Raw genomic sequence first — 56287 nt, 5'->3', positions numbered from 1 at the left:
CACGATGAGCTCGGCCAGGTCGGTCTCCACCGCGTGGACGCCGACCGCCTGCAGCGCCTCGTTGAGCCCGATCTCCTGGGTGGCCATCGACTTGACCTTGACCACTTCGGCGGTTCCCGTGGCGACGACCAGGTCCGCGACCACCGCGCACGCCTCGGCGGCGTCACGCGCCCAGTGCACCGTCGCTCCGGCCGCCGTGGCCGCGGCCTCGAACTGCTCCAGCAACGACGGCAGCCGGGCCAGCACGTCGTCCTTGATCGCCGCGCCCGCCACCCGGAGCTGCTCCCAGTCCGGCACCTCGCCGACCATCCGCAGCCGCTTGTCGCGGATCGTGTGCGTCGCCTTGCGCAGGTTGTGCCGCAGCTGCTGGTCGCCCAACTCCCGCCGGGCCGCCGTCGGGAACGGCAGCGGCGTGACGATGTTCCCCGTGCCCGTCATCGCGAGGCCAGGATCTGCGCGTAGTGAATGGGTGTCACGGGTGCCGACGACCGGGACAATCCGCCTCCGATGTGGGTAAGACAGGAGTTGTCAGCGGCGGCCAGATACTCGGCGCCGGTGTCGCACACGGCCGCGCACTTGTCGGCCAACATCGCGCCCGAGACGCCGGGGTTCTTCAGGGCGAACGTCCCGCCGAACCCGCAGCACTCCTCGGCACCCGACAGCGGCGACAGCGTCAGCCCCTCGACCGCCGACAGCAGCTGCCTCGGCCGGTCGCCGAGCCGCAGCATGCGCAGGCCGTGGCAGGTCGGGTGGTACGTCACCCGGTGCGGGAACCGCGCGCCCACGTCGATCACCCCCAACTGGTCGACGAGGAGCTCGGACAGTTCGAAGGTGCGCGAGGCGACCGACGCCAGAGCCGGCGACGGCGCCAGTCGCGGATAGCTCTCCCGGACCATCGCCACACAGGACGCCGACGGGGCCACGATCGCGTCGTACGCGGAGAAGGTCCGCACGAAGTTGTCGACCAGCGGCAGGGTCTCGGCGCGGTAGCCGCTGTTGGCGTGCATCTGCCCGCAGCAGGTCTGGTCGAGGGGGAACTCGACCTGGTGCCCGAGCCGTTCGAGCACGGTCACCACCGCCTTGCCGGTGTCCGGGAACATCAGGTCGTTGACGCAGGTGACGAAGAGGGCGATCCGCATCGGGGTTACCGGCTCTCGAAGAAGGGCAGGTGGCGGTCGCGTGCCGCCGTGAGGTGGGCGCGCATCGCGGCGGCGGCAGCGTCGGCGTCGCCGGCACCGACCGCGTCGACGATCAGGTGGTGCTCGCTCGCGCTGACGCCGTAGTGCGCGCTGGGGAAGTGCAGCCGGAACAGGTGCAGGTGCGCCCGCAGCCGCACGACCGCGTCGTGCAGCATCCGGTTGCCGGACAGTTCGGCCAGCAGGTGATGGAAGCGGGCGTCCTGTGCGGTGAACGCCGCGATCGCGTCGGCATCGCCCGGCCCCGGCAGGTCGGCCGCGCCACGCAGACCGGTCAGCTCGGGCTGGTCGAGGGCGGCGCCGGCGGCCCGGGCGGCGGCGGCCGGCTCGAGGACCAGCCGCATCTCGACCAGCTCCTCGAACTGCGCGCGGGTCAGCAGGGGCGTGGCCGCGTAGCCGACCAGCGGCGTCTTGCTGACCAGCCCGTCGGACTCGAGGCGGGCCAGCGCCTCGCGCACCGGGGTCGGTGAGACGGCCAGCCGCCGAGCCAGCGCGTCGATGTTGATCCGGGCGCCGGGCTGCACCTCGTGGTCCATGATCAGCGCCTGGACCGCCGCGTAAACGTCGTCGGTGAGGGTGATCCGTCGGGCGGGCTGCACGATCAAAGATCCTATAGGATTCGCGGGCGGGCCGCAGCGCGCCGGTCGCGGTGATTGGATCAACGCGTGACCGACGAGATCGTCTACCTCGGCTGCTACACGAAGGAATCGGGCGGTACGGGCGAGGGGATCATCGCGGCCAGACGCGACCCGGGCTCGGGCCGGCTGACACCTGGTGACGTGGTCGCGCGTACCCCGTCGCCGTCCTTCCTGACCTGGCACCCGACCCTGCCCGTGCTCTATGCCGCCAACGAGCTCGCCGAGGGCGAGGTCACCGGCTGGGCGGTCGACGGCCCAGGACCGTTGCGGCCGCACGGGCGAGCCGAGACCGGCGGGGCCGAGCCGTGCCACGTCGCGGTCACCGCCGACGGCTGGCATCTGCTCGCCGCCAACTACGCGAGCGGCTCGATCTCCCTGCATCCCCTGGACCCGATGACGGGCGTCGTGGGGGAGCGGACCGACCTGGTCGTCCACGAAGGCCACGGACCCGACCGCGACCGGCAGGCCGGCCCGCACCTGCACATGATCTCGATCGACCCGGCGGGCGGGCCGCTGGTGGCGGTCGACCTGGGCACCGACGGCCTCTATCCCTACCGGATCGACGGCGAGCGGCTGGTGCCGGCCGGCGAACCGATGCGGCTCGCACCGGCCACCGGCCCGCGGCATATCGCCCGCCACCCGGACGGCCGCCGCGCGTACCTGACCGGTGAGCTGGACGCGATGGTCACGAGCTTCGAGCTCGACGGCACGCAGTGGCGCCAGCGCAACCGGCTCGAGGCGAGCACCCGGTCCGGCGAGAAGTTCCCGTCGGAGATCGCCTGCCGTGCCGACGGCCGCTATCTCTACGTCGCGACCCGCGGTGTCGACACGGTGTCGGTGTTCGCGCTGGACGGTGCCGCGCCGAGGCTGGTCACCGAGGTCGACTGTGGCGGCCGGTGGCCGAGGCATCTGGCGTTGACCGGCGACCATCTCTACATCGCCAACCAACTCGGCGACTCTGTCTCGGTGTTCGCGGTCGACCCGCGGACCGGCGTGCCGACGATGGTCGATGCCCCGGTGCCTGTCGCAAGTCCGACTTGCGTGTTACCTCCGCGCGAGACCGTCATTTCGGGATCCGCGAAAAACGTTGCTGACTAAGGGATTTCACGAACTCGTCGGAGTAACACAGTTACAGGAAGTGACGATAACCGATAAGTTCGTTGCTCCTGCGTAACTTTAAGCCGAACGTACCTATCGCCGATGCCGTCGGGTACGCAAGATGGTCGGGTGTCTGGCCGGCATCGCATGCGAATGAAGCTCCGCGGCGCTGGCGTCATCGCTGCCGCGATGGCGCTGGTGCTCGTTTCCGTTGGCGTTTACTTCGGGTACCGACAGGTATCCCAGCCCGGATGTTCGGGCGAGGCGAAGTTGAACGTCGCGGCGGCGAGCGAGATAGCGCCCGCCATCGAGAAAGCCGCGAAGGCGTGGGTCGACGGCGGCGCTCAAGCCGACGGCGTCTGCGTCGCGGTCAACGTGATCCAGCAGGAGCCCGTCGACGTCGCCGCGGTGGTCGCCGGTAAGCACGGCGTCGCGCTTCCCGGCGTCGGGCTCGCCAACGGCACCGCCACGATGCCGGACGTCTGGGTGCCGGACTCGTCGACCTGGCTGCTGCGGCTGACCAGCGCCGCGCAGGGCTTCTCGCCGACCAACGGCCAGTCGATCGCCCGCAGCCCCGTGGTCGTCGCCATGCCCGAGCCGGTCGCCCAGCAGATCGGGTGGCCGCAGAAGAAGATCAGCTGGCTCGACCTGCTCGGCCAGTTGACCACCGGCACCTCGATCAAGCCCGGCATCGTCGAGCCGACCCGTGACGCCGCCGGCCTGTCCGGCCTGCTGGCGCTCGGCGCCCAGGCGGGCACGCTGGGCGCACAGGCGCAGTCGGCGCAGACCGCGGTGCTCCGCGCACTGGCCTCCGGCAAGTCGGCGCTCCGCGAGGACCTGCTGGCCAAGTTCCCGCGTTCCACCGACCCGGCCAGCATCGCGCAGGCGCTGTCCGTCGCGCCGCTGTCCGAGGAAGACGTCGTCCAGTACAACTCGGCGAAGCCGCCGATCCCGCTGGCCGCGCTCTACCTCGAGCCCGCACCGACGTCGCTGGACTACCCGTACGCGGTGATGCCCGGCACCGACCCGATGAAGGCCAAGGCGGCCGAGGGCCTGTTCCGCGTGCTGACCGCCAAGGACTTCAAGGACGACCTCGGTGCGCAGCACCTGCGTGCCGCCGACGGCACCTGGGGCGACGGCTTCGAGGCGCCGGCCGGCGCACCGAGCCCGGCCGGCACCCCGCAGGTGACCAAGTCCGCCGACTCCGGCGGCACGGCGGCCGGCAGCGCCGACCCGGCCGTGGTCGACCGCACGCTGGCCACCTGGACGGCGGTCACGCTGCCGGCCCGGATGCTCGCGGTCATCGACATCTCCGGCACGATGGGCGGCAAGGTGCCCAGCGCCGGCAACGCCACCCGCATGAAGCTCACCCAGCAGGCGGCGACCCGTGGTCTCGGGCTCTTCAGTGACGACTGGGCGGTCGGCCTCTGGGTCTTCTCCAGCAACCTGGGCGGCGGCAAGGACTACAAGGAGCTGGTGCCGATCCAGCCGGTGTCCAGCGGCCGGTCCGAGTTGCTCGGCAAGCTCAGCACGATCCAGCCCAAGAAGGGCGGCGACACCGGTCTGTACGACACGATCCTCGCCGCCTACAAGAACGTGCAGAAGGGCTGGCAGAGCGGTCGGGTCAACTCGATCGTCATGCTCACCGACGGCATCGGCAACGACGACCCGGACGGCGGCATCAGCCAGGCCGGGCTGCTCAACGAGCTCAAGTCGATCAAGGATGACCAGAAGCCGGTGCAGCTGATCATCATCGGGCTCGGTGACGAGGTGAACCGCGGTCCGCTGGACCAGATCACCAAGGTCACCGGCGGCGGCGTGTTCGTCGCCAAGGACCCGGCGAAGATCGGCGACATCTTCCTGCAGGCCATCTCCAAGCGGCCCAACACCTCTCGCTGACGCGGCGGCAGTCGTTAGGCTGGCTAACGGCTGCCGTCAAGTAAGTGACGGTTTTCCGTCCCAGCTCCACCCCAGAGCGGGGGATGGGTGAAGATGTCCAGGCACCGCACTCCGGTGCGTCGACACCCACGAGCTGGGGAGGGCTTGGTGACGTCGGCGACGCTGGTAAACCCTGCTTCCACGCGCCCGGAAAACGGGCGCCACGCCGTCGACGCGGCGTTGGTGCGGGCCCGCTTACGCGCATACGTGCGCGCCGTCTTTCTGGTCGACATCGCGATGGTCACCCTCGCGCTCGTCGGCGGCTACATCGTCCGCTTCGGTGACCTGTCCGAGGGGTTCGGGGGCGGCGCACCGCGCGACTCCGTGCCGTACGCCCTCATCATGGTCGGCCTCGGCCTGGTCTGGCTGGTCTCGCTCAAGCTGATGCGCAGTTACGACGCCCGGCTGATGGGCTACGGCGTCGACGAATACCGGCGGGTCGCCGCCGCGACCATCCGGCTGGCCGGCGCGATCGCCATCGTCGGCTACGTGGTCGACCTCGGCGTCGCGCGCTGGTTCCTGGCGTTGACCTTCACGCTGGGCCTCGTCGGCCTGGTGCTGGGCCGCTACGCCGCGCGCAAGTGGCTGCACCACGCCCGCCGGCGCGACGGCGCCTGGTCCCGCCAGGTGCTCGTGGTCGGCGACGCGGTGCACATCAACGAGCTCGTCGCGACATTGCGCCGCGAGCCCTACGCCGGCTACCACGTGGTCGGGGCGTGCATTCCCGACGCGTTGATCGCGCCGGTGCCGCAGCGGCTCGGCGACGTGCCGGTCGTCGGCTCGTTCCGCACCGTGCTGGAGGCGGTCGAGTCGACCGGCGTCGACACGGTCGCGGTGACCACCTCGGCCGAGCTGACCGCGACCCGGCTGCGCCGGCTCGGCTGGCAGCTGGAGGGCACCGGTGTCGACATGGTGCTGGCGCCCGCGTTGACCGACGTGGCCGGCCCGCGGATCCACACCAGGCCGGTCGCCGGCCTGCCGTTGATCCACGTCGAGGCGCCCGAGTTCCGTGGCGGCCGCAAGCTGGTCAAGGGCTTCTTCGACCGGGCCGCCGCGCTGGTCGCGCTCACCCTGGCCGCGCCGCTGCTGGTGGCCATCGCGATCGCCATCAAGGTCGACGGCCGCGGTCCAGTGTTCTTCCGGCAGACCCGGGTGGGCATGTCCGGCAAGGAGTTCGGCGTCTTCAAGTTCCGCACCATGGTGGTCAACGCCGAAGAGGTGCTCGCGCAGCTGCGGGCGCGCAACGAGACCGACGGGCTGATGTTCAAGATGCGCGACGACCCGCGGGTGACCCGGGTCGGCCGGTTCCTCCGGCGTTACTCGCTCGACGAGCTGCCCCAGCTCGCCAACGTGCTGTTCGGCCAGATGAGCCTGGTCGGGCCGCGTCCGCCGCTGCCTCGAGAGGTAGCCCGCTACGACGGCGACGTGGCCCGCCGGCTGCTGGTCAAGCCGGGCATCACCGGGCTCTGGCAGGTCAGCGGGCGCTCCGACCTGACGTGGGAAGACGGCATCCGGCTCGACCTCTACTACGTGGAGAACTGGAGCCTGACCGCCGACCTGGCCATCATGTGGAAGACGGTCGGAGCGGTCATCGCCAGCCGGGGCGCTTACTGACCGGCCTTCGGGCCGTTCCAGTCGAGGCAGACGACCACGGCGTCGTCGACGAGGTCGGTCGACACGTGCGCGCGCAGCTCACCGAGCAGCGCGCGCACGGCGTCCAGCGGCGACCGGTGGCGGCTGCGCCGGACGAACCTGGTCAGCGCACTCTCGCCGTACCGGCTGCCGGCCTGGTCCAGCGCGTCGTACACGCCGTCGCTGATCACGAACATCCGGTCGCCGACCTCCAGCTCGAAGGTCTGCGGGCGATAGATGGTGCCGTCGAACATGCCCAGCGGGAGCTGGGCCTCCAGCTCGACGTCGCTGACCTCCTCGCCCCGCAGCAGGAGCAGCCGGGGTGAGCCGGCGTCCACCGCGGTGACGACGCCGCTGGCCAGGTCGACCTCCAGCAGCAGCGCCGCCAGGTGCTGCTCGCCCCGGTAGTGCGCGAAGACCGCCTGGTCGGCCAGCGCGGCCTGGTCGGCCAGGTCCAGGCCGCCGCGCCGGGCGTTGCGCAGGGCGAACGTCGCCAGGCTGGTCAACGTCGCTGCCGCGATGCCCTCGCCGGAGCCGTTCACCGCCGAGAGCCACAGCCGATGTGCGTCGTCGGCCCAGTCGAAGCTGTCACCGCGCACCGCGTACGCCGGTTCCAGCTGCCCGGCCAGCGCGAACGAGGGACGGGACCGGCTGCGTCCGGGCAACAGCTCCCACTGCATCTCGGCGGCCAGGGTCAGCCGGCGAGCCCGGGCCGCGACCAGGTAGCGGTCGGTGCTGCCACGTACCGCCGCGAGCTCGTGCGCGAGATAGGTGGTCACCTCGGCCAGCTCGCCCTTCGGCGTGCCGTCGTCGTCCGTCACGGGGGCCAGTCGCAACACCCCGATCCGGTCGCCGCGCATCGTGACCGGCAGATACAGGACGGAGTCGTCGAAAGCTTCGGACTGGTGGTCGAAGCTCCGCCAGGCCGGGTGGCCGGGCCTGGTCACCGCCTCGCCACCGCTCAGCGGAAGCAGCGCGGAGAGCCGGTAGTCCACCAGCAGAAGCTCCACCTCGGTGATGCCGTAATGCTTCTCCAGCTGCTCGCTCAGGCGGTCTACGAGCGCGTCAGCCTCGGCTCGCGACAGCGCGCGTTCGACATCGACTAACCGTTCGTTCATCGCTGGTCCCCTCGGCGAGGCGACGGCACCTGCCGTCGGGGTAGGGTTTTCCCACCATGGCCGATCACCATGCGTCCTCCGACGCAGCCGCTGCGGCCGCCGCCATCGACAGCGCGGCGGAAGCGCTGCTGTCCGTGTGGGACGCGGCACGCGAAGGTGCGGCTGACCGCGTTTCGGGGTCACAGTTGCGCGCGATGCTCGTGGTGGAGGAGTTCGACGGGATCAACCTACGTGGTCTCGCGGGAAGTCTAGGCATGATCCTCTCCTCGGCCAGCCGGCTGTGCGACCGTTTGGTCGCCGCCGGCATGATCGAGCGGTTCCCCGGGCGCACTGACCGCCGCGAGATCGCCCTGCACCTGACCAAGGTCGGCCACCGGCTGCTCGAGGAGCTGCGCGCCGAGCGCCGCCGCCGACTCAGCGAGACACTGGCCCAGATGACCCCCGCCGCCCGGCAGGCGCTCCTGCGCGGGCTGAGCGAGTTCAGCGAGGCGATGGCCAAGCCACCGTCCGAGTCGCTCACCGCCTAGGAACGCACCCACTCGGCCGGCTCGGCCACGATGTCGCGGACCACCGCGCCGGCGGCACCGACCGCGGCCGCGGCCGGACCCAGCGCCGACGCCCGCACGGTCATCGGCGACCAGGCCGAGGTCAGCACCCGCCGGGACAGCTCCGCCTCGACGGCCGGCGCCAGCCAGGGCGCCAGCGGCCCGAAGATCCCGCCGAGCACCACCGTGTCGACGTCGAGCATGTTGACCACGCCGGCCAACGCGACACCGAGCGACGTGCCGGCCGCCGGCAGCCGGTGCTGCGCCAGGTCCTCGTCGGCCCGCAGGCGGGCCAGCCCGGCCTCGCCTGCCGGCAGGTCACGGAGCAGCGCTTCCTGGCCGGCGTACTGCTCCAGGCAGCCGAGGGCGCCGCACCGGCACCGCGGGCCGTCGGGACGCACGCAGACATGGCCGAGCTCGCCGCTCCAGCCCCGGGCGCCGCGGAACAGCTCGCGCCGCAGCACGATGCCGGCGCCGATGCCGATCTCGCCGGACACGTAGACGAAGCTGTCGAGCCCCTGCCCGTCGGCGTGCAGCTCGGCCAGGGCGGCCAGGTTGGCCTCGTTGTCGATGGTCACCGGCAGGTCGCCCAGGGGTCCGCCGGCCAGCGTGCCCGCCGCGTCGACGTCGTGCCAGGCCAGGTTGGGGGCGCGGTGGATCAGGCCGGTGCCGGAGACCAGGCCCGGCACGGCCAGCGCGACTCCGGCGACGACGCGGCCGGCGGCCGCCGCCTCGGCCCGCAGCCGGGCGCCGAGGTCGGCCACCGCGGCCAGCACGGTTTCCGGGTCCAGCGGGCGCTGGTCGCCGGGCACCACGGCCCGGTGCCGGACCGTGCCCGTGAGGTCGACGACGCAGCCGGCCAGGTAGTCGACGTTGATCTCCAGGCCGAGCCCGGCCGGGCCGTACGCGTGCAGGACGAGCCCCGCCGCAGGGCGCCCGGCGCCGGCCCGGGGTGCTGGACCCACCTCGGCCAGCAGGCCGCCACCGACCAGGTCGTCGACCAGCGCGGAGACTGTCGCCCTGGTCAGCCCGGTGCTCGAGGCCAGGTCGGCCCGGGACGGAGGCCTCGGTGCGACTGCCACCTGACGCAGCACCAGGGCGAGGTTGTGCGCTCGTACGCTCGCCTGGCGTACCGGTGATCCGCCGTTCACACCCTTGACACTGCCACGACTCAGTCAAATAATTCAACCGCTAAACAAATTCCGCGCCGATGATGCGCACTTCTGGAGGAGGCCCTGATGGCAGCCGATCCCACCCGCGCCGACAAGTTCTCGTTCGGTCTCTGGACCGTCGGTTGGCCGGCCCGCGACCCGTTCGGTGACGCCACCCGGCCGCCGCTGGACCCGGTGGAGTCCGTGCACCGGCTCTCCGACCTCGGTGCTTACGGCGTGACCTTCCACGACGACGACGTGATCCCGTTCGGCGCCGACGACTCGAGCCGCGCCGAGCACATCGCCCGGTTCCGCAAGGCGCTCGACGAGACCGGCATCGTGGTGCCGATGGTGACCACCAACCTGTTCACCCACCCGGTGTTCAAGGACGGCGGCTTCACGAGCAACGACCGCGACGTCCGCCGGTTCGCCCTGCGCAAGGTCATGCGCAACATGGAGCTGGCCGCCGAGCTCGGCGCGCAGACCTACGTGATGTGGGGCGGCCGCGAAGGCTCCGAATACGACCTGGCCAAGGACGTGCAGGCGGCCCTCGACCGCTACCGCGAGGGCGTCGACTTCCTGGCGCAGTATTCGATCGACCGTGGCTTCGGCCTGCGCTTCGCCCTGGAGCCCAAGCCCAACGAGCCGCGCGGCGACATCCTGCTGCCGACGGTCGGCCACGCGATCGCGTTCATCTCGAGCCTCCAGCACCACGAGCTCGTCGGCCTCAACCCCGAGGTCGGGCACGAGCAGATGGCCGGGCTCAACTACGCGCACGGCATCGCCCAGGCGCTGTGGCACGGCAAGCTCTTCCACCTCGACCTCAACGGCCAGCGCGGCATCAAGTACGACCAGGACCTGGTCTTCGGCCACGGCGACCTGATGAACGCGTTCGCCCTGGTCGACCTGATCGAGCACGGTGCGCCCGGTGGCGGCCCGAGCTACGACGGCCCGCGGCACTTCGACTACAAGCCCTCGCGCACCGAGGACTTCGACGGTGTCTGGGACTCGGCGGCCGCCAACATGCGGATGTACCTGCTGCTCAAGGAGCGGGCGCAGGCCTTCCGGGCCGACCCCGAGGTGCAGGAGGCACTGGCCGCCAGCAAGGTCGGCGAGCTGAGCCAGCCGACGCTGGGCACCGGCGAGAGCTACACCGACCTGCTGGCCGACCGCGCGTCGTACGAGGACTTCGACGCGGACGCGGCCGGTGCGAAGGGCTACGGATTCGTCCGCCTCAACCAGCTGGCTGTCGAGCACCTGCTCGGCGCCCGGGGCTGATTCTCCGAAGGCGCCTGGTCCTCCGGACGTCGCAGATCCAAATCGAAACCCGCAGAGGGGAGATCTGACCATGCCGCTGGTCGCCGGCATCGACTCGTCCACGCAGTCGTGCAAGGTAGTGATCCGCGACGCCGAGACCGGCGCGCTGGTCCGTGAGGGGCGTGCCACGCACCCGGAGGGCACCGAGGTGCACCCGGACGCGTGGTGGCGCGCCCTGAACGAGGCCAGCCGCCAGGCCGGCGGGCTCGACGACGTCGCCGCGGTCGCGGTCGGCGGCCAGCAGCACGGCATGGTCTGTCTCGACGAGCAGGGCGAGGTGGTCCGCCCCGCCCTGCTGTGGAACGACACCCGCTCGGCGCAGGCCGCCTCCGACCTGACCGCCGAGCTCGGTGGCCCGAAGGCCTGGGCCGACGCGGTCGGCTCGGTCCCGGTGGCCAGCTTCACCGTCACCAAGCTGCGCTGGCTGGCCGAGCACGAGCCCGACAACGCCGACCGCACGGCCGCCGTCTGCCTGCCGCACGACTGGCTGACCTGGCGGCTGGGCGGCACGGGCGCCCTGGCCGACCTGCGCACCGACCGCGGTGACGCGAGCGGCACGGGCTACTGGTCGCCGGCCACCGGCGTCTACCGGCCCGACCTGCTGTCGCTCGCGTTCGGCCGGGAGCCCCAGGTGCCGACCGTGCTGGCCCCGACCGGCCACGCCGGCCGGCTGCCCAGCGGCGCGGTGCTCGGCGCCGGCACCGGCGACAACGCGGCGGCCGCCCTGGGCGTCGGCGCCCAGCCCGGCGACGTGGTCGTCTCGATCGGCACGTCCGGGACGGTGTTCAGCGTGGCCGACCTGCCCGCCGCCGACCCGAGCGGCATCGTGGCCGGCTTCGCCGACGCCACGGGTCGCTTCCTGCCGCTGGTCTGCACGCTCAACGCGGCCCGGGTGCTCGACGCCGCGGCCGCGATGCTCGGCGTGACCCACAGCCGGCTCGCCGAGCTGGCCGGCCAGGTCCCGTCCGGGTCCGACGGCTTGGTCATGGTGCCGTACCTGGAGGGCGAGCGGACCCCGAACCGGCCGCTGTCGACCGGCGCCGTGCACGGGCTGACCCTGAAGACCTCGACGCCGGCGCACTTCGCCCGGGCCGCGGTCGAAGGCATGCTCTGCGCGCTCGCCGACGGCCTCGACGCGCTGATCGCCGAGGGCGCCGCGGTCAACCGCGTGATCCTGATCGGTGGCGGTGCGCGCAGCGAGGCGGTCCGCCGGATCGCTCCGGAGGTCTTCGGCTGCGGTGTCGTCGTGCCAGAGCCCGGCGAGTACGTCGCCGACGGCGCCGCCCGCCAGGCCGCGTGGGCCGTCTCCGACCAGCCGGCCCCGCCCGCGTGGGCGACCGGCCGGAGTGAGAGCTACGACGGCCGTCCGGTGCCGGCGATCCGCGAGCAGTACGCCGCCGTCCGCGAACTCGTCCACGACCGCCCGGCCGCTTAACTCGTAACACTCGCTCCACAGCGCTACCGTCGGACAGCGATGGAGCAGCCGGAGAGCGCAGACGCGCCACACGAGATCCGCGAGCGTGCCGTGGCACTCGCGGAATACCTGCTCGCCGTGCGGGCGCTGCTCGACAAGCCGGTCCGCACGGTGCCGACCGGCGACGCCTTCTGGCAGGACGACCTGCCCAGGCACCCGGCGGTCGAGCTCGGCCCGCGGCAGCCCGGCGCCGGCTGGCTGCGCGTCGGCCGGCCCGTGCCGCCGACCGCGCCGTCGATCCCGAACGCGCTGCTGCGGCACCTGGCCTGGGACCTGACGCCCGACCACCCACCGACCCTGCAGGGCTCGCCTGACGACGAGGCCCGCACCGCCGTGTTCACGACGTGGCTGGAGGAGCAGTGGCGACCGTGGGCGACCGCCTTCCGCGGCGCCGTCGCCACCCGGGCGCTGCACGACCGCCTCTACGACCTGCGCTACCGCGTCGACGTCGACTCGGCGCGGGTCGAGCTGGTCTGGGGCCACGCGATCCTGGACGCGCCGATCGGCGGCGAGCCCGTTCGCTACCCACTGCTGGCCACCCCGGTCGCGATCGACTACGACCCGGAGACCACGACGGTCACGGTGCACCCGCAGGGTCCGGCCCGGCTCCAGGTCGACGCGCTCGGCGGGCTCGACAACCGCCGGGTCGGCGATCTGCTCGACCTCGCCGCCCCGGGCGGCCAGGTCGACATCGACCCCTGGGACGCGGCCGAGCGCCAGGAGTTCGCCGGCCGGGCACTGCGCCGGCTCGGCTTCGAGCCGAAGCTGCGGTTCGGTCCTGATCCGCTGGACGAGCCGCACGTCCACGACACCGGTGTGCTCTTCCTGCGCCCGCGCCAGCGGATGGTCCGCCGGTTCCTGGAGGCCGAGCGCGACCGCCTGGCCACGCCGGGCGGCGGTGCGGTCGGCGCGCTCGCCGGCATCCTCGCCCACGAGCCGAGCGCGTTGGTGATGCCCGACGACGACCCCGACGCCTGGGTACGCACCGGCGAGCGGCTGCTCATGCCGATGGCCACGAACGACGCGCAGGAGTCGATCGCGGCCCGGTTGGCCGCACACCGGACGGTGGCGGTGCAGGGCCCGCCAGGCACCGGCAAGACGCACACCATCCGAAACCTGATCTGCCACCTGGTCGCGCACGGCAAGCGGGTGCTGGTCCTCGCGCAGAAGGAGGACCCGCTGCGGGTGCTCCGCGACGGGCTCCCCGCCGAGATCCAGCCGCTCTGCCTGGCCGTCCTCGGCCGGTCGGCCGACCAGCTCGTGCAGCTGCAGATCGCGGCCCGCGAGCTGTCCGACCGGGCCGCCACGCTGGACCGCCCGGTGGCCGCCGCCGAGGTCGCCCGCACCACTGACGAGATCGACGCCGCGCACGGCCGGTTTGCCGCTGCCCGCGACGAGCTGCTGGCGGTGGCCGAGCGGGAGGCGACCACGTACCCGATCCACGGCGTGGCCTCCTCGCCCGCCGAGGTCGGCGAGTGGCTGCGCCGCACGCGGGCCGACGGCATCGTGCCCGACGCGGTGCCGCCGGGTCTCCCGGCGCCGCTGACGGCGGGGGAGTTCGGCCTGCTCGGCGACCTGGCGCGGGGGATCTCACGCGCGGACCGGGCGCACGCGCTGGCCGACCTGCCGGCCGACGGGGCGTTGCCTTCCGGTGAGGCCGTGGCCGCGCAACGGGCCGCGCTGAGCGACGCCGGCAAGGTGGTCGAGCAGGCGCGCGACCGCGGCGCCGACCCGGACGGCGCCCGCCGGCTCGGCCCGGACGGCGTCGACGAGCTGGCCGGGGCGTTGCGCGCGGCGGCCGAGACGCTGGCCCGGCGGGCCGGCAGCTGGACCGACCGGCTCGGCCAGCTGATCCGCGAGCCGAGCTGGCAGGCGGTCTGGGACGAGCAGGTGGCGGCGAGCCGCACGATGCTGGGCGAGCTGGGCCGGCGCACCGCCGCGCTGTCCGGGCACCGGCTGGAGATCGGTGACGAGCACGCCGCCCAGCCGCGCCGGCTGCTCGCCCAGCTCGGCCAGGTCCGCGAGCGGTTCGCCGCCGGCAAGCCGGTCCGCCGGCTGACCCACGGTGACCTGGCCAAGCTGCTCGCCGACTGCCGGGTCGACGACGAGCAGCCGCGTACGGTCGCCGACGTCGACCTGCTGGTCGCCTGGGTCGAGCGGGAGCAGCTGCGGAGCCGGCTCGCCGCCCGCTGGGCCGAGTGGTCCGCCCGCCTGGGCGCGCCGACACCCGGGCAGCACGGCGGCGAGCCGGAGCTGTGGGCCGGCCAGCTGCTCGCCGAGGCCCTCGACGCGCTCGACTGGGAGAGCCGCCGTTGGCCCGCCCTGCGCGCCAACCTGGTTGTGCTCGTGCCGGCCTGTCCGCGCGCGGTCGACGCACCGGCGGTGGCCGAGCTCGCCGACCTCGCCGAGGCGGTGTCGGCGGTGTTCACCGTCGACCGGATCGAGGCGGAGCACCGGGCGATGACCGAGTGGCTGGCTCAGGCCACCGCACCCCCGGTCCTGCGCTCGTTGGCGGCGGCCTGGTCCGCCGAGGACGCGGTCGCCTGGAACGGCGCGGTCGCCGAGATCCGCCGGCTGTGGGGTGTCCGGCCGGATGCCGCCCGGTACGCCGCGCTGCACGCGCGGCTGGCCGAGGTGGCACCGGGCTGGGCCGGCGCGTACGAGCGGGGCGTGGCTCCGGACAGCGGCGAGGCGGCGCTGCGGGCCTGGTCCTGGCGGCAGGCGCAGACCTGGTTCGACGAGGTGACCGGAGGCGTCGGCGACGGCGAGCTCGCCCGCCGCCTGGAGCGCGCCCGCGACCAGGAGCGCCGGCTGACCGGCGAGCTGGTGGTCGGCTCGGCTTGGCTGGAGGTCGCCCGCACGCTCGACGACCGCCGCAAGGCGGCGCTGGCCGACTGGGCGGCCGCGCTGCGCAAGATCGGCAAGGGCACCGGCAAGACCGCCGCGCACTGGCAGGCCGCCGCCCAACGGGCGATGGCGGAGGCGGCCACCGCCGTTCCAGTGTGGATCATGTCGATCGACCGGGCGCTGGAGCAGTTCCCCGGTGCTGGTCCGATCTTCGACGTGGTGGTGGTCGACGAGGCCTCGCAGGCCGACATCTTCGCGCTGCCGGTGCTCGGCCTGGCCCACCGCGCGGTGGTGGTCGGCGACGACCAGCAGATCGGCCCGCAGCTGGTCGGCCTGCCCGCCGACCGGGTAAACGCGCTGATCGGCACCCACCTGGCACCGGCCGGCATGCCGTCGGCGGTGCACTTCGACACCGAGAGCAGCCTCTACGACCACGCGGTGCGCCGCTCGCCGCAGCGGATCCTGCTGACCGAGCACTTCCGCAGCGTGCCGGCGATCATCCGGTTCTCCAGCGAGACCTACTACGACGGCAAGATCCAACCGCTGCGCGCCGACCGGCCGGCGGGGCTGGAGGCCGCGGTCAGCGCCGTCTACGTGCCCGACGGCCGACGCCAGAGCCTGCCGGAGCACGGCGAGGTCAACGTCGCCGAGGCCGAGGCGCTGGTGGACCGGGTGAAGCGGATCGTGGCCGACCCCGCGTACCAGGGGAAGACGATCGGTGTCGTCAGCCTGCTCTCCACCAGCGGCCAGGCCGACTATCTCCAGCACCGGCTCCGCGCGGAGCTCGGCACCGACGAGCTCGAACGACGGTCACTGCGGGTCGGCGACCCCTACACGTTCCAGGGCGACGAGCGCGACGTGGTGCTCGTGTCGACGGTGGTCGCCACCGCGGACGGCACGATCGGCGCGTTCACGAAGCGCGACTACCACCGCCGGGTCAACGTCGCCGCGTCCCGGGCGAGGGACCAGCTCTTCGTCTTCCACTCGGTGCGGGCCGGCGAGCTCAACCCGGACGACGCCCGGGCGCTGCTGCTCTCCTACGCGACCCGCCCGGCGCCGATGCCCGAGCCGGCCGACGCGCGGGTGCTGGAGAGCGAGTTCACCCGCGAGGTGTGGAGCCGGCTGACCGCCGCGGGATTGCACCCGATTCCGCGGTTCCGGCTCGGCGCGTACGAGATCGACTTCGTGGTCAACGCCCCCGACGGCCACCGCCTCGCGATCGCCTGCGACGACCGATACCGCGGCGCAGCGGCCTTCGCGGCCGAACTCCGCCGACAGGCGGTGCTGGAACGCGTCGGCAACTGCGTCTTCGTGCGCCTGCGCGCGAGCCTCTTCCACCGCGATCCGGACCAGGCGATGGAGGCGGTCTGGGCACGCGCGGAGGAGCTCGGCCTGACACCCGTGCGGCCGACCCACGCCGTGGGCGGGCCTGCCTGACCCGTCGCGGCCAGCAGACCCGTCCGGCTCAGGCCGCGGCGGGCGGTCCGGGCTGATCCGCGTTGGCCAGCAGTGCGCTGAGCAGGGCCGCCTCTTCGCGGGTGCCGCTGATCTCCGTGTCGACCAGCCGCCGGAAGGCCGCGTCGAACTGTTCGCCGTCGCCCAGTGCCTGGTCGAGGGCGAGCCAGGCGTTGCGCATCGCGACCCGGGCCGCGTGTACCTCGGAGATCGCGCTGTCCAGATGGGCCGGGGGAGCCGGCACCGGTTCGCGCAGCGGCCATCGACGACGTACGCGATGTGCGTTGCGTTGCCCCTCGTTGGGTGAGGCTCCAGAGGGAGCGCGGAGCGCGCGGCGCCAACGTCGAAGCAGGGGAGGGCATTTTCCGATGCTCTCGCTGACCCGGGACATGTGTCGGCTCCTCGACCGGACGGACGTGTGACGGCTGCCCCGACACCAGCGGAGCAGCCGCTCTGTCTTTCTACTCCCTTTTGGACCGTCAGACCGTTCCCGCGACCGGCAGGTCTCTGGGCAACTGCAACACGCGCTTGCACGAGATTCGCGCTGGGTAATGTTCAACGGAACGTAACGTGGCCCGCGCCCGATAAATCCACATAAAGTCGAAGCAGTGATAATGCAAATTGTGACGCGTATCACAGTTCAACCAGAGAGCGATTTCCCTCCGTAACGAGCCGCCCCGACCAAACCCCGCACTCGGTATCGTCAATGTGACACTTTTGGTCTCCGGCCAGCGACGTTACGTTGAACAGATGTCACAACAACGCCCGAAGCCACTGGACGAGTGGGACTTCCGGGCGTTCATCGCGCTCGCCGAAGAACGTTCCTATGAGGACGCCGCCCGGCGGATGGCCGGGTTCCACGGTGGATACAGCCGCCAGTCGGTGCAGCACCGGATCGCCAAGATCGAGGGCCACGTCGGCGAGCCGGTGGTGCGCCGCAACGTGGACCGCCGCTACCTGTTGACCACGGCCGGCGAACGGGTCCTGCAGATCGCCCGCCAGGTCGTGGCGCTCCACGAGCGGATCGGTGCCGCGGCCGCCGCCCCCACCGTCTGGACGCTGGCCTGCGGGCCGCACCACACCCAGTTCGTCGCGCTCGCCGAGGACCGCCTGCGCTCGGCCGACGCCGCCGACAAGCTCCGGGTCGAATACCTCGCCCAGCGCAACCGGGCCGAGCATCAGTTCTACGGCGACCCGGTCGACCGCCTCCTCCGCAACGAGTTCCACCTGATCATCGGCCCGTCGGTGCGCCGACCCGGCCTGCGGTCGACCCGGCTCTACGAGGCCCGCCTCGAGGCGATGATCGACCGTGACTTCCCGGACGACCGGCTCACCCTGGCCGAGCTCGTCAGCGACTACGAGGCGTTCCTCCAGCCCCGCGACGTGCGCGCCCGGCGGGTGCTCGAAGACGCGATCATCTCGGCCGGCATCCCCGACCCGGACCCGGCCCGCCGCATAGCCATGGAGACCTACGAGACCGCCACGAGCGTGATCCGGCTGCGCAGTGAGCACCACCGCCCGGGCCGCCGCCGGGGCCGGATCCTGGTGGTGCCGTCCGACGTCGCACTCCCGTACAAAGCCGGCATGATGTTCGGCGGTGGCGACGCCGACCGGTTCAAGTGGGTCCCGATCCACGTCGGCTCCGCGCCGCTGCGGATGGAGACCTGCGTGACCGTGCGCGACGCGCACCAACTGGAGCTCCGCCCGGTGGTCGAGGCGCTCCGGGCCGGCGTGGCCCAGCTCGACCGGGGCGCGCACCGGATATCCGGCGCGCCGCTCCCATCCGCCACACCGATACCGACCCAACGAAGCTAGATCGCTGGGGCAGGTCACCGATGTAGCCTCCCGGAGTGACCACCACCGGGGGCCGGGTGCACCGGATCTACAGCGTCGTGGTGTTCATCGTCCTGGCCTCGCTCGACAACGTGGCGGTCGGCCTGGTGCCGCCGCTCTACGGGTCGATCGCGGACTCGTACGACGTGCCGCTCGGCCTGGTCGGCACGGTGACCGCGTCGTCGTTCCTGGTCAGCGCCATCGCCTCGGTCGCCTGGGCGTACTACGGCGACCGCGGCAACCGCAAGCCCCTCCTGATGATCGGCACGCTGCTCTGGGCTGCCGGCATGACCGGCAGTGCCGTGGCCGGCACCTACCTGCTGTTCTTCGTCTCCCAGATCGCCGCCGCGGTCGGCCTCGGAGCGGTCAGCTCGGTCGGCTTCTCGGTGGTCAGCGACCTGATCAAACCGAAGCGCCGGGGACTGGTGATGAGCCTCTGGGGGCTCTCCCAGGGCATCGGCACGTTCATCGGCACGGCGCTCGGCGGCATCCTCGGTGCGACCGACTGGCGGCGCCCGTTCTTCGTGCTGAGCGCGGTCGGCCTGGTCGCCACCGTCGCCTACTTCTTCACCTACGACATCCGGCGCGGCCAGAGCGACCCGGAGCTCGCCGGAACGATCGCCGAGGGCCACGAGTACGACTACCGGATCAGCCTCAAGAGCCTGCCCGCGATCGTCCACCGGCGCACCAACGTCTGGCTGATCCTGCAGGGCCTCCCGGCCCAGATCGCGTTCGGCTCGCTGGTCTGGCTGCCGGTGCTGTTCCGGGAGCGGGCGATCGCCCAGGGCTACCCGGAAGACACCGCGATCGTCGTCGGCAGCATCTTCGCGACCATGTTCCAGCTGGGCGGCGCCCTGTCGATCCTGGGCGGCATGCTCGGCGACAAGCTGCAACGCCGCACCCTGCGCGGCCGAGCGCTGGTGGCCTCGGTCGGCATCCTGGCCGCCGTACCCCTCTACGTGGTCCTGTTCTTCCTGCCGTTCAAGATCGACGTGCCCGCGAACGCCGGCACGGGCCAGGTGGTGGCCTCGGCCCTCGGCAGCGTGGTCACCGAGCCGACCGTCGGCATCACCTTCCTGATCGCGATCTTCGCGCTGGCCCTGACCTCGGCCAACTCGCCGAACTGGTTCGCCCTGATCGCGGACATCAACCCCCCGGAGTACCGGGGCACCGTCTACAGCCTGGGAAACCTGACCAACGGAGTAGGCCGCGCGGCCGGCAACGGCCTGATCCCGGTGGCGTTCGCGCTGCTGGCGTCGCGCTACGCGTCGCCGCTCAACTATTCGGTGGGCCTGGCCGCGTTCCAGCTCTTCTTCATCCCCACCGGGGTCATGTACTGGCTGGCCTCCCGCACCTCACCCCGCGACATCGAGAGCCTGCACAACCTCCTCGCCGAACGTGCCGCGGTAACCGCCAAAACCCCCATCGACGGCTCCCGGGACCACATGCGTGGATAGCTCATTCAACGGCTTATGACTCGGGCTCGCGCGGGGCGCGGCCGTTGCTCCCGCCAGAGACCGCTCCGCTTCGCTCCGCTGCCACCTCCGCGGCCGGTCGCCCTCAAACCTCGTTCGAGATCTAGGTCTTCCTGGAACTGCCGGCTGGCGGGGAAAACGCGGCGTGTCGGAGGTGTGGCGCCGGGCGCCTTGGAGGCCGGGGACACCGCCGCATCGGGGCGCCTGGGCCCGCCAGATTCGTCCAGGGCGAAGGGTCGGCGGAGGGCGACATGCGAACGCGCACCCGATCTGGCCGATCGTGTGCGCGTTCGCGGCGGAGCTTGTCAGGACAGACGGGCCCAGACGGTGACGTCTGTGGGGACCTCGCGGCCTGCGACCGGTTCGCTGGCCAGGAGGACTTCGGCGCCCGCCGGGAGTTCGGCGGGGTTCGGGCCGAAGTTGGTCAAAACCAGGAGGTTCTCGTTCTGGAAGGCCACCACGTCGTCCGGACCCGGCACCCAGGAGAGCTTGCCGTGGCCCAGGCCGTGTTCGCGGCGCAGTCCCAGGGCCGACACGTAGAGCGAGTACGTCGAGCCCGGCACCCCGCGCTGGCGGTCCAGGGCCAGCTCACCGAAGACCGGCGGCTGGGGGAGCCAGCTCTTGTCCGACGGGCCGAAGCCGTACGACGGCGCGTCCGCCTCCCACGGGATCGGCACCCGGCAGCCGTCGCGCCCGACCTGCGACCCGCCCGTGCGGAACCAGGTCGGGTCCTGGCGCGCCTCGGCCGGCAGCGTGGTGTGCTCGGGCAGGCCGAGCTCCTCGCCCTGGTAGAGGTACGCCGAGCCCGGCAGCGCCAGCATCAGCAGCGTGGCCGCCCGCGCCCGGCGCAGGCCCAGCGCGGCGTCCGGCTGCGGGTCGCCGGCGGCGATGCCGTTCGGCCGGGGCGCGCCGACCGGCAGGCCGAGGCGGGAGGCGTGCCGCACCACGTCGTGGTTCGACAGCACCCAGGTGGTGGGCGCGTCGACGGCGGCACCGGCCGCCAGCGAGCGCGAGATCACCGAGCGCTGGTCGGCCGCGGTCCACGACGCTTCCACGTACTCGAAGTTGAACGCCTGGTGCATCTCGTCCGGCCGGACGTACGCGGCCAGGCGCTCGGCCGGCTGCACCCACGCCTCGGCGACCAGGATCCGCTCGCCCGGGTAGCTGTCCAGGATCTTCCGCCACCGGCGGTAGATCTCGTGGACGCCGTCCTGGTCCCACATCGGCGGTCGCGGCGCGCCCTCGGCGCCCGGGCCGGTCAGCGGCACCATCGGCAGGTGCCAGTCGGCCAGGTCGGCCTGCTTGACCAGCCCGTGCGCGACGTCGACGCGGAAGCCGTCGACGCCGCGGTCCAGCCAGAACCGCAGGATGTCCTCGAACTCGGCGCGTACCTCCGGGTTGTCCCAGTTGAGGTCCGGCTGCCCGGTGTCGAACAGGTGCAGGTACCACTGCCCGTCGGCGACCTGTGTCCACGCGCCGCCGCCGAACACGCTCTGCCAGCTGTTCGGCGGCCCGCCGTCGGCCTTGCCGTCGCGGAAGATGTAACGGTCCCGCTCGCGGCTGCCCGGCGCGGCGGCCAGGGCCGCCTCGAACCAGCGGTGACGCGACGAGGTGTGGTTGGGCACCAGGTCGACGATCACGCGCAGCCGGCGGGCGTGCGCCTCGGTGATCAGCTTGTCGGCGTCGGCGAGGCGGCCGAAGATCGGGTCCACGTCGCGGTAGTCGGCCACGTCGTAGCCCGCGTCGGCCTGCGGCGACGGGTAGAACGGCGACAGCCAGACCGCGTCGACGCCGAGCTCGGCCAGGTGGTCGAGGCGGCTGACGACGCCCGGCAGGTCACCGATGCCGTCCCCGTCGGAGTCGGCGAACGACCGGGGGTAGACCTGGTAGATGACGGCGTCGCGCCACCACTTCACGGGATGCTCCAAGGGATCGTGACTGCTGAAAATCGTGTACCAGAGGAAGTTTCTAGTGTGCCCGCGGCGGTGCGGTCGAATCGCGGACCACCAGCTTGGTGGGCAGCACCACCGAGCGGTCACCATAGCCGTTGACGTTGCCGCGCAGCGGGCCGAGCAGGGTTTCCGCCGCGATCCGGCCCTGGTCGGCGGCCGGCTGGGCCACCGTGGTGAGCCCGACCACACCGGACACGTCGTGGTCGTCGACCCCGATCACCGAGACGTCCTCGGGGACCCGCAGGCCCGCCGAGCGCAAGGCCACGATCGCGCCCATCGCCATCTCGTCGGAGGCGGCGAAGATCGCCGTCGGTGGCTCCCCGCGGCGCAGCAGCTCGGCGGTGGCCCGGGTGCCACCCGCGATGGTGAAGGTGGCCTCGGTGTCGAGCGCCGGGTCCGGCTCGACGCCGTGCGCCCGCAGGCGCTGCTGGTAGCCGAGCCGGCGGTCCAGGTGGGTCGAGATGGCCAGCTCGTCGGACGGGTCACCCGAGATGTGCGCGATCCGCCGGTGGCCGAGCGAGAGCAGGTAGTCCGTCGCCGCTTCGGCGGTGCGCACGTCGTCGATCCGCACGCTCGGCCAGCCCGGCACGGGCGTGCCGGCGCTGACGGTCACCCCGGGCAGGGCCAGCCCGATGACGGCGGCGAAGTCGCGCTCCGCCAGCGGCGTCGCCACCAGCATCAGCGCGTCGACCCGCTTGTGCAGCGTGCTGGTGTAGAGCAGCCGCTGCCGGGCGTGCTCGCTGCCGCCGAGGTTGAACAGCAACAGGTCGTAGCCGGCCTGGTGCAGCCGTTCCTCGGCGGCCTCGACGACGGTGCTGAAGAACCACGGCGTGATCCGGGGAACCACCACGGCGACCGCCCGGGTCTTGCCGCCGGCCAGCCGGGAGGCGCTGGGCGAGGCGATGTAGCCCAGCTGGGAGGCCGCCTCCAGCACCCGCTCCCGGGTCGTCTGCGAGACCGTGGGCAGGCCGCGCAGTGCCCGGGACACGGTGGCGGTGGAGACGCCCGCCAGCCGGGCCACGTCGTCGATCCTCGTCATGGTCCGTCACCTCGCGCTTCGAAGGACGGTCGCGGCAAGAATCAGCCCTTGACGCTGCCGGTCAACAGGCCCCGGACGAAGTAGCGCTGCAAGGACAGGAACACGATCAGCGGTACGACGATCGACACGAACGCGCCGGACGTCAGCCGTTGCCATTCGCCGCCGCGGGTGCCGGCCAGCTCGGCCAACCGCACCGTCAGTGGCGCCGTATCTCGTGTGCCACCGGCGAAGATCAGCGCGACCAGCAGGTCGTTCCAGACCCAGAGGAACTGGAAGATCGCCAGCGACGCGAGCGCCGGGGTGATCAGCGGCAGCACGATGCTCCGGAAGATCTTCGAGTGGCCCGCGCCGTCGACCCGGGCCGCCTCCATGAGCTCGTTGGGCAGCTGGGAGACGAAGTTGTGGAGCAGGTAGATCGCGAACGGCAGTGCGAAGCAGGTGTGCGCGAACCAGACCTGCACGAACTTCTGCTCGTTGTCGAGGTCCCAGGCCGGCATCAGGGTGACGCCACCCAGCGAGACGCCCCGGGAGAAGAAGCTGAGCAGCGGCACCAGGGCCATCTGGAGCGGCACGATCTGGAGCGCGAAGATGCCAATGTAGAGCCAGTCCCGCCCGCGGAACTTGATCCAGGACAGCGCGTACGCGGCGAGCGTGGCGAGCGCGATCGGGAACAGCACCGACGGAATCGTGATCACGATCGAGTTGACGAAATATTGTGCCAACTGCCCCGACGACGACGACCGTCCGAACAGGACCTCGTTGTAGTTCTCGAACGTGACCTGCGGGTTGGTGAAGAAGGTCCACCAGCCGGTCGTCTTGATCTCGTCTTCCGGCCGGAACGATGAGAGCAACAGCCCGAAGGTCGGCACGGTCCACAACAGCGCGATGATGATCGACACGGTCGTCGCCGTGCGGCTGTTGAGCCGTTTGCGCACCCGGCCGGCCGCGGTGCGCGGTGGCTGCTCGGCGACGGTCTCGCCGGCGAGCACGGGGGTCGTTGTTGTCATGCCTAAACCTCCCGCTGGCGGCGCAGGTTGCGGATCTGGAAGATCACGACCGGGATGACCAGGATGAACAGGAAGACGGCGAGCGCGGAGCCCTGTCCGTTCTCCTGGTAGCGGAACGCCTGGTTGTACATCTCGAGCGCGACGACGTTGGTGTCGAAGTTGCCGTTGGTCATCGTCCGGACGATGTCGAAGACCTTGAGCGTCGCGATCGTGATGGTGACGACCACGACGATCAGCGAGGGCCGGATGCTCGGCAGCGTGACGCGCCAGAACATCTGCCACGGGGTGACCCCGTCGAGGCGGGCGGCTTCGACGATGTCGGCCGGGATCGCCTTGATGGCCGCCGACAGGATGACCATCGCGAAGCCGGCCTGGATCCAGACCATCACGACGATCAGCAGGAAGGTGTTCCACGGCGCGTTGTTGAGGAACTGTTGCGGCTCGCCGCCGAGGGTGGTCCAGAGCCAGTTGAGCAGGCCGATCTGGTCGCCCTCGCCGCGATAGGCGTAGACGAACTTCCAGATGATGCCGGCGCCGACGAACGAGATCGCCATCGGCAGGAAGATCAGTGACTTGGCGACCGCCTCGAACCTGGCCCGGTCGACCATCACCGCGTAGAGCAGGCCGACACCAGTGGCCAGCAGCGGCACCAGGACGACCCAGCCGAGGGTGTTGGTGAGCACCCGGACGATGTCGTTCTCCTGGAAGATCCAGCCGTAGTTGCGCAGCCCCACGAACTCGGTGCTGTCGCCGTTGAACAGCGACAGGATGATCGTGCGGATGGCCGGGATGACCAGGCCGATGAGCAGCAGCAGGAGGGCGGGGATCAGGAAGGCGAGCCCGAGCAGCCCTTCACCGGGCTTGCGCAGGCGGCGGCTCGGCGGAGGCGCGGGCCCGTCCGAGGTGGTGACCGACGCGGCAACAAGGGCCGCTTCCCGGCGCCGGGCGAAGTAGTTGGGCACGACGTCGAGCAGCAGGAGCAGCCCGCCGATGACCACCACAAACGCGATCACGCCGTACAGCAGCATCGACAGCTTCGGCGCGAAGTCTTCGAACTCCATCCGCCCTCCAGGGATGTGAGCTTGGTACTAACGGGGGTGAATCGAAGCGGTGGCCGGCCCTCGCGGGCCGGCCACCGTCAACGGACTACTTGGGCCAGGAGCCCTCGATCTGGTTGAGCACCTCAGTGGTGCTCTTGCCGTTGATCCACTCGACCATGCCCTTCCAGAACGTCCCGGCGCCGACGGCGGCGGGCATCAGGTCGGAACCGTCGAACCGGAAGACGGCACTCTTGTCCTGGAGGATCTCCACGGCCAGCTTGTCGATGGGGTTCTCGACGTTGGTGATCTCCAGCTTGTTGTTCGCCGACACCCAGTTGCCGAGCTTGGCGCGGGTGTTGGCGGCCTCGCCCGAAGCCAGGTAGGTCTGGACCTTCTGGACCTCGGGACGGTCGGCGAACGCGACGGTGAACTCGCCACCGCCGAGGACCGGCTTGCCCTTGGCCGGGTCGACCGCGGGCAGGTAGAAGGCGAACGTGTCGCCGTCCTCGCCGACCTTGGTGCCCTCAGGCCACTGGTTGGCGTAGAACGACGCCATCCGGTACATCGCGCACTTGTTCTCGAGGATGGGCGTGCCCGCCTCCTGGAACGACGTCGAGGTGATGCTCTTGACGTCGCCGAAGCCGCCGTTGACGTACTTCGGGTCCTTCAGGATCTTGCCAACCCGGTCGACCGCCGAGGCGACCTTCGGGTCGTTGAACGGGATGGTGTGCTCGACCCACTGGTCGTAGACGTCGGCGCCCGCGTCGCGGAGCATGACGTCTTCGATCCAGTCGGTGGCCGGCCAACCGGTCGCGTCACCGGACTCGATGCCGGCGCACCACGGCTTGATGCCGGCGCCCGCGATGGTGTCGCTCAGGGCCATCATCTCGTCCCACGTGGTGGGGACCTTCCAGCCCTTCTCGGCGAAGAGCTTCGGCGAGTACCACACGAAGGACTTCACGTTGGAGCCGAACGGCGCTCCGTAGAACTTGCCGCCGACCGTCGCGTAGTCGAGCCACTCCTTGGGGTAGTTGGCTTCGGCCATCGTCTTGGTCTCGGCCGAGGCCTCCTTGAGCTTGCCGGCGTCGGCGAAGCGCTTGAGCAGGCCCGGCTGCGGGACGAACGCGATGTCGGGGGCGTTGCCGCCGTCGACCTTCACCGGGAGCTGAGCTTCGAACTCTCCGCTGCCCTCGTATTCAATGGTGATGCCGGTGCAGTCCTCGAACTGCTTCCAGGACTCCTCGAGGAGGTCGGCCTCGGCGTCACGGATGGACGAGTAAATCGAAACGGTCGTGCCGTCATTGCCTGTGTAAGCGTCGAAGGCAGCGCACTCTGCCGAGGTGCTGCCGCTGTCGCCGTCACCGCTGTCGCCGCTGCACGCGGCGGCGCTGAGGGCCAGCGCCAGGGTGGTGGCGAGCACGAGGGCCTGGCGAGGTCTGGTGGAGACCGCCATGCCGTCCTCCTTCCTTGCCGACGATCACGGGCGGGCTGCCCGGTTGCCGGTGTCGAATGTGGGCGTGCACACATGCAAGCGCTTGCACGGATGTCCGTCCAGATAGTGGAAGGCACGACGCTGTAACAATCGAGAAACTTACAGAAAGAAATGCACCGTTCTATCCCTGACAAATACGGCATGCCCGCCTGGAAACGCTCCAGGCGGGCATTTGGCCGTGCGGTCAATAGAAGGGTCTAGAAGGTCTCGCTGCCAGGACGCAGGGCGACGGTGAACGGGGTTTCGCCGTGCCGGCCGGTCGGTGGGGGCGGGGCGGCGAACTCCTCCTCGGTCATCGCCTTGAGGCCGCTGAACGCCATGCCGATCAGCGCCGCCGAGGTGATCAGGACGATGGGCACGAGCAGTTCCATCGGGCTGACGCCCTGAACGTGGTGTATGCCCGACTCGTGCAGCCGGACCTGGATCGCGGCCATGCCGGTGTAGTGCATGCCGCACACCGCGAAGGCCATCACGGTCGAGGCGATGGCGATCCGGCTCCAACTGCCGACCGTGACGGTGAACCAGAGTGCGACCGTCGCGGCCACCACCGCGACGCCGACGGAGGCGAGGACCAGCCGCGGGTTGTAGCTGATCTCGCCGTAGACGCGCATCGCCAGCATGCCCGTGTAGTGCATGGCGACCACACCCAGGCCGGTCAGCAGCCCGCCGCCGATCACCCGCAGGGCGCGGCGCCGGCCGAAGCCGACGATGAACAGCCCGCCGCCGACGGTGATCACCGAGAGGGCGAGGCTCGACATCGTGAGGTAGGGATCGAAGCGCAGCGGACTGGCCGGGACGGCGAACCCCAGCATCGCCATGAAGTGCATCAGCCAGATGCCGGCGCCGCCGATCGCGATCGAGGCGAGCACGAGCCAGCGGGTGCGCCGGGCGCGCTGGCGGGTCGCCCGTGCCCGCGCGGTGCAGACCAACCCGAGCAGACAGCCGATGAAGGACAGCAGGAAAGCCGCCACCGGGTTGAAGGCGCCATGTGCGAAGTGATGAATCTCGGCCACCCGGCAATCCCCGCACGGGCGATCAGAAAACTAACGCACAGAGTGTCCGGCTAATCACGCGGCGCCGATCATCTGGCAGAACAGGCGAACGCGACCGGGGTCGCCATCTCGGTCCAAAGGTGGTGGACCGAGCTGACGACCCCGGTAGGTCGAAGGGATGGGGGTGGGTGGGCCGGCGGTCACCGGCCCGCGCGATCCGGCGTCAATTGAAGATGCTGACGCCGCCAGGGCCGACCAGCAGGCCGACGATGATGAGCACGATGCCCCACAGGAGCTGCCGGCGGAAGAGCGCGAAGATACCGGCGACGACGAGGATCACTGCGAGGATCCAAAGAAGTAGGTCCATGCTGATCAAATACCCGATGCCGGCGACGGGGAAACGTTCTCGCGCGCGAGGTTGAACACGCTGTACGCCTGCTTGATGACGGGGTGGGCCACGTTGCGCACCCGGACCCCGCCCGGTGTGCGGCCGCGCTCGGTGCCGTGGTGCGCGTGACCGTGCACGGCCAGGTCGGTCGGGGCCGAGTCGATCGCCTGCCCGAGCAGGTAGGAGCCGAGGAACGGGTAGATCTCGAGCGGCTCGCCGGCCAGCGTGTCGGGCACGGGCGCGTAGTGCGTCAGGGCGACCCGGACGTCGCAGTCCAGGTCGCGCAGCGCGGCGCCGAGCCGTTCGGCGACCGTACCCGTGGTCCGCACGAACGCCTTCATCTCCGGCTCGCCGAACTCGCTCGCGCACCGGCCGGCGAACCCACCGCCGAAGCCCTTGACCCCGGCCACGCCGAGCCGCGTCCCGTCGACCTCGACCACGGTGCTGTCGCCCTCGAGCACCGTGATGCCGGCGTCGGTGAGCGCGGCGAGCACGCCCGGCACCTCGTCGCAGTGGTGGTCGTGGTTGCCGAGCACGGCGATCACCGGTACGCCCAACCCGCCGAACTCGGTGGCCACGCACTTGGCCTCCGCCTCCGTGCCGTGCCGGGTGAGGTCGCCGGCGAGCAGCAGCACGTCGGCCCGGTCCGGCAGTTCCTCCAGCGCGGGACGGAACCGGCCCAGGACGTCGCGGTCGATGTGCACGTCTCCGACGGCAGCGATCCTGATCACGCGAGCTCCTCCGCCTCGGTCGGCGCGGCCGCCCGGGTCACCCCGATGTCGGCCGCGATCTCGATGCCCGGGAACCGGTCGTGCACCAGCCGCACGATCTCGTCCCGGCGGTGCGGGCTCTCCACCTCGCCGCAGAGCACCAGCCCGGCATCGGAGCGGATCACCGTGATGCCCTGCTCGGCGACGCCCAGATCCTCGGCCAGGGCGCGCTGCACCTCGGCCTCCGTGTAGTCGTTCATCAGTCCCTCCGGTAACCGGGGTAGGGCACGACGTCGAGCCGGTCGAGCAGCACGAGGAACGCCTCCGCGTAGGGGGACTGCGCGGTCTCCTTGCGCACCCGGTCCCAGTCGATCTGCTCGCGCAGGGAACGGGCCAGCGGCAGGCCGCGGGCGAAGTCGCAGTAGTGCTGGGAAAAGCTGAGCAGCTTGTGCACCATCAGCCCGGTCGCCGAGAGCACCGGCATCTGGATCGCGTCGACGGTGCGGGTCACCGTGTCGCCGAACGTCTCGTCGCTCACCGGGCTCTCGATCGGCCGGTGGATCAGGTCGACCAGGTGGCCGTCCTCGTCGTAGACCTTGACCAGCCAGTCCTCCGGCGGCCGCTCCGCGTTGAAGCCGGCCTCAACCAGCGCGGACAGCGCTCGCTCGGCGTCCTCCTCCTTGATCAGGAAGTCGACGTCGTGGTCGCTGGAGTGGCCGCCGTGCGCGTACACGGCGAAGCTCCCGGCCAGCGCGAACGGTATCTCCGACTGCTTGAGGACGGCCGCGACCCGCTTGAGGGTCAGCAGCAGCGAATCGTCCCCGTGCGATGCCATATCGCCTCTCCCGTCGTGTCAGGAAACATCCCCGTACCCGTGGGTCCGGGGCCTCACACCTTTAACGAGGGTGATTCCGCCCGGTTCATCCCGTTAGTACGCCAAGCGTGCCCGCGACCGCTACCGTTGTCCGGCATGGCGGGAGACAGGCGGCTGCGCACGGTCGCGCTGGTGGGCATCGACGGGTCCGGCAAGACCACGCAGGCCAACCGGGTGGCCGTCGTGCTCGCCGACGCCGGTGTGCCGGCGGTCTACCGGCAGAACGCCGGCGGCCGGGCCTGGTTCGGCCACTTCGCGCGGCGGTTCGGCCGGCCTGACGGCCCCAGCCTGTTCGGCCGCGTCGGGATGCTGTGGGTCGAGTCGGTGCTGCGCTGGCTCTCCATCGCCCGCACGCAACTGCGCTCCTCGGTCAGAGCCGACATCGCGGTGATGGACCGGCACGCCGTCTGCCAGTACGTGAGCATCCGCGCGCACGCCGGGGGCAGGGGCGAGCGGCTGGCCCGGTTCTTCTACGAACGGCTCCGCCCTCCGGACGTCACCGTGCTGCTGGCCATCGACCCGCGCGACGCGTACCGCCGGATCGAGGCCCGCGGCACCGACCACGAGAGCCTGGAATACCTGGCGGCGGCCGACGCGGCGTACCGGTCGCTGCCCGAGTCGCCGGGGTTCCTGGTGGTCGACGCGGGCGGCGCGCCGGACGAGGTGACCGCCGCCGTGCTGGCCGCGCTGCGGCCGTGGCTGCCGCCGGTGCACCTGCCACCGGATCTGGACCGGGCTACGCCCGCCCGTACACCGGAACCGCGGCCCCGCTCGTCGGCGCCGACTCGTCACTCGCCAGGAACTTGATCACTCCGGCGATCTCGGCCGGCGGCACCCACTTGCTGAAGTCGGCGTCCGGCTGTTCACGCCGGTTCTGGGGTGTGTCGATGACGCTGGGCAGCACGGTGTTGCAGCGCACGCCGCGCTGCTTGTAGTCGGCCGCGACCCCGTTGGCGAACGCGAGCACGGCCGCCTTCGACAGGGCGTACGCGCTGCCGGTCGCGAACGGCGCGAGCGCCGCGCGGGCCGACATGCAGACGACGGCGCCGCCCTCGCGCAGGAGGTGCGGCAGCGCGGCCGAGGTCAGCAGGAAGGTCGGACGAACGTTGATCGCCAGCAGGCGCTCGACCTCCTCGACGGACGTCTCGTGGACGAGCGTGCCACCGCCGTAGCCGCCGACCAGGTTGACCACCGCGCGCAACGGCGCGTCCGGGTCGGCCGCCGCCGTCTCGACCGCCGCAGCGACGGCGGCCGGGTCGGTGAGGTCGGTCGCGACCTCGACCACCTCGGGGCGGCTCGGCGTGGGGCGGCGGACCGGGGCGACCACCCGCCAGCCGGAGTTGACGAACTCCTCGACGACGGCGCCGCCGAGCCCGCCGTGCGCACCGGAGACCAGCACGGTTCGACCTGTCATGGCTTCACCGTAACGGTTCCGCTGTCAGTGAAAGCCCCTGTGCAAGCGCGCCACGCCCCCCGGATGATCGGGCGATGCGACTACTCGTACTCGGTGGAACCGCCTTCGTCGGCCGGGCCGTGGCCCGCCTCGCGCACGCTGCCGGCCACGACGTGACCTGCCTGGCCCGCGGCGAGACCGGCGGCGCGGTCGACGGCGTGCGCTTCGTCACCGGTGACCGCGACCGGCCCGACGGACTGTCCGCAGTGGATGGTGAGACGTTCGACGCGGTGGTCGACGTGACCCTGCGGCCCAGCCACGCCCGGCACGCGGTCGCCGCGCTGGCGGGCCGGGTGGGCCATTACTCGTTCGTGTCGACCTGCAACGTCTATCCGGACGACGCGACGCCCGGGCAGCGCGCCGACACCGCCAAGCTGCACGACCCCGCGCCGCCGGAGGTCGACAACCCACGAGACGGGCAGATGGAGATGTACGGGCCGTGCAAGGTGAGCTGTGAGAACGCGATCCGCGACGGGATCGGCGCCGACCGGGTGTTCGTCGTCCGCCCCGGCCTGATCGTCGGTCCCGAGGACCGCAGCGACCGGTTCCCCTACTGGGTGGCGCGGATGCGGCGCGGTGGCGAGGTGCTGGCGCCGGGCTTCCCCGACGACTCCGTGCAGTTCGTCGACGTCGACGACCTCGCCTCGTGGCTGCTGCTGGCCGGGACGACCGGGCTCGCCGGCGCGTACGACGGGACGGGCCTGCCCATGCCGCGCTCCCAGTTCCTCGGCGAGCTGCGGGACGCCCTCGCCCCGCCCGGCACTACCCTCACCTGGGTCGACCAGGAGTTCCTGGTCGAGCGGGACGTGCGGCCCTGGTCGGGGGAGCGGGCGCTGCCGCTCTGGCTGCCCTTGCCCGAATATGGCGGCTTCCTGACCCGCGACACGACCCGCTCGGTGGATGCCGGTCTGACGGCGCGTCCGATTGCCGACACCGCCCTGCGTACCGCCCACTGGATGGAGTCCGCGCCGCAGGAGGTCAAGGCTGGCGGGTTGGCCGCGCAGGACGAGGCGATCGTCCTGCGGGAGTGGCACGCACGGTCGGCCTGACCGTGCGTCGTGGGTAGTTGACGCCGCTCGCCGCGTGAAAGTAAGTTTCATGCGTGGCGAAGACAGCGAAGGTTTCTGCGATGCCCGAGGCGGGCCTGATCGTTCAGATCAGTGGGCTGCTCCCGGCGCTGTCTCCGGCCGAACAGCGGGTCGCCCGGCTGGTGGTGGCCGATCCGGCCGACGCGGCCCGGCGGACCATCACCGACCTGGCGACGGCGGCCGAGACCTCCGAGGCGACGGTCATCCGGTTCTGCCGGTCCGTCGGCCTCGAAGGCTACCCCCAGCTGCGGATCCGGCTCGCCGCCGAGGCCGCGCGGCGGGTCGAGCCGGTCGACGCGCGCGTGGTCGGTGGCGACATCCCGCCGGGCGCCGACTTCGCGCAGATCATCGCGACGATCGCGTTCAACGACGCGCGCGCCGTCGAGGAGACCGCTCAACAGCTCGACCCCGACGTCTGCGAGGCGGTCGTCGAGGCGCTCAACGGCGCCAGCCGGGTCGAGATCTACGGTGCGGGCGCCAGCGGCTTCGTCGCGTCCGACTTCCAGCAGAAGCTGCACCGGATCGGCCGCACGGCCTACTACTGGCCCGACGTGCACTCGGCGCTGACCTCGGCCGCGCTGCTCGGCCGGGGCGACGTCGCGATGGGCATCTCGCACACCGGCACCACGGGTGACGTGCTCGACGTGCTCGAGGTGGCCCGGTCCCGGGGCGCGACCACGGTCGCGCTGACCAACTTCCCGAGATCGCCGATCGCCGACGTCGCCGACCACGTGCTGACCACGGCCGCACGCGAGACCACCTATCGTTCCGGCGCCACCGCGAGCCGGCTGGCCCAGCTCACCGTTGTCGACTGCCTCTTCGTCGGGGTCGCGGCCCGCAACCGGGCCAAGGCCAGAAAGGCGTTGGAGGTCACCGCCGAGGCGGTGCGGTCCCGCCGGGTCACGCGGCGGCGCGGGTGAGCGGTCCCGAGGTGGTCCGCGTCGCGGCGCCGACCGAGCGTCGCAACCCCGCGTCGTACGACCTCGACCTGCTGCCGACGCGGGACGTGCTCCAACTGATCAACGATGCCGACCGGACCGTGCCCGGCGCGGTGGCCGACGTGCTCGACGCGGTCGTCGTAGCTGTCGACCTGGCCGTCGAGGCACTGCGGGCAGGCCGTCGGGTGCACTACTTCGGCGCCGGCACGTCGGGCCGGGTCGGCGTGGTGGACGCAGCCGAGATCCCGCCGACCTTCGGATCGCCGGTCGACTGGTTCTGTCCGCACCTGGCCGGCGGTCAGGACGCGATGTTCGGCGCCATCGAGGACGCCGAGGACGACAGCGACGCCGGGACGCGGGAGGCGCACACCTGCGTGCGGCCGGCGGACCTGGTGATCGGCCTCGCCGCCTCCGGGCGTACGCCCTATGTGCTGGGTGCCCTTCGCGCGGCCCGTGCCCTCGGCGCCCGCACCGCGTTGGTCGCCGCCGACCCGCACGCGGCCGCCGCCGCCGAGGTCGACCTGTTCATCGGGCTCGACACCGGCCCCGAGGTGGTCACCGGCTCGACCCGCATGAAGGCCGCCAGCGCGCAGAAGCTGGTGCTGCACGCCTTCTCGACGACCGTGATGGTGCGGCTCGGCCGGGTCTACTCGAACCTGATGATCGACCTGTCGGCCACCAACGCGAAGCTGCGCGGTCGGATGATCTCGATCCTGATGGAGGCCACCGGCTGTCCGGAGGCCGACTGCACGCGCGCGCTCACCGCCGCGGACGGCGACTTGAAGATCGCATTGGTGTCTCTGGTCTCAGGAGCACCGGTCGGGGAAGCCCGCGCGGCCCTCGTGCGTTCTGACTTCCTGGTGCGGGAAGCGCTGGCGCTGCTGTCCTGAGCGGGTCAGCCGGCCCAGTTGCCATGTTCCAGCAGTGAACCGTGGCGCTCTGTGGTGCGTATCACTACGCAGTGATGCGAATCCCATCGGAGCAGTGGTCTACGTCGCTGCGGAAGAACAGCCGGAAATGGTGTGATAAATAGGGCGCGCGGATGAGCCAACGGCGGCAGACCCGCAGCGCGATCTTCAGACCCTGAGAGCTAGCCGAGTGAATATGACACTCACTCTCAGGAACCACTCAGGCATTCGTGACAGTTTCGACTCGCAAGACGGAATCCCCGGAGCGTCTCAACTGTTGTGTAGGTGTCAGCACCGATGGGGCACCTCACGAGTTACCGGGGAGGGGCAGGTCGGTGTGAAGCACGAGAACGTTGGGGTTACCGAGGGGACAGTGGGCAACGTGGAGAACAACATCGTGATGCGCACGGACGAGGTCGCCGAAGAGCGCGACCTGGTCGGCGTCTACCTGCACGAGATCTCCCGGACGCCGTTGCTCGACGCGGCCCGGGAGGTGGAGCTCTCCAAGTCGATCGAGGCCGGCCTCTACGCGGAACACCTTCTCGACGAGGACAAGGTTCCCTCCGGAGTCGAGCGCGAAGAGCTGAAGACGCTGGTGGTCGAGGGTGACCGGGCCAAGGACCTGTTCATCCGCGCCAACCTGCGGCTGGTCGTGTCGATCGCACGGCGCTACGTGCGGTCCGGCATGCCGATGCTCGACCTGATCCAGGAAGGCAACACCGGTCTGGTCCGCGCCGTCGAGAAGTTCGACTACGAGCGCGGGTTCAAGTTCTCCACGTACGCCACGTGGTGGATTCGCCAGGCGATCAGCCGGGCCATCGCCCAGCAGGAGCGCACCGTGCGCCTGCCGGTGCACCTGGTCGAAGACGTCAACCGGATGCGCAACGTGGCCCGCCAGCTCACCCGTGAGCTGGGTTCCGACCCGGAGCCCGAGCAGATCGCGACCGCGCTCGGCGTGCCGGTCGAGCGGGTGCACGAGCTGGTCCGCTGGTCGCAGGACACCGTCTCGCTGGACACTCCGGTCGGCGACGACGGCGACACGAACCTCGGCGACCTGGTCGCCGACAACGACGCCCCGTCCCCGGAAGACGTGGTGCTCTCGACGCTCGAGCGGCAGCGCATCGAGAGCCTGCTCAACCACCTCGACGACCGGTCGGCCGGCATCATGCGGGCGCGCTACGGGCTCGAGGACGGTCGCGAGCACTCGCTGACCGAGGTGGCGTCGCGGTTCTCGCTCTCCCGTGAGCGGATCCGCCAGCTCGAGATCCAGGCGCTGGGCCGGCTGCGCGAGCTCGCCCGGGCCGAGGGCCTGCAGGCCGCGTAAGGCTCGCTTAGCGACGAATCGGCCGGCGTTCCCGTTGGGGGACGCCGGCCGTTCTCGTGTCTCGTCTGTCACTGTTGCTGTGGGCTACGCCCGCCGGGCTGGAAAAGTGTCGTACCCATGCGGGAGCTTGGTCGTATGACACCTACCGTGGTTCATCGGGCGGTCCTGGAGGCCGCCCAACCCTACGAGTTCGCCCTGAGCGTCCGTGCGCTCGAAGGGTTCACCCCGATGGCGGGCGAGCATCGGGTCGCCGACGGCGTCGTGCGCCGCGCGTTCGCCCATCCCGACGTCACCAAGGCCGCCGCGGGGGCGGCCGTGGTGGCCGAGGTCGGCGCCGACGACTCGGGCGGCGTGCGGCTGTCGGTCTTCGCGTCCTCGGCGTTGTCGTTCGGCGAAGCCACCGCTGTCGAGCGCGCCGTCTCCGAGTGGCTCGGTCTCCGCGACGACCTGCGCGGCTTCCACACGGTGGCCGACGCCGACCCGGCGATGGCGCCGCTGCTGCGGGTGGCGCGCGGGCTGCACCAGGTCCGCTTCCCCTCGCTGGCCGAGGCGACGGTCTACTTCACGCTCACGCAGCGCAGCACCCAGTGGTTCGCCGGTGCCCGTCGCCGGCGCATGGCGGCCGACCTCGGCCCCTCCCTGGTGGTCGACGACGTGGTCTACCGCGCGTTCCCGGCCCTGGAGGTGGTGGCCGCCCTCCCCGACGACCGCCTGCTCGCCTACACGGGCAACCCGCAGCGGGCCACGCGCGTCCGCGAGGTGGCCGCCGGCGTGGCCCAGCTCGGCGAGCGATGGCTACGGGCCGCGCCCTACTGCGACGTCCGCCAGGCCCTGCTGGCCCTGCCCGGCGTGGGCACCTTTACGGCCGAGGCGCTGCTGCTGCGCGGTCTGGGCCGGGCCGACGAGGTCCCGCTGGAGATGCGCCAGTTCCGCCTGGTCGCCGAGCAGCTCTACGGCACCCCGGCGCCGAGCCCGGCCGACCTACGGGCGCGCTACGGCCCGCACATCGGCTGGTGGTCCTACGTCACCCGCACGGCGCTCGGCTGGGCCGACACCCGGGTCTCGGTCTAGAGCTCAGCCGAGCCGACGTGTTCCGGCAGGCACACGCCTGCCGGAACACGTCAGCGGGACTAGCGCACCCGGCCGTAGCCGTAGGGCGACATCATGTCGACCGACGCCAGCTTCACCGACTCGCCGAACGTGGGCGCGTGGATGACCTGACCGCCACCGACATAGAGCGCCACGTGGCCCAGCCCTGAATAGAAGACCAGGTCTCCGGCGGCCAGCTGACTTCGGGAGATGTGGGCGACCGCGTCCCACTGCATCGCCGCGTTGTGTGGCAGCGACTTGCCCGCCGCCTTCCAGGCGGCCAGCGTCAGCCCCGAACAGTCATAACCGTCAGGTCCCTCGGCCGCCCATACATACGGAGTGCCGATCGCGTTGTACGCGAACCGCACCGCGACACCGGCCTTGCCGGACACCGACGGAATCTTGCCGGAATAGGAGGACCCGCCCGACGTCGACGAACCGTAGGCCTGCTTGCGCAGGTCGTACAACTTGTCCAGGTCGGTTTCGATCTTCTTCTTGCGGGCCTTCAGCTCCTTGGCCTGCGCGTCCTGCTGCGCCCGCACCGTCGCCAGCCGCTGCTGGTCGGCGGCGAGCTGCTCGCGGGTCTCCTGGAACGCGTCGATCGAGGTCTGGCGTTCGCGGGCCAACGAGTCCAACGCCGACATCCGCGACAACAGCCCGTCGCTGTCACCCAGCAGCGCCGCCGCGGTGCCCAAGCGGCCCGACTGATAGGCCGCGACGGCGATGTCGCCGACGTCGGCCTGGGCCTCGTCCAGTTGCTTCTGCAGCGGCGCGAGGCGGTAGGCCACCTTGCCCGCCTGGGTCTTCGTCGCCTTGGTCTCTTCGTTGAGCTTGTTGTAGGCCTCGACGACCTTCTCCAGCTCGGCAGACGACTTGTTGATTTTGGTGGTGAGCTCGCTGGCCGACGGTTCGGCCGACGCTGCGCCCGCGGGCACGGCGACGACGACCGCCATGGCGACCAGCACGAGCGCACGCAGCGACATCCGTGCTGACGACAAAGGCAGACCCTTCTCCAACGGCCGCCTACCGGGTTAGCTGTCGGATTCGGACGAGAAGGACGCCCTACCGCGCGGACCGCGCGGATTCACCCCTGTGCTCGGTATGGGTCCCCGATTCGCCGTCATGGCCCGGGTCGTCGTGGCGCCCGGGGGAGGGGCGCGGCGCGGGCCGGCGATTCGGCGGCACCGGCGCGGTGCCACCCGGGGGGATGACTGAGGACCACACCGGCGGACCCACCGTAACCCCCTGCCCCACCAGCACAAGGGGAGCGCGGGCGAACTGCGCCTATTCGGCTGAATGGTCCGCGCCGAAAGCGGGACACCTCACAGGTGACCGGCAAAGAAACTTCAGTGGCAGTGCAAAATCCGCGAGGCGGCCCTAGCGACGGAGGGTGATCACGTAGTTAAATGTGTTCCACCTTGTGACTCACGCCACATCTGACCACGTAAGTGGGGCGCCGCGGTGCTGCGAGTCAGAAATCTCGAAGTCGTCTACGACGACGTGATGCTCGTGCTGCGCGGCGTGTCACTCGACCTGCCGAGCGGAGCCGTCGTCGCGCTGCTGGGTGCCAACGGCGCGGGCAAGACGACCCTGCTGCGCGCCCTGACCGGGCTGCTCGACGTGCACGACGGCGCGGTCACGAAGGGCTCGGTCACCCTCGACGACCAACCCATCCACGGCCTGCGCCCGGCCGCCGTCGTGCGGCGCGGCGTCAGCCAGGTGATGGAGGGACGCCGGATCTTCGCCGAGCTCAGCGTGGAGGACAACCTCCGCGTGGGCGGCCACACCAACGCGGGTGCCGTCGGCGACCGGCTCGACCACGTCTACGGCCTCTTCCCGGTGCTCAAGGACCGTCGCCGGAAGACGGCCGGCTACCTGTCCGGCGGTGAGCAGCAGATGCTCGCGATGGGGCGGGCGCTGATGGCCAAACCGCGCTACCTGCTGCTCGACGAGCCGAGCCTCGGGCTCGCACCTCGCCTGGTCGACCAGGTCCGCGAGATCATCATCGAGATCAACCGGCTGGGCACGGCGGTGCTGCTGGTCGAGCAGAACGCGGCGATGGCGCTGAGCATCGCCAGCCACGGCTACGTGCTGGAGACCGGCAAGGTCGTGCTCGACAAACCGGCCGACCGACTGCTCGCCGACGACGACGTGCGCGAGTTCTACCTCGGCCTCGGCGCGGCCGACACCGGCGCCGCCCGGCGCTCGTTCCGCGACGTCAAGCATTACAAGCGGCGCAAGCGGTGGTTGTCATGAGCGAGCGCGGGCGGCTCAGCGATCCTCGCTCGCGCTCCGCCGACCGCAGGGAGGTGGCGGCGTGAGCGGAGACATCCTGGTCTTCGACGATGTGCGGCTGAGCTTTGCCGGGGTCAAGGCGATCGACGGCATCAGCTTCACGGTGGGCGAGCGCGAGCTCTTCGCCATCATCGGACCCAACGGCGCCGGCAAGACCTCGATCTTCAACGTCCTGTCCGGCGTCTACCGTCCGCAGCACGGGCGGGTGGTCTTCGACGGCGCCGACCTCGTCGGCCGCCGGCCGCACCAGATCGCCGCCCGTGGCATGGCGCGCACCTTCCAGAACGTCGAGCTGTTCGCGAACCTCACCGTCCTCGACAACCTGATGCTGGGCCGACACCACCACATCGAGTACGGGACGCTGGCCGCCCTGGTCTGGCTGGGCCGCGCCCGCCGGGCCGAGGTCGCCGCCCGCGCCAAGGTCGAGGACATCATCGACTTCCTCGAGCTCGAACAGTGGCGGCGGCTGCCGGTCGGGCTGCTGCCCTACGGCGTGCAGAAGCGCGTCGAGCTCGGGCGGGCGCTGGCCATGGAGCCCAAGCTGCTCCTGCTCGACGAGCCGGTCGGCGGCATGAACGTCGAGGAGACCGAGGACATGGCCCGCTACATCCTCGACATCCGCGACGAGCTGGACATCCCGATCGTGCTGGTCGAGCACGACATGGGCCTGGTGATGGACCTGGCCGACCGGGTCATGGTGGTCGACTTCGGCCGCCCGGTCGCCACCGGTGTCCCCGCGCAGATCCAGCACGACCCCGACGTGATCCGCGCCTATCTGGGGGAGGTGGAACGGGCATGACGATCGCGCCGGCCCGCACCGACACGGTGACCACGATCGCGTCCCGGATCCGCGACCGGGCCGCGGCCACCCCGCACGGCGTCGCGATGCGCGAGAAACACCACGGCATCTGGCGGCAGTACTCGTGGTCCGACTACTGGGACCAGGCCCTGACCGTGGCGCACGGCCTGCTCGCCCTCGGCGTCGAGCCCGGCGACCGGGTCGCGGTGCACGCCGACAACCGGCCCGAGTGGCTGTTCACCGACGTGGCCACGGTCGCGGTGCGCGCGATGACGGTCGGCCTCTACCCGACGAACCCGGCGCCCGAGGTCGGCTACCTGCTCTCCCACTCCGGAGCCAAGGTGCTGGTCGCCGAGGACCAGGAGCAGGTCGACAAGGCGCTCGAGGTGATCGGCACCTGCCCGGCCCTCGAGCGGGTGGTCTACCTGGAGCCCCGTGGCATCCGCCACCGCTACGACCACCCCGCGCTGCTCGCCTGGGACGACCTGCTTGCGCTCGGTCGCGAGCACCGGGCCGCGCACCCGAGCGCCGTCGCCGACCTGATGGCCACCGCGACCCCCGACGACATCGCCACCCTGATCTACACCTCGGGCACCACCGGGCCGCCGAAGGGCGCGATGCTCTCGGTGGCCAATGTGGACTTCGCGGTCCGCACGATCAGCCGCGGCCGCGGTTTCGCCGGCTCACCGCCCGGACCGGCCGACCTGTCGGTCTCGTACCTCCCGCTGTGCCACGTCGCCGAGCGGATCTTCACGATCTGGTTCAACGCCGGCGCCGGCATCCAGGTCAACTTCGCCGAGTCGATCGCCACCGTGCAGGCCAACCTGCGCGAGGTGCAGCCGACGATCCTGTTCGGGGTGCCCCGCATCTGGGAGAAGATGCTCGCGACGGTCCAGATCAAGCTGGCCAACGCCACGCCGGTCAAGCGGCTCAACGCCCGGCTGTGGCTGAAGGTGGCCGACCGGATCGGCGCCACGCTCGTGCGCACCGGCGGGGTGCACACCACAGGGACCCGGCTGGCGTACGCCGTCGGCTGGCTCTTCTTCTATCGCGCGCTGCGCGAACGGGTCGGCATCGGCCGGGTCCGGTTCGCGGCCTCCGGCGCCGCCCCGATCGCACCCGACGTGCTGCGCTTCTTCATGGGCATCGGCGTGCCGATGTACGAGGTCTACGGCATGACCGAGAGCTCGGCGATCGCGACCGGCAACCGGCCACGGCGCGTGCGCCTCGGCACGGTCGGTGAGCCCGAGGAAGACGTGGAACTGCGCCTGGAGCCGGCCACCGGCGAGATCGAGCTGCGGCACGCCGGTGTGTTCGTCGGCTACTTCAACGATCCGGAGGCCACCGCACGGGCGAAGACCGCGGACGGCTGGCTGCGCACCGGCGACGTAGGGGAGTGGGACGGCCCCGACCACCTGCGGATCACCGACCGCGCCAAGGACATCATGATCACGTCGGGCGGCAAGAACATCGCGCCGAGCGAGATCGAGAACGCGCTCAAGGCGTCGCCGTACGTCAAGGAGGCGATCCTGGTCGGTGACCGCCGGCCGTTCCTCGCCGCGCTGATCGGCATCGAGTGGGACACGGTCGGCGAATGGGCGCAGCGCCGCGGGATCGGCTACACCACCTATCGCGACCTGTCCGACAAGGACGAGGTGCGCGCGCTGGTGCAGTCGGTGGTCGACGACGTCAACCGCCGGCACGCGCCGGTCGAGCGGGTGCGCGAGTTCCGCATGCTGCCCAAGGAGCTCGACCACGAGGACGGCGAGCTGACCGCGACCCAGAAGGTCCGCCGCTCCGCGGTGGCCGAGCTGTTCGGCGACCTGGTCGAGGACATCTACACCGCCCGGGTCACCACATGATCGATCTGCTGGAGGGGATAGTCCGAGGGCTGGGCACCGGCAGCGTGTACGCGTTGCTGGCACTCGGTTTCGTGATCATCTACAAGGCGACCCGAGTGATCAGCTTCGCCCAGCCCGCCCTGATGCTCGCCGGTGTCGTCCTGGTCAGCCACCTCGCCGGCCCTCTCGGCTTCTGGGCCGCGCTGCCGGTCGCCGCGCTGCTGACCGCCCTGCTGGCGCTGGGCATCGAGCGCGGCGCCGTGCGCCCCATGGTCGGCCGCCCGGCGTTCGTCGTCGCGATCATCACGCTCGGCGTCGACGTCGCCATCCGCGTGGTGGTCAACATCTTCATCGGCCTCGACGTGCGCAACGTCCACGACCCCTGGGGCCTCGACAGCTGGCAGATCGGCTCGCTGCAGGTGCAGCAGCGCCACGTCGCCGCCTTCCTGGCCACCGCGCTGCTCGTCGCCGCGCTCTTCGCGTTCTTCCGCTTCACCCGGATGGGCCTCGCCATGCGGGCGGCGGCCGACGACCAGGAAGCCGCGCTGGCCCAGGGCGTCTCGGTCGGCGCGGTGTTCGCGCTGAGCTGGGCGCTGGCCGGTGCGCTGGCGGCCATCGGCGGCACGTTCGCGACCGCCGGCGTCAGCTTCGACGGCAACCTCTGGCTCACCGCGCTGGTAGCGCTTCCGGTGATCATCCTCGGTGGACTCGACTCGCTGCCCGGCGCCGTGCTCGGCGGGCTCGCGGTCGGCGTGGCGCAGGAGCTCGTCGCCACGTACCAGAACGACCTGCCCTGGCTCGGCGGCAACGTCTCGGTGATCACGCCGTACGTGCTGATGCTGGTGGTCCTGCTCGTCCGCCCGTACGGACTGTTCGGCACGCGGGAGGTCGAGCGGGTATGACCGTCACCACCAGGCCTCCGCGCGGCCGGCCGCTGCTGTTCACCTCGTACCCCAGCGAGATGAGCCTGTTCCCGACGACCACCCGCAAGGTGGCGTTCGGCGTGCTGCTCGCGGTGACCGCGCTCCTGCCGTTCCTGCTGGCCGACGCCGAGCTGCAACTCCTGGCGACGTGCTGCATCGCCGCGATCGGCGCGATCGGGCTGGGCCTCGTCACCGGGTACGCCGGCCAGGTCTCCCTCGGGCACGCCTTCTTCCTGGGCATCGGCGCGTACACCGCGTCCGTGATCAGCGGCGACCCGGACGGACGCACCGTCGGCTACGGCGTCACCAACATCCTCGTCTGGCTGCCCGCGGCCGGCCTCGTCGCCGGGCTGTTCGGCGTGATCGTGGCCCCGCTGGCGACCCGGCTGCGCGGCCTCTATCTCGCGATCGTCACGCTCGGCCTGGTCTTCATCGGCCAACACATCTTCAACGAGTGGTCCAGCGTGACCGGCGGCGTCGGCGTCGGACGGCCGGCACCGACGCTGGAGGTCTTCGGCTGGTCGCTGTTCACCACGACGGCCTCGGCCACCCGCGACCAGAAGCTGTTCTGGCTGATGGCCGCGCTGCTGCTGGTGTTCGCACTCGCGGCCCGCAACCTGGCCCGCTCCCGGGTCGGCCGGGCGTTCACGGCCATCCGCGACCGCGACATCGCGGCCGGCGTCATCGGCGTCAACCTGGCCCGTTACAAGACGATCGCGTTCGCGGTCTCGTCCTTCTACGCCGGCTGCGCGGGCGCGCTGCTGTTCACGGTGACCGGCTACATCGAGCCGACGTCGTTCAGCCTGCTGCTGTCGGTCCAGTACATCGCGATGGTGTTGATCGGCGGCGCCGGCACCATCTCCGGTGCGATCGCGGGGGCGTTCTTCATCACCCTGCTGCCGCGGATCATCCGCGAGCTGCAGGCGTTCCTCCCGTTCATCAGCACCGACGCCAACGAGGTGCCCAACGTGCTCCAGGTCGAGTCGATCCTCTACGGCGTCCTGATCATCCTGTTCCTGATTTTCGAACCGCGCGGGCTCTTCGGCCTGTGGGTCCGTGCGCGCAACTACTGGAAGTCCTGGCCCTTCTCCTACTAAGAGGTGCGCATGAAGCGACTGGCATCCGGTGCCGTGGTCGTCCTCCTCGCGGTCGCCCTCGGCGGCTGTCGAGGCAGCGAGGCGGAGACCGGGGAGTCCGGCGTCAAGACCGACGTCGGTGTGACGTCCGAGCCCTGCCCCGAGGCGGTCGACAAAGAAAAGGGCTGCATCTACCTCGGCATCCTCTCGGACCTGACCGAGGGCCCGTTCCGGGCGCTGGCGGTCCCGATCACCGACGCGCAGAAGGCGTTCTGGAAGCGCGTCAACACGGACGGCGGAATCGGCGACTACGAGGTCGACGTCACCAAATACATCCGCGACAACAAATACAACCCGCAGGTGACCAACCAGGTGTACCAGGAGATCAAGCCGAACATCCTGGCGCTGGCGCAGACCCTGGGGTCGCCGACCACCGCGGCCATCCTGCCCGACATGAAGTCCAACAACGTGGTCGGTTCGCCGGCGGCGTGGACCTCGGCGTACGCGTTCGAGGACGTGATCATCGAGTCCGGCGCCAACTACTGCGTCGAGTCGATGAACGCGCTCGACTACGCCAACGAGGTCTACAAGCCGAAGAAGGTCATGGCGGTGCACCTGGCCGGTGACTACGGCGACGACGCGGCGGCCGGCGCGAAGCTGGCGTCGGAGAAGCTCGGCTTCACCTTCAGCGACGTGAAGACCGACACCGGCACCGACAAGCAGGCGGGCGCGATCGGTGCGCTGCTGTCGCAGCAGCCGGACGTGGTCATCCTGACCATGGGACCGGCCGACGCGGCCGCGGTCGTCGGCGGTGCGGCGGCCCGGGGCTTCAAGGGGCGGTTCATCGGCACGAGTCCGACGTGGAACCCGGCCCTGCTGCAGAGCCCGGCCGGCCCGGCGCTGACGGCGCTCTACGAGCAGAGCGGGCCGTGGGGTTCGTGGGGCACCGACTCGCCCGGCCACAAGGCGATGCGCGACGCGCTGCCGGGCAAGACGCCCTCCGACGGTTACACGTCCGGCTGGGTCTGGTCGTACCCGATGAAGGCCGCCCTGGAGAAGGCCAACTCCAACGGCGACCTGACCAGGGCCGGCGTGCTGGCGGCAGTCAAGCAGCTCACGTCGGTCGACTACGAGGGCATGCTGCCGACGGGCGCGGGCAACTACGCCGGTGGCCCTTCGGGCACCTTCCGCCAGACCCAGATCTCCAAGGTGGACGCGGCGGCGCCGACCGGCGTCACCCCGGTCCGACCGCTTTTCGAGGGCCCGACCGCGAAGGCGTTCACCCTCGACAAGCCCTGCTTCGAACAGCTCTGAGATCGACTCGGCGGCCGCCGTGACCTCCAGGCACGGCGGCCGCTTTGTCGCAATTTTCAGGTCCCACCCACGGGAGTGAGGGGGCATACCGCCCCCAACCTGGGTAAACACGCGGCTACACCGCCGCCAGCGGCATCCCGAAGTGCCAGGTGGCCGATTGCGGCACTTCCCTCAACTAGCTTGCGTTTCGCACAATGGCAGTAGAGCTTTCCGCCGCTCACCGGGCGGGCTCTCCGCGGATCAACGCGACCTGCCTTCGCTGCATTCGAGGGCCGATCGGGAACGGCACGTCACAGCACAGCCCGCAACACGGAGCTGCTGGAGGCACCCCGTGAACGCAACTCGCCCGCAACCCATCACCTCGGCCAGCCCACCGCCGACACCGCTCTACCGGCAGCCCGGCATCCTCGTGACGAGCGAGGCGTTCGTGGTGGCCGGCCGGCGGTTCCCGGTGCGCGACCTGTCCAACCTGCGCACCGCCCGCGGCCCGCACGACCGCCTCACGATGCGGTCGGTGCTGATCACCGGCGCGGTCCTGGGCAGCGTCGGCATCACGATGAGCTTCAGCGGCGCGACCTTGAGCCCGACGGCGTTCCTCCTCCTGGGCGCGGCGGCCTTCGTGCCGATCGCCCTGGTCTCCTTCGGCCACCGGATGCGCCCGCGGGCCTACGAGCTGTGGGGCGACTACCGAGGCATGACGGTGCTGCTGTTCAGCTCAGACGAGGAACGCGAATACGGCCAGGTGACCAGAGCGCTGCTCCGAGCGCAAGAGGTCTACCGCATGGGCGGCATGGCCTCACCGCCGCTGGTCAACGTCTACCCGTGGTAAACGACTTTCCCGAATAGAGCGCTCGCACGGCGGGCGAGCGCGGGTCGCCGGCGAACCTCCCTAGGGGTTCGCCGGCGACCTTTCTTTGTTGGCTGGGCTGAGTACCCTGCGTGCATGCGGGACTCCTCACCGCTCACCTACGCCGGCGCCCTCCAGATCATCCACGGACCGCAGCACCGCACGCTTCGCCTGCTCGGGCGTGTGGCCGAGTCGGGGCTACTGCTGGGCGCAGTGGTCTTCCCGCCGGTCCTCGCGCTGACCGACGCCAAGCAGGACGTCGGCGAGCTGCTTCGGAAAGGGGTCGACCGGGCGTCGGAGCGACTCGGCGGTGCGAGCGGCCGGGACCGGCTCGAGCTGATCGCCGCCGCGCACACCACGCTCGCTCTTTCCGCGGCTTTCGACGCGATCGCACAACTGGTAGGCCGGGACTTCGCGCGGCTCGAGGTCACCGAGGCCGAGAAGCTTCGTCTCGCCTCGGCGCCCGGCAGCCTCGTCACTCAGCAGGAGTGGACAGCGTCGCTGCTCGCGGCGGACATCCCATTGCCCGGCCCGACGCGCGGTTTCCACGAGAACCTGGATACCGAGCTGGCGCCCCGCTTCGCGTCGCTGGCTGGCAAGGCGGTGGGCTTCTTCGAGGGGCTCCGTGCCTGGCAGGAGCTCGATGTCGACCCCGCGGCGTTGCGCAGCGCGGTCGGCGATCGTGCGGTTGCCCTCTACAGCGAGCGGTACGTGCAGCTGGCAGCCGAGGTCCCCGAGTTCTTCGTCTGGGCGTCGGTCGGTGAGCACGCGGCGACGCGCACACGGCTGACCGCGTTGAACAGCTCGCTGGCGGTCATCCTCGCGAGCCAGTCAGAAGCGATGGGCAAACTGCACGACTTGCTCGCCTCCGCAACGGTCGCGGAGCGTCCCGAGGTGAGCTCGCACCGGTCCCGGCTCGCCAGGGTCAACGCGGCCGCGCTCTACAAGCCGTTGCTGCGCGCCGGGAACGTCCCGTCGGGGCTGACGCTGCCGACCGTGGCACAGGGCTTCGTGACTCCGCGCTTTCGGGTGGCGTCCGCCGGCCCCGGCACCGAGGCCTCGCAGGAGGGGTGGTGGGACGGCCAGGAGGTGCGCGAGGGGCTGGACGAGTTCGTGGCCGCGTTCCTGGCCCATCCGGGATCCGTCCGGTCACCGTTGATCGTGTTGGGTCATCCGGGTGCTGGTAAGTCGCTGCTGACGGACGTGCTGGCGGCCAGGCTTCCCTCCGAGTCGTTCACCGTCGTCCCGGTGCAGCTCCGGCGGGTCAACGCGGACGACTCCGTGCACGCCCAGATCGAGACCGCGTTGCAGGACCTGTTGCACGAACAGGTGTCGTGGGCACACATCGCCGCCGAAGGCGAGGACGTGGTCCGAGTCGTGATCCTGGACGGCTTCGACGAACTCGTGCAGGCGACCGGCGCGGTGCAATCCGCCTATCTCACCGAGGTGAAGGACTTCCAGGAGCAGGAGTACGACCTCGGCCGCCCGGTCGCGGTCATCGTCACCTCTCGGACCCTCGTCGTCGACCGGGCACGGATTCCCTTCGGCTGCGTCCTGGTGAAGCTGGAGGACTTCGACGAGGGACAGATCCAACGCTGGCTGTCGGCGTGGAACTCGGCCAACACCGGGTCGTCCGGGTTCCGTCCGGTGACCCTTGACGAGGTGCGCCGCCACGGCCCGTTGGCGAACCAGCCCTTGCTGCTGACCATGCTGGCGATCTACGCCGCCGACCCCGACAGCGGTCCGCCCGACTCCGGTGACCTGTCGACGGCCGAGTTGTACCAACAACTGCTGGACAGCTTCATCCGTCGACAGGTCGTCGAGAAGAGCGACCGGCCACCGGCTCCGGAGGCGGTCCTCGCGCTGATGGCGGTGGAGCGCTGGGCGCTCAGCATCGCCGCCTATGCCATGTTCAATCGTGGTCGCCAGTACGCTACCGAGTTCGATCTTGACCGCGATCTCGATGTCCTCCTCGGATCAGGCGGAGCGCGGAGCCAGCTCGACTTCGGCACGCGCCTCGGGCGTGCGCGGCGGACCATGGCGAACTTCTTCTTCGTGCATGTCTCGCACGCTGACGAAGCGAGTGGGTTCGACCGGCAGAGCTACGAGTTCCTCCATGCCACCTTCGGCGAGTTCCTGATCGCCGACCGCGCTGTCCGCCTGCTCGAGGGCTACACACGGCAACGAATGGTGCACGAGCAGGACCCGTCGTCGCACCCGTCGCCGGATGACGGTGTGCTGCGGACGTTGCTGTCGCACCAGCCGTTGACCGAGCGAAGGCCGGCGTTGGAGTTCGGCCGTCAATTGTTGTCGGCGCACGACGACGACCAACGTCGGCAGATCATCGAGTCGTTGAGTCTGCTGATCTCGAGGGCGCGGGCGGCCGCGGCACCGTCGGACTATCGGCCCACGCCGTTCGACGTCGTCGATCGCACGGCCGTCTACACCGCCAACCTTGTGCTGTTGGCCAGCGCCACCACGCCCGATGCCCAGCCGTTGCCGGTGCGCAGGCTCGTGGCGGACGACGGGAACCGATGGCTGCGGCGGACGACGCGGCTGTGGTGGGCGGCGCTGGGAGGCGAGGCGTGGGACCGGCTCAACGAGGCGCTCGTCCTCGAGCGACCTGCGGATGGACCGGCGTTCCGGCTTGCGATCGCCACCGCTGCCGGCGTCGCGAGTGCATCACTGTCCGACGTCATGCGCGGTGCCGGCTGATGCTCCGTACTCTTCGGCGACCCGCCGGAGGAGAGTGCGAGTCTGAGCTCTGGTCAGCGACTCGTCCCACATCCGCGCGAACGCGGTCCGCGCACCGCTGATGTGCTCCGGACTTTCCAGCAACGTGTCGTCGGGGATGCCTTCGATATAGCCGATGTCGGGATCGTCTTCGAAGCTGAGCAGGCTGAACGACGTCAGATAGCTGGTGGTGCCGGCAGTGAACGGCCGGATCCGGATGTCGACGTTCGGTCGGCGCGTGAGCTCCAGCAACCAGCGAAGCTGGCCGCACATGACCTGTTCGTCGCCGATGACCCGGCGGATGGTCGACTCGTCAAGGAGCACATAGATCTGGGGTGGACGAGGGCGGTTGAGGACGCCTTCCTGTCGGAGCTGTCGGACAGCGGCGGCCGCTTCGTGGCGGGGCAGTCCGTAGGCGCCACGATTGACGTGTTCGGTGTACGCCGGCGTTTGGACGAGCCCGGGCATGACAACCAGTTGGTAGAGCCGGATGCTTGCCGCGCCCCATTCCAGACCCACGTAGGTCTGGAACGGCGCTGGAAACTGCCGTCGGAAGCGCCACCACCAGCCGCGCAGGGCCGCCGCCTCAGCCAGGGCGAGCAGCCGAGCCTCGATCTCTGGTCCGACCCGATACAGCCTCGCCAGGGCCGCGACGTCTGACGCGGTTACCGAGACGGTGCCACTTTCGATCCGCATCAGCTTCGACATCGACCAACCGAGCTGCGACGCGGCCTCGGCCTGGGTCGTCACACTGACCTCGCGAGCGCGACGCAGCAGCGCCCGCAGTCGCCGGGCCGCGATGACCGGGCTGGTCGGCGTGTCCGGATCCATAATGCGAGCGTCCGAGGCTCAGAGTTCGCCGGCCACCTTCTCGATGAACGATAGGGAGTCGGGCTCGTTGAGCGCTCGCGCACGAAGCCAACCGAACTCTTCGTGGTACGGGTCGGTCTCGGTGGGCCGCTCCAAAAAGTTCTCGAGCAGCGCGCTCTCGAGGTAGACCACGTCGTCGTCGGCGCCGTCCGGGAACTGGAGGATCACAAAGGACCCCGCAGCGGTCACGGCGCCAGCTGCGAACGGGACGACCTGGATGCAGATGTTGGGTGCGGCGGCCAGGGCGATGAGGTGCTCGAGCTGCTCGCGATGGACCTCGGGGCTGCCGATCGAACGGCGGAGGACCGCCTCGTCGAGGATGATGTCGAACCGCGGCGGGTCTTCGCGACCGAGGATCTCCGTCTTGCGTCGCATCCGGAGGTCGACGCGCGGGTCGACCTCCTCGGCTTTGATCTGCCCGGGGGGGCGGTTCGTGATGACAGCCCGCGCGTAGGCGCGCGTCTGTGCCAGACCCGGCATGAGGCTCGACTGGAAGCACTGCATGGCGGACGCCTCGGCCTCGAGGCCGATGTATTGCGCGTAATGCGGGGGGATCGCCGAGCGGGCGTCCTGCCACCACGGCTTCTGACGAGCCACCCGAGCGAGCGCGATGAGCTCTTCGGCCTCGGCGGAGCCGTTAATGCGATAAAGGCTGAGGAGCGCGCGAACGTCGTTGGTGGACACGCTCACGCGGCCGGTCTCGATGCGAATGAGCTTGCTCAGCGACCAGTCCATCGCCTCGGCGACGTGTTCCTGGGTGAGCTTGGCGTTTTCCCTAGCCGTTCGCAGGGCCGTGCGCAGTCGGCGCCTGCCGGCGGTCGGCCCCTGGACCGTCGTCACGACCTGCCTCCGGTCGGGAGATCTGATCAAGGCTGGCCAAATGGCATATCGCGTTTAGCCAGGTTGCATCTTGCCCAGAGAGTACACCCGTCGATACGCATTCGGCCATCCATGCTCATATGTGCGGCACGCCGACCGGTGGCCGGCGTGCCGGATGGTGGTCTCAGCGGGAAAGGTCGAACTCGCCGGCAGCCACGCCGGCGATGAACCCGCGCCAGGACGCGGCCTCGAAGGTCAGCTGCGTGTCGGGTGCGGTCGAGTTGCGCAGGATCGCGCCGTCACCGGCTGTAGCGACCTCGACGCAGTTACTCGCTTCGCAGCGTGAGCTGCGACGGAAGACGGGCATGGCAGTCTTGCTGTCGGACATCAATAACTCCGCAGGCTCGGGGCTTCTCTAGGGCACAAAAAAGCGCGGCATGCGGGATGGCCGCAGAGGGCCGCGCCAGGATAGGAACCTAGCGGTCGAGCGTCCACATTGGAAGACGAAGCGCTCAGATGCTGCGATTTTTATCCCATTGGAATGAAGATCACGCGAGATGAAAATGGAATCACCGTGAGTGAGCGCGCTCATGGTGACGGTCACTCTTCGCAGTGTGACCGTGCTGTGCGAGATTGTATTGATGGGCGTGACTCTTGTCTGGCGTCGCAGCAGTCACTGCGAATCAAACCAGTGTGTCGACGTGGCGGTTACGGCCGACGTCGTCCTCGTTCGGGGGAACACGGGTGGTCCGGTGTTGCGTTTTCCCCCGGAAGCGTGGCGCGCGCTCTGCGCGGCACTCAAGAGGTGACGGCGACCGGTTCCGCCGGCTCGGTCGCGGGGTGGAACCAGTGCGCGACCTTGCGCTCGGCGTAGAACGAGACGAACGGGATCGTGCCCGCCAGCATGACCAGCAGCATGCGGCCGATCGGCCACTGCGCGCGCCGGCCGAGGTCGAACACGGCGATCAGATAGATCATGTAAAGGAAGCCGTGCGCCGGGCCGACGGTCTCGACCACCGTCGAGTTGTCGCCGAGGTACTTCAGCGGCATGCCGATCGCCATGAGGACGACGAGCACGACACCGACGACGTACGCGATGATCCGGTACCGGGTGAGGGCTGCGCGCATGATGCGGGGGGATCCTTCCTGGTCAACCTGGACCGCGGCGGCGGCCCGGATAAGCGGACGCCTTGGCGCCCGGGTTGGCGTTGAGCCACGCGAGATAGTCGTTGTACTCGTCCAGGTCCGGGTCGGCGCCGACCGCCGCGGTCCTGGCGGCGACCGGCTGACGCGGCACCAGCACCGGTCGCCGGAAGCCAGACCCGATCTTGGGAGCCTTGGTGCCGAGCACCGGAGGCAGGACGGGGGTGGGCGCCGGCTCGGCGGGGGGAGCGGGAGCGGCAGCGGCGGGGGAGCCCAGTGCCTCGCGGATCTCCCGGTACCAGAGGAATCCGACGAAGCCGGCGAAGACCGGCCACTCGATCGCGTACGCCCAGCTCAGCGTGTTGCCCGCCGACGCGCGCGAGATCTGCCACCAGCCCAGCGCGAGGAAGCCGCCGATCAGCGCGATCGCCAGCACATGCTTCGCGAGCATCGGTGGGGTGGCCAGACGCCTCATGTCCAACGAGGGTACCGGCGCCGCCTGGGCACTCCGACAGCGCGTCGTAGTGGTGTCGAATCTTGGTTACCTCGCGCCGGAAATGGGCAGTATCGAACCATGACCGAATCTGTTGAGGATGTGGGAGTCGACCCGAGTGAGCTCTCCGACGACGACCTGATCCGCGAGCTGCACAGCCTGCACCGGACCCGCCTCGACACGCTCCGGCACGGCTCCGACCCGGCGCTGGCCAACCACCTGCGGCGCACCGCCGAGCTGGAGACCGAGTACCTGGCCCGGCACCCCGGCCGCGAGGTCGATCCGCACCGGCTGCGCGACGGCGCGGGGCTGGAGTGACGATGGGTGCACGTGAGCCGCTGGGCCGCCCGGAAGGCGATACCGACCCGGCCGACACGGGTGCGGACGACGACTTCGCCGTCGAGCACGAGGACACCACCGTCGACGAGGCGATCGTCGACGGCGACGACCGGGGCGAGTCCGAGAGCCCGCGCGGCTGGGCCGGCCTGGAGGAGCGCGACCACTCCGGAAACTGATCCAGCCGGCGGGGAATGAACCCGCCACGACCGCCGTTAAGCTCACTGTCGGTGTGTCCAGTGTCCCCGGGCCTCACCCATTGCCTTCGCGGAATACCGTCCGGCTGGAGCCGCGTCGTGCCACTCGCCGAGAGGCGACCTGCACACCGACGCTACGAGGCACCGCCCCTGGCCTGCGCCGGGGGCGGTGTTTCGCCTTCCGGACCCGGCTCCCCGTTCTACCGTGAGGGCGTGACCGCCATGCCCACGTTCGCCGGGGCCACCGCGTGGATCAACTCCGGGCCGCTGGATCCCGACGGCCTGCGCGGGCGCGTCGTCCTCGTCGACTTCTGGACGCTGACCTGCATCAACTGGCTGCGCACCGAGCCTTACATCCGAGCCTGGTCGCAGGCGTACGAGGCCGACGGCCTGGTCGTCGTCGGTGCGCACACGCCGGAGTTCTCCTTCGAGCAGGACGTCGACCTGGTGCGGCAGGCGACGGCGGAGCGCGAGATCACGTACCCCGTCGTGGTGGACAACGACTACGCGGTCTGGACCGCCTACGACAACCACTTCTGGCCGGCGCTCTACTTCGTCGACCGGGAAGGCGTGGTCCGCGACGCCCATTTCGGCGAGGGCCGCTACGTCGAGTCCGAGCAGCAGATCCAGCGCCTGCTGGGCGTGCGGCGGGAGCCGGTGGCCGGCACGGTCGTCGGGCGGGGAGTGGAGGCCGAGGCCGACTGGGCCACGTTGCGTACCCCCGAGACCTATCTCGGGTACGCCCGCGGCGACGCGTTCGCCTCGGAGGACCCGGCCCCGGACGAACGCCGCGTGTACGCCTTCCCGGGCTTCCTGCCGTTCAACCAGTGGGCGCTGGACGGCGAGTGGCACCTGGGCCGGGAGAAGGTCGAGTTGACCAGCGCCGAGGGCGGCATCGTCCTCCGTTACCAGGCCCGCGACGCCCACCTCGTGCTGTCCAACGCGACCGACGATCCGATCCCGTTCCAGGTCTTCCTCGATGGCGCGGTCCCGGGCGACGCGCACGGGATCGACATCGACGCCGACGGCGCGGGGGTGCTCCGGGAGGGCCGCCTCTATCAGGTCGTGCGCCAGCCGGGCGCGGTCACCGAGCGGATTCTGGAGATCCGGTTCGACGCACCCGGCGCCGCGGCCTACGCCTTCACCTTCGGATAGACCGACGAAGCAAGGGTCCTGTTTACGCGCCGGGCCGCCTCGGCTCGGCCGGCGCTAGCCGAAGATCCGGTCTATGACGTCGTTCGGGCTGTCGTCGTCGTTCGGGCGTGCCGGGGCGTTCTGGCCGCCGTCCGGCTGGTCGGTCGGCTGCTTCTGCGGCTGACCACCGCTGATCTTCAGCGTGATCGTGGCGCCAGCGACGCTGCGCCGGTTCGGCTCGCTGTAGGCGACCGAGCCCTGGGGGCAGTTCGACGACACCGGGATGTCGTCGACCTTGACGTTGAAGCCGGCCTCCTCGAGCGTGTTCCGCGCGTCGTCGACCGACCGGCAGGACACGTTCGGGATCGTCTTCTGGTCGCCGTACGCGGTGCTGCGGGCCGGCGCCGGGAAGTCGACCTTCGGCTTGCCCTTCATCGCGTCCGCGAGCGTCTTGTAGACCGCCGGGTTGATCTTGTTGTGGTCCATGTTCTCCGGCGTCTCCGGCCAGTCCGGGTCCGCCATGATGCCGGCCACCGCCAGCGTCGTGGTGGTGACCACCAGCGAGGCGGTGCGGTCGCTGTCGGTCGTGCCGGTCTTGCCGGCTACCGGGTGGCCGACCTCGTCGCGCACGACGCGGGCCGTCGCGCCGCGGCACTCGTCGAACGCCGACTGGTCGCCGACCGGGCACCGGGCCATGTCGATCGCGCCTCGGGCCACCTCGGTGCTGACCGCCTTGTCGCAGTGCGGCGCGCCGGCGTCGATCTTGCCGCCCTCGAAGTCGAAGATCTGCTCGACCGGGGTCGGGTCGCAGTGGGAGCCGTCGGCCGCCAGCGTCGCGTACGCGTTGGCCAGGTCCAGCGGCGTGGTCGCCGAGACGCCCAGGACGAACGAGCCCCAGGTGTCGGCCTGCTCCTTGTTGGCCGCGTGCTCGGCCTCCGACGGCGCCAGGAACCGGATGCCCAGCGCCTTCGCCGCCTGGATCGTGTTGTACGCCCCGGCCTGCTCCTCCAGCGGCACGAAGTACGTGTTCACCGAGGCGCCGAACGCGCTCCACATGTCGTGCTGCCCGGCCATGCTGGAGTTGTCGTTGGTCGGGCAGTACCGCGGGATGTCACTGCAGCTGCCCGGCTCGCCCTGCGGCGCGTAATAGCCCGACCGGTAGACCTGCGGCGCGTTGATCTCGGTGGCCAGCGGCATGCCCTTCTGCAGGGCCGCCACCGCCGCGAAGATCTTGAAGGTCGAGCCGGCCTGGTAGCCGTTGACCCCGCCACCGCCCGTGATCAGCGGGTTCGTCGTGATCGGGTACGTGCCGCGTACACCGCGCTCGGCCTCGGCCGGGTTGCTGTGGGGCTTGTTCTTCGGCTTCGACCCGCCGTCGATGCCGAAGGTCCGGTTGGTGGCCAGCGCCCGCACCTTGCCGCTGCCCGGCTCCACGGCGGCCACCATCAGCGCTTCCTTGTGGTTGACGCCGAGCTGGTCGGTGACGTTCTTGAAGGCGGCGTTCTGCGCGACCGGGTCGAGCGAGGTGATCACCCGGTAGCCGCCGCCGCGCAGGCGCCGCTCGCGGTCGTACGTGGTGCTGCCGAACGCCTCCTGCTGGAGCCACCAGCGCTGGAAGTAGTCGCAGAAGAAGCCGTAGTTGTTGGGCTTGGTCGCGGTGCAGCCGTTGCTCGGAGTCTTGCCGACGAACTTGAGCTCCACGGCCTTGGCCTGCGTGGCCTGTGCCGTGGTGATCGCGCCCGTCTTGACCATCTGGTCGAGCACCCAGTCGCGCCGCTCCATCGTCTGCGGCCGCTGACCCTCGTCCATGGGGTCGTAGACGCTGGGCGCCCGGATGACGCCGGCCAGCAGGGCCGACTCCGACAGGTTCAGCTTGTCGGGGGTCTTGCCGAAGTAGTACATGGAGGCGGCGTAGATGCCGTAGGTGCTGTGCCCGTACGGCGCCAGGTTGAGGTAGCGCTCGATGACGCCCTTCTTGCCGAGCTCCTTGTCGAGCGCGAGCGCCTGCCGGCTCTCCTTGATCTTGCGGCTGGTGCTCTTCTCGGTCGCCTCGACCACCTGCTGCGGGTCGGTCGCCGAGTAGGTCGCCAGCATCCGGACCAGCTGCATGGTCAGCGTCGAGCCGCCCTGCTGCGCGCCGGTCGCCTTGTTGACCACGACGGCCCGCGCCAGGCCGCGCACGTCGACCCCGTTGTGCCGGTAGAACGCCTGGTCCTCGGCGGCTACCAGCGCCTGCGCCACGGTCGGCGCGATCGCCGTGAGCGGCACGTCCTTGCGGTTCTCGTCGAAGAAGGTGGCCAGCGGGGTCTTGCCGTCACGGGCGAACACCTGGGTGGCCTGCGGCGCCTGCTTGACCGTGAAGCTGGCCGGAAGCTCGTCGAACGAGATCGCGCCGGCCTTGGCGATCAGCCCGGAGGCGGCGGCGAGAGGGAAGGCCGCGGCGGCCACGATCACACCGGATAACACACCGACCAGGGCCAGCGTGGCGATGTTGCGAAACCGGCTGTTCTCGTGGACGTGCATGGGACCCCCGGGATGTTTGGCGTGTATTGGACCAGACGCGCCAAAGACCCTCCCGGTTGCGGGCCGGGTTGCGTGAAACCCGTCACCTCTGCGGCGACACGCGGCATAACCTCCAAGGAAAAGGGGCAAATGCCAGATATGGAGCGGGGATGGATCTGGATCAGATCACCAAACTGGCGCAGAACGAACGGGTCCGCCGGCTCCTGCTCAGCGTGCTGAACCGGGCCGGCGACGGCGTCGATCTCAACCGCCTGCTCGACCAGCTCCAGCAGGGCGGTCTCCAGCAGCAGGTGCAGTCGTGGATCCACACCGCTCCGGGCCGGGAGATCACCGCCGCCCAGATCCGCGACGCGCTGGGCGCGGCCAACCTCGACGCGGCGGCCGACGCCGCCGGGATGCGGCCCGAAGAGGCCGCGGAGACCTTGGCCGACCTGCTGCCCCAACTCGTCGACCGGGTCAGCCCGGGCGGCCTGCTGCCCGACGCCACCACGCTCCAGGACGCCTTCACCCAGGTTCTCCTGGGCGAACCCGAACCGAGGGAGGACCACCCATGATCGCCACCCTGCTCTGGGCGCTCATCGGCGGCGTGATCATCGGCGTGCTCGCCCGGCTGATCCTGCCGGGCCGGCAGAACATCTCGATGATCGCCACGATCAGCATCGGCTTCCTCGCCGCCCTGATCGGCGGCGTGATCGCCGACTTCCTGGGCGTGGGGGAGACCCGCGGCATCGACTGGATCCGGCACGGCATCCAGATCGGCCTGGCCATCCTGTTCGTCTGGGTGTTCACCCGCCTGGCCTCCAAGGACGCGGCGAAGCGATCAATCGAGCCGTAGCTCGTCGAACAGCACGACCGGCCCGTCGGGGTCGCGGGTGTCGAACCGGTACGACCGCACGGCGCCCGCGGCCGAGTCGAGCACGGAGAACACCGTCA

At 70.6% G+C, this 56287-nt stretch carries 53 protein-coding genes, 1 pseudogene and 1 riboswitch (2 of these 55 cut by a window edge); of the genes and pseudogenes, 29 read left to right on the top strand and 25 right to left on the bottom strand.

What is annotated here, in order from left to right; translation table 11 throughout:
* The 3 genes in view from AB0J88_RS25500 to AB0J88_RS25490 are tightly spaced (at most 5 nt apart) and all read right to left on the bottom strand, a layout consistent with a single transcriptional unit that may run on beyond the window.
* Nucleotides 1-438 carry the beginning of a LutB/LldF family L-lactate oxidation iron-sulfur protein gene (locus AB0J88_RS25500; protein WP_364351838.1) on the bottom strand. 1005 nt of this gene lie to the left of the window's left edge, so 438 of the gene's 1443 nt are visible here — the first part of the coding sequence; it begins with the start codon at nucleotides 436-438; its stop codon lies off the left edge, out of view.
* A complete protein-coding gene (locus tag AB0J88_RS25495) occupies nucleotides 435-1139 on the bottom strand; it encodes a (Fe-S)-binding protein (protein WP_364351841.1) in 705 nt (234 codons plus the stop codon). The genes AB0J88_RS25500 and AB0J88_RS25495 overlap by 4 nt, the downstream gene beginning before the upstream one ends.
* Before the next feature lie 5 nt (nucleotides 1140-1144).
* Nucleotides 1145-1795 carry a GntR family transcriptional regulator gene (locus AB0J88_RS25490; protein ID WP_364351844.1) on the bottom strand — a complete coding sequence of 217 codons (651 nt, stop codon included), beginning with the start codon at nucleotides 1793-1795 and terminating at the stop codon, nucleotides 1145-1147.
* 66 nt (nucleotides 1796-1861) lie between these two features.
* Between AB0J88_RS25490 and AB0J88_RS25485 the strand changes: the two genes are divergently transcribed.
* From AB0J88_RS25485 to AB0J88_RS25475, 3 genes are all read left to right on the top strand, one after another.
* The gene (locus tag AB0J88_RS25485; protein WP_364351847.1) at nucleotides 1862-2932 is read left to right on the top strand and encodes a lactonase family protein; all 1071 of its coding nucleotides are present in this window, start codon (nucleotides 1862-1864) and stop codon (nucleotides 2930-2932) included.
* Between the two features lie 147 nt (nucleotides 2933-3079).
* Nucleotides 3080-4831, top strand: a complete 1752-nt coding sequence (locus AB0J88_RS25480) for a VWA domain-containing protein (protein WP_364352090.1) — start codon at nucleotides 3080-3082, stop codon at nucleotides 4829-4831.
* A gap of 147 nt (nucleotides 4832-4978) precedes the next feature.
* Nucleotides 4979-6484 (top strand): sugar transferase, encoded by a 1506-nt coding sequence (locus AB0J88_RS25475; protein ID WP_364351850.1) that lies wholly within the window; start codon nucleotides 4979-4981, stop codon nucleotides 6482-6484.
* Here AB0J88_RS25475 and AB0J88_RS25470 read toward each other — a convergent pair.
* Nucleotides 6478-7620 carry a PP2C family protein-serine/threonine phosphatase gene (locus AB0J88_RS25470; protein WP_364351853.1) on the bottom strand — a complete coding sequence of 381 codons (1143 nt, stop codon included), beginning with the start codon at nucleotides 7618-7620 and terminating at the stop codon, nucleotides 6478-6480. The genes AB0J88_RS25475 and AB0J88_RS25470 overlap by 7 nt on opposite strands.
* A 56-nt stretch (nucleotides 7621-7676) precedes the next feature.
* Here AB0J88_RS25470 and AB0J88_RS25465 point away from each other — a divergent pair, with 56 nt between their 5' ends.
* Nucleotides 7677-8147 carry a MarR family transcriptional regulator gene (locus AB0J88_RS25465; RefSeq protein WP_364351856.1) on the top strand — a complete coding sequence of 157 codons (471 nt, stop codon included), beginning with the start codon at nucleotides 7677-7679 and terminating at the stop codon, nucleotides 8145-8147.
* Here AB0J88_RS25465 and AB0J88_RS25460 read toward each other — a convergent pair.
* On the bottom strand, nucleotides 8144-9316 hold the full coding sequence (locus tag AB0J88_RS25460) for an ROK family protein (protein WP_364351859.1): 1173 nt from the start codon (nucleotides 9314-9316) through the stop codon (nucleotides 8144-8146). The genes AB0J88_RS25465 and AB0J88_RS25460 overlap by 4 nt on opposite strands.
* A gap of 87 nt (nucleotides 9317-9403) precedes the next feature.
* On the opposite strand from AB0J88_RS25460, the gene xylA reads away from it, so the two are divergent.
* From xylA to AB0J88_RS25445, 3 genes are all read left to right on the top strand, one after another.
* Nucleotides 9404-10594, top strand: coding sequence for a xylose isomerase (gene xylA, locus AB0J88_RS25455; protein WP_364351862.1), 1191 nt, complete (start codon nucleotides 9404-9406; stop codon nucleotides 10592-10594).
* Between the two features lie 70 nt (nucleotides 10595-10664).
* Nucleotides 10665-12068 carry a xylulokinase gene (gene xylB, locus AB0J88_RS25450; RefSeq protein ID WP_364351865.1) on the top strand — a complete coding sequence of 468 codons (1404 nt, stop codon included), beginning with the start codon at nucleotides 10665-10667 and terminating at the stop codon, nucleotides 12066-12068.
* A gap of 39 nt (nucleotides 12069-12107) precedes the next feature.
* On the top strand, nucleotides 12108-16391 hold the full coding sequence (locus AB0J88_RS25445) for an AAA domain-containing protein (protein ID WP_364351868.1): 4284 nt from the start codon (nucleotides 12108-12110) through the stop codon (nucleotides 16389-16391).
* A 28-nt stretch (nucleotides 16392-16419) separates the two neighbouring features.
* On the opposite strand, the gene AB0J88_RS25440 is transcribed toward AB0J88_RS25445, so the two are convergent.
* Entirely contained in the window at nucleotides 16420-16653 is a 234-nt protein-coding gene (locus AB0J88_RS25440) for a hypothetical protein (RefSeq protein WP_364351871.1), read from the bottom strand.
* Between the two features lie 506 nt (nucleotides 16654-17159).
* Between AB0J88_RS25440 and AB0J88_RS25435 the strand changes: the two genes are divergently transcribed.
* A complete protein-coding gene (locus AB0J88_RS25435; protein ID WP_364351874.1) occupies nucleotides 17160-18224 on the top strand; it encodes a LysR family transcriptional regulator in 1065 nt (354 codons plus the stop codon).
* A gap of 35 nt (nucleotides 18225-18259) precedes the next feature.
* Nucleotides 18260-19699, top strand: a complete 1440-nt coding sequence (locus AB0J88_RS25430; RefSeq protein WP_364351877.1) for an MFS transporter — start codon at nucleotides 18260-18262, stop codon at nucleotides 19697-19699.
* A gap of 323 nt (nucleotides 19700-20022) precedes the next feature.
* Here AB0J88_RS25430 and AB0J88_RS25425 read toward each other — a convergent pair whose 3' ends face one another.
* From AB0J88_RS25425 to AB0J88_RS25380, 10 genes are all read right to left on the bottom strand, one after another.
* Complete coding sequence (locus tag AB0J88_RS25425; RefSeq protein WP_364351880.1) at nucleotides 20023-21633, bottom strand: glycoside hydrolase family 13 protein; 1611 nt, start codon at nucleotides 21631-21633, stop codon at nucleotides 20023-20025.
* 52 nt (nucleotides 21634-21685) lie between these two features.
* Nucleotides 21686-22708, bottom strand: a complete 1023-nt coding sequence (locus AB0J88_RS25420) for a LacI family DNA-binding transcriptional regulator (protein WP_364351883.1) — start codon at nucleotides 22706-22708, stop codon at nucleotides 21686-21688.
* A 41-nt stretch (nucleotides 22709-22749) separates the two neighbouring features.
* Nucleotides 22750-23715, bottom strand: coding sequence for a carbohydrate ABC transporter permease (locus AB0J88_RS25415; protein WP_364351886.1), 966 nt, complete (start codon nucleotides 23713-23715; stop codon nucleotides 22750-22752).
* Nucleotides 23716-23717: 2 nt separating this feature from the next.
* On the bottom strand, nucleotides 23718-24776 hold the full coding sequence (locus AB0J88_RS25410) for a sugar ABC transporter permease (protein WP_364351889.1): 1059 nt from the start codon (nucleotides 24774-24776) through the stop codon (nucleotides 23718-23720).
* Between the two features lie 85 nt (nucleotides 24777-24861).
* Nucleotides 24862-26208, bottom strand: a complete 1347-nt coding sequence (locus AB0J88_RS25405; protein ID WP_364351892.1) for an ABC transporter substrate-binding protein — start codon at nucleotides 26206-26208, stop codon at nucleotides 24862-24864.
* A 236-nt stretch (nucleotides 26209-26444) separates the two neighbouring features.
* Nucleotides 26445-27260 carry an MHYT domain-containing protein gene (locus tag AB0J88_RS25400; RefSeq protein ID WP_364351895.1) on the bottom strand — a complete coding sequence of 272 codons (816 nt, stop codon included), beginning with the start codon at nucleotides 27258-27260 and terminating at the stop codon, nucleotides 26445-26447.
* 202 nt (nucleotides 27261-27462) lie between these two features.
* Nucleotides 27463-27606: a GPGG-motif small membrane protein gene (locus AB0J88_RS25395; RefSeq protein WP_278078448.1), complete on the bottom strand. Its 144-nt coding sequence runs from the start codon at nucleotides 27604-27606 to the stop codon at nucleotides 27463-27465.
* 5 nt (nucleotides 27607-27611) lie between these two features.
* Nucleotides 27612-28358 (bottom strand): metallophosphoesterase, encoded by a 747-nt coding sequence (locus AB0J88_RS25390; RefSeq protein WP_364351899.1) that lies wholly within the window; start codon nucleotides 28356-28358, stop codon nucleotides 27612-27614.
* A complete protein-coding gene (locus tag AB0J88_RS25385) occupies nucleotides 28355-28597 on the bottom strand; it encodes a hypothetical protein (RefSeq protein ID WP_364351901.1) in 243 nt (80 codons plus the stop codon). The genes AB0J88_RS25390 and AB0J88_RS25385 overlap by 4 nt, the downstream gene beginning before the upstream one ends.
* Entirely contained in the window at nucleotides 28597-29172 is a 576-nt protein-coding gene (locus tag AB0J88_RS25380) for a nucleotidyltransferase family protein (RefSeq protein ID WP_364351903.1), read from the bottom strand. The genes AB0J88_RS25385 and AB0J88_RS25380 overlap by 1 nt, the downstream gene beginning before the upstream one ends.
* 135 nt (nucleotides 29173-29307) lie before the next feature.
* Between AB0J88_RS25380 and AB0J88_RS25375 the strand changes: the two genes are divergently transcribed.
* Complete coding sequence (locus AB0J88_RS25375) at nucleotides 29308-30018, top strand: thymidylate kinase (RefSeq protein ID WP_364351906.1); 711 nt, start codon at nucleotides 29308-29310, stop codon at nucleotides 30016-30018.
* Here the strand turns inward: AB0J88_RS25375 and AB0J88_RS25370 are convergent.
* Nucleotides 29948-30625, bottom strand: a complete 678-nt coding sequence (locus AB0J88_RS25370) for an SDR family NAD(P)-dependent oxidoreductase (RefSeq protein WP_364351909.1) — start codon at nucleotides 30623-30625, stop codon at nucleotides 29948-29950. The genes AB0J88_RS25375 and AB0J88_RS25370 overlap by 71 nt on opposite strands.
* 74 nt (nucleotides 30626-30699) lie before the next feature.
* Between AB0J88_RS25370 and AB0J88_RS25365 the strand changes: the two genes are divergently transcribed.
* From AB0J88_RS25365 to AB0J88_RS25345, 5 genes are all read left to right on the top strand, one after another.
* Nucleotides 30700-31713, top strand: a complete 1014-nt coding sequence (locus tag AB0J88_RS25365) for an NAD-dependent epimerase/dehydratase family protein (RefSeq protein ID WP_364351912.1) — start codon at nucleotides 30700-30702, stop codon at nucleotides 31711-31713.
* Between the two features lie 53 nt (nucleotides 31714-31766).
* Nucleotides 31767-32672 carry a MurR/RpiR family transcriptional regulator gene (locus tag AB0J88_RS25360; protein WP_364351915.1) on the top strand — a complete coding sequence of 302 codons (906 nt, stop codon included), beginning with the start codon at nucleotides 31767-31769 and terminating at the stop codon, nucleotides 32670-32672.
* Nucleotides 32669-33580: an N-acetylmuramic acid 6-phosphate etherase gene (locus tag AB0J88_RS25355; RefSeq protein ID WP_364351918.1), complete on the top strand. Its 912-nt coding sequence runs from the start codon at nucleotides 32669-32671 to the stop codon at nucleotides 33578-33580. Before AB0J88_RS25360 ends, AB0J88_RS25355 begins: the two co-directional genes overlap by 4 nt.
* A 391-nt stretch (nucleotides 33581-33971) precedes the next feature.
* Entirely contained in the window at nucleotides 33972-34922 is a 951-nt protein-coding gene (locus tag AB0J88_RS25350) for a sigma-70 family RNA polymerase sigma factor (RefSeq protein WP_364351921.1), read from the top strand.
* A gap of 135 nt (nucleotides 34923-35057) precedes the next feature.
* Nucleotides 35058-35993 (top strand): hypothetical protein, encoded by a 936-nt coding sequence (locus AB0J88_RS25345; protein WP_364351924.1) that lies wholly within the window; start codon nucleotides 35058-35060, stop codon nucleotides 35991-35993.
* Between the two features lie 59 nt (nucleotides 35994-36052).
* Here AB0J88_RS25345 and AB0J88_RS25340 read toward each other — a convergent pair whose 3' ends face one another.
* A complete protein-coding gene (locus tag AB0J88_RS25340) occupies nucleotides 36053-37009 on the bottom strand; it encodes an NlpC/P60 family protein (protein ID WP_364351927.1) in 957 nt (318 codons plus the stop codon).
* Nucleotides 37010-37016: 7 nt separating this feature from the next.
* Nucleotides 37017-37149, bottom strand: a riboswitch (cyclic di-AMP (ydaO/yuaA leader).
* A gap of 365 nt (nucleotides 37150-37514) precedes the next feature.
* Here AB0J88_RS25340 and AB0J88_RS25335 point away from each other — a divergent pair.
* The 8 genes from AB0J88_RS25335 to AB0J88_RS25300 all read left to right on the top strand — a co-directional run bounded on the left by AB0J88_RS25335 (nucleotide 37515) and on the right by AB0J88_RS25300 (nucleotide 47821).
* On the top strand, nucleotides 37515-38267 hold the full coding sequence (locus AB0J88_RS25335; RefSeq protein ID WP_364352093.1) for an ABC transporter ATP-binding protein: 753 nt from the start codon (nucleotides 37515-37517) through the stop codon (nucleotides 38265-38267).
* Nucleotides 38268-38328: 61 nt separating this feature from the next.
* Nucleotides 38329-39105: an ABC transporter ATP-binding protein gene (locus AB0J88_RS25330; protein WP_364351930.1), complete on the top strand. Its 777-nt coding sequence runs from the start codon at nucleotides 38329-38331 to the stop codon at nucleotides 39103-39105.
* Nucleotides 39102-40967: an AMP-binding protein gene (locus AB0J88_RS25325; protein ID WP_364351933.1), complete on the top strand. Its 1866-nt coding sequence runs from the start codon at nucleotides 39102-39104 to the stop codon at nucleotides 40965-40967. Before AB0J88_RS25330 ends, AB0J88_RS25325 begins: the two co-directional genes overlap by 4 nt.
* Complete coding sequence (locus AB0J88_RS25320; protein WP_364351936.1) at nucleotides 40964-41848, top strand: branched-chain amino acid ABC transporter permease; 885 nt, start codon at nucleotides 40964-40966, stop codon at nucleotides 41846-41848. Before AB0J88_RS25325 ends, AB0J88_RS25320 begins: the two co-directional genes overlap by 4 nt.
* Nucleotides 41845-42966: a branched-chain amino acid ABC transporter permease gene (locus tag AB0J88_RS25315; protein WP_364351939.1), complete on the top strand. Its 1122-nt coding sequence runs from the start codon at nucleotides 41845-41847 to the stop codon at nucleotides 42964-42966. The genes AB0J88_RS25320 and AB0J88_RS25315 overlap by 4 nt, the downstream gene beginning before the upstream one ends.
* A 9-nt stretch (nucleotides 42967-42975) precedes the next feature.
* The gene (locus tag AB0J88_RS25310) at nucleotides 42976-44259 is read left to right on the top strand and encodes an ABC transporter substrate-binding protein (RefSeq protein WP_364351942.1); all 1284 of its coding nucleotides are present in this window, start codon (nucleotides 42976-42978) and stop codon (nucleotides 44257-44259) included.
* A gap of 331 nt (nucleotides 44260-44590) precedes the next feature.
* The gene (locus AB0J88_RS25305; RefSeq protein ID WP_364351945.1) at nucleotides 44591-45088 is read left to right on the top strand and encodes a DUF6232 family protein; all 498 of its coding nucleotides are present in this window, start codon (nucleotides 44591-44593) and stop codon (nucleotides 45086-45088) included.
* 114 nt (nucleotides 45089-45202) lie between these two features.
* Nucleotides 45203-47821: a hypothetical protein gene (locus AB0J88_RS25300; RefSeq protein ID WP_364351948.1), complete on the top strand. Its 2619-nt coding sequence runs from the start codon at nucleotides 45203-45205 to the stop codon at nucleotides 47819-47821.
* Here AB0J88_RS25300 and AB0J88_RS25295 read toward each other — a convergent pair.
* The 3 genes from AB0J88_RS25295 to AB0J88_RS25285 form a co-directional block, all read right to left on the bottom strand.
* Entirely contained in the window at nucleotides 47789-48670 is an 882-nt protein-coding gene (locus tag AB0J88_RS25295; protein WP_364351951.1) for a helix-turn-helix transcriptional regulator, read from the bottom strand. The genes AB0J88_RS25300 and AB0J88_RS25295 overlap by 33 nt on opposite strands.
* 18 nt (nucleotides 48671-48688) lie before the next feature.
* A complete protein-coding gene (locus tag AB0J88_RS25290) occupies nucleotides 48689-49549 on the bottom strand; it encodes a helix-turn-helix transcriptional regulator (RefSeq protein ID WP_364351954.1) in 861 nt (286 codons plus the stop codon).
* Nucleotides 49550-49712: 163 nt separating this feature from the next.
* Complete coding sequence (locus AB0J88_RS25285; RefSeq protein ID WP_364351957.1) at nucleotides 49713-49916, bottom strand: DUF397 domain-containing protein; 204 nt, start codon at nucleotides 49914-49916, stop codon at nucleotides 49713-49715.
* Nucleotides 49917-50118: 202 nt separating this feature from the next.
* On the opposite strand from AB0J88_RS25285, the gene AB0J88_RS25280 reads away from it, so the two are divergent.
* Nucleotides 50119-50337 carry a DUF397 domain-containing protein gene (locus tag AB0J88_RS25280; RefSeq protein ID WP_364738022.1) on the top strand — a complete coding sequence of 73 codons (219 nt, stop codon included), beginning with the start codon at nucleotides 50119-50121 and terminating at the stop codon, nucleotides 50335-50337.
* On the opposite strand, the gene AB0J88_RS25275 is transcribed toward AB0J88_RS25280, so the two are convergent.
* Nucleotides 50327-50656 (bottom strand): DUF3817 domain-containing protein, encoded by a 330-nt coding sequence (locus AB0J88_RS25275; RefSeq protein ID WP_364351960.1) that lies wholly within the window; start codon nucleotides 50654-50656, stop codon nucleotides 50327-50329. The two genes, AB0J88_RS25280 and AB0J88_RS25275, sit on opposite strands and share 11 nt — an antisense overlap.
* Nucleotides 50657-50678: 22 nt before the next feature.
* On the bottom strand, nucleotides 50679-51146 hold the full coding sequence (locus tag AB0J88_RS25270) for a hypothetical protein (protein WP_364351963.1): 468 nt from the start codon (nucleotides 51144-51146) through the stop codon (nucleotides 50679-50681).
* A 120-nt stretch (nucleotides 51147-51266) separates the two neighbouring features.
* Here AB0J88_RS25270 and AB0J88_RS25265 point away from each other — a divergent pair.
* The 3 genes and pseudogenes from AB0J88_RS25265 to AB0J88_RS25255 all read left to right on the top strand — a co-directional run.
* Nucleotides 51267-51482 (top strand): annotated as a pseudogene (locus AB0J88_RS25265) (DUF6158 family protein); the annotation flags it as partial.
* 2 nt (nucleotides 51483-51484) lie between these two features.
* Complete coding sequence (locus AB0J88_RS25260) at nucleotides 51485-51679, top strand: hypothetical protein (protein ID WP_364351965.1); 195 nt, start codon at nucleotides 51485-51487, stop codon at nucleotides 51677-51679.
* A gap of 240 nt (nucleotides 51680-51919) precedes the next feature.
* Nucleotides 51920-52852: a thioredoxin gene (locus tag AB0J88_RS25255; protein ID WP_364352099.1), complete on the top strand. Its 933-nt coding sequence runs from the start codon at nucleotides 51920-51922 to the stop codon at nucleotides 52850-52852.
* A 54-nt stretch (nucleotides 52853-52906) separates the two neighbouring features.
* Here AB0J88_RS25255 and AB0J88_RS25250 read toward each other — a convergent pair whose 3' ends face one another.
* Nucleotides 52907-55354 (bottom strand): penicillin-binding protein, encoded by a 2448-nt coding sequence (locus tag AB0J88_RS25250; RefSeq protein ID WP_364351968.1) that lies wholly within the window; start codon nucleotides 55352-55354, stop codon nucleotides 52907-52909.
* Between the two features lie 149 nt (nucleotides 55355-55503).
* On the opposite strand from AB0J88_RS25250, the gene AB0J88_RS25245 reads away from it, so the two are divergent.
* Both AB0J88_RS25245 and AB0J88_RS25240 read left to right on the top strand, forming a co-directional pair.
* Complete coding sequence (locus AB0J88_RS25245; RefSeq protein ID WP_364351971.1) at nucleotides 55504-55908, top strand: YidB family protein; 405 nt, start codon at nucleotides 55504-55506, stop codon at nucleotides 55906-55908.
* Nucleotides 55905-56189 (top strand): GlsB/YeaQ/YmgE family stress response membrane protein, encoded by a 285-nt coding sequence (locus tag AB0J88_RS25240; protein WP_364351974.1) that lies wholly within the window; start codon nucleotides 55905-55907, stop codon nucleotides 56187-56189. The genes AB0J88_RS25245 and AB0J88_RS25240 overlap by 4 nt, the downstream gene beginning before the upstream one ends.
* Here the strand turns inward: AB0J88_RS25240 and AB0J88_RS25235 are convergent.
* On the bottom strand, nucleotides 56175-56287 hold the final stretch of the coding sequence (locus AB0J88_RS25235; protein ID WP_364351977.1) for a hypothetical protein. Its footprint extends 1258 nt past the window's final position; 113 of the gene's 1371 nt are visible here — the last part of the coding sequence; the start codon falls outside the window, past its right edge; it ends in the stop codon at nucleotides 56175-56177. The two genes, AB0J88_RS25240 and AB0J88_RS25235, sit on opposite strands and share 15 nt — an antisense overlap.

Origin of the sequence: Asanoa sp. NPDC049475, from assembly GCF_040676915.1 — a bacterium.
Taxonomy (GTDB): domain Bacteria; phylum Actinomycetota; class Actinomycetes; order Mycobacteriales; family Micromonosporaceae; genus Asanoa.
This window is presented reverse-complemented; position numbering and strand designations above follow the sequence as displayed.

Bases quoted from the DNA above. Each gene is read 5' to 3' on its own strand.
- AB0J88_RS25495 (WP_364351841.1), bottom strand. From the start codon at position 1,139: ATGCGGATCGCCCTCTTCGTCACCTGCGTCAACGACCTGATGTTCCCG.
- AB0J88_RS25480 (WP_364352090.1), top strand. From the start codon at position 3,080: ATGCGAATGAAGCTCCGCGGCGCTGGCGTCATCGCTGCCGCGATGGCG.
- AB0J88_RS25470 (WP_364351853.1), bottom strand. From the start codon at position 7,620: ATGAACGAACGGTTAGTCGATGTCGAACGCGCGCTGTCGCGAGCCGAG.
- AB0J88_RS25465 (WP_364351856.1), top strand. From the start codon at position 7,677: ATGGCCGATCACCATGCGTCCTCCGACGCAGCCGCTGCGGCCGCCGCC.
- xylA (WP_364351862.1), top strand. From the start codon at position 9,404: ATGGCAGCCGATCCCACCCGCGCCGACAAGTTCTCGTTCGGTCTCTGG.
- xylB (WP_364351865.1), top strand. From the start codon at position 10,665: ATGCCGCTGGTCGCCGGCATCGACTCGTCCACGCAGTCGTGCAAGGTA.
- AB0J88_RS25445 (WP_364351868.1), top strand. From the start codon at position 12,108: ATGGAGCAGCCGGAGAGCGCAGACGCGCCACACGAGATCCGCGAGCGT.
- AB0J88_RS25435 (WP_364351874.1), top strand. From the start codon at position 17,160: ATGTCACAACAACGCCCGAAGCCACTGGACGAGTGGGACTTCCGGGCG.
- AB0J88_RS25420 (WP_364351883.1), bottom strand. From the start codon at position 22,708: ATGACGAGGATCGACGACGTGGCCCGGCTGGCGGGCGTCTCCACCGCC.
- AB0J88_RS25415 (WP_364351886.1), bottom strand. From the start codon at position 23,715: ATGACAACAACGACCCCCGTGCTCGCCGGCGAGACCGTCGCCGAGCAG.
- AB0J88_RS25410 (WP_364351889.1), bottom strand. From the start codon at position 24,776: ATGGAGTTCGAAGACTTCGCGCCGAAGCTGTCGATGCTGCTGTACGGC.
- AB0J88_RS25405 (WP_364351892.1), bottom strand. From the start codon at position 26,208: ATGGCGGTCTCCACCAGACCTCGCCAGGCCCTCGTGCTCGCCACCACC.
- AB0J88_RS25395 (WP_278078448.1), bottom strand. From the start codon at position 27,606: ATGGACCTACTTCTTTGGATCCTCGCAGTGATCCTCGTCGTCGCCGGT.
- AB0J88_RS25385 (WP_364351901.1), bottom strand. From the start codon at position 28,597: ATGAACGACTACACGGAGGCCGAGGTGCAGCGCGCCCTGGCCGAGGAT.
- AB0J88_RS25380 (WP_364351903.1), bottom strand. From the start codon at position 29,172: ATGGCATCGCACGGGGACGATTCGCTGCTGCTGACCCTCAAGCGGGTC.
- AB0J88_RS25375 (WP_364351906.1), top strand. From the start codon at position 29,308: ATGGCGGGAGACAGGCGGCTGCGCACGGTCGCGCTGGTGGGCATCGAC.
- AB0J88_RS25370 (WP_364351909.1), bottom strand. From the start codon at position 30,625: ATGACAGGTCGAACCGTGCTGGTCTCCGGTGCGCACGGCGGGCTCGGC.
- AB0J88_RS25365 (WP_364351912.1), top strand. From the start codon at position 30,700: ATGCGACTACTCGTACTCGGTGGAACCGCCTTCGTCGGCCGGGCCGTG.
- AB0J88_RS25345 (WP_364351924.1), top strand. From the start codon at position 35,058: ATGACACCTACCGTGGTTCATCGGGCGGTCCTGGAGGCCGCCCAACCC.
- AB0J88_RS25335 (WP_364352093.1), top strand. From the start codon at position 37,515: ATGCTCGTGCTGCGCGGCGTGTCACTCGACCTGCCGAGCGGAGCCGTC.
- AB0J88_RS25325 (WP_364351933.1), top strand. From the start codon at position 39,102: ATGACGATCGCGCCGGCCCGCACCGACACGGTGACCACGATCGCGTCC.
- AB0J88_RS25320 (WP_364351936.1), top strand. From the start codon at position 40,964: ATGATCGATCTGCTGGAGGGGATAGTCCGAGGGCTGGGCACCGGCAGC.
- AB0J88_RS25315 (WP_364351939.1), top strand. From the start codon at position 41,845: ATGACCGTCACCACCAGGCCTCCGCGCGGCCGGCCGCTGCTGTTCACC.
- AB0J88_RS25310 (WP_364351942.1), top strand. From the start codon at position 42,976: ATGAAGCGACTGGCATCCGGTGCCGTGGTCGTCCTCCTCGCGGTCGCC.
- AB0J88_RS25300 (WP_364351948.1), top strand. From the start codon at position 45,203: ATGCGGGACTCCTCACCGCTCACCTACGCCGGCGCCCTCCAGATCATC.
- AB0J88_RS25295 (WP_364351951.1), bottom strand. From the start codon at position 48,670: ATGGATCCGGACACGCCGACCAGCCCGGTCATCGCGGCCCGGCGACTG.
- AB0J88_RS25285 (WP_364351957.1), bottom strand. From the start codon at position 49,916: ATGTCCGACAGCAAGACTGCCATGCCCGTCTTCCGTCGCAGCTCACGC.
- AB0J88_RS25280 (WP_364738022.1), top strand. From the start codon at position 50,119: ATGGTGACGGTCACTCTTCGCAGTGTGACCGTGCTGTGCGAGATTGTA.
- AB0J88_RS25275 (WP_364351960.1), bottom strand. From the start codon at position 50,656: ATGCGCGCAGCCCTCACCCGGTACCGGATCATCGCGTACGTCGTCGGT.
- AB0J88_RS25270 (WP_364351963.1), bottom strand. From the start codon at position 51,146: ATGAGGCGTCTGGCCACCCCACCGATGCTCGCGAAGCATGTGCTGGCG.
- AB0J88_RS25260 (WP_364351965.1), top strand. From the start codon at position 51,485: ATGGGTGCACGTGAGCCGCTGGGCCGCCCGGAAGGCGATACCGACCCG.
- AB0J88_RS25255 (WP_364352099.1), top strand. From the start codon at position 51,920: ATGCCCACGTTCGCCGGGGCCACCGCGTGGATCAACTCCGGGCCGCTG.
- AB0J88_RS25250 (WP_364351968.1), bottom strand. From the start codon at position 55,354: ATGCACGTCCACGAGAACAGCCGGTTTCGCAACATCGCCACGCTGGCC.
- AB0J88_RS25245 (WP_364351971.1), top strand. From the start codon at position 55,504: ATGGATCTGGATCAGATCACCAAACTGGCGCAGAACGAACGGGTCCGC.
- AB0J88_RS25240 (WP_364351974.1), top strand. From the start codon at position 55,905: ATGATCGCCACCCTGCTCTGGGCGCTCATCGGCGGCGTGATCATCGGC.